General features: G+C 60.7%; 50 protein-coding genes, 5 tRNA genes, 2 rRNA genes and 5 pseudogenes (2 of these 62 only partly in view). 43 read left to right on the plus strand and 19 right to left on the minus strand.

The features are described from left to right. Positions 1–1,952: ribosomal RNA gene (locus tag H9K75_RS15360) — 23S ribosomal RNA — on the plus strand (it extends 926 nt beyond the left edge of the window). Positions 1,953–2,080: 128 nt separating this feature from the next. Beyond that, positions 2,081–2,193: ribosomal RNA gene (gene rrf / locus H9K75_RS15365) — 5S ribosomal RNA — on the plus strand. A gap of 100 nt (positions 2,194–2,293) precedes the next feature. Here the strand turns inward: rrf and H9K75_RS15370 are convergent. Together H9K75_RS15370 and H9K75_RS25575 are read right to left on the minus strand one after the other, a co-directional pair. Beyond that, positions 2,294–2,704 (minus strand): GspH/FimT family protein, encoded by a 411-nt coding sequence (locus H9K75_RS15370; RefSeq protein WP_187723279.1) that lies wholly within the window; start codon positions 2,702–2,704, stop codon positions 2,294–2,296. A gap of 78 nt (positions 2,705–2,782) precedes the next feature. Next, positions 2,783–2,830 (minus strand): annotated as a pseudogene (locus tag H9K75_RS25575) (prepilin-type N-terminal cleavage/methylation domain-containing protein); the annotation flags it as partial. 330 nt (positions 2,831–3,160) lie between these two features. Here H9K75_RS25575 and H9K75_RS15380 point away from each other — a divergent pair. The 19 genes and pseudogenes from H9K75_RS15380 to H9K75_RS15470 all read left to right on the plus strand — a co-directional run bounded on the left by H9K75_RS15380 (position 3,161) and on the right by H9K75_RS15470 (position 23,245). Next, a tRNA-Tyr gene (locus tag H9K75_RS15380) sits at positions 3,161–3,246 on the plus strand. Between the two features lie 52 nt (positions 3,247–3,298). Further along, positions 3,299–3,372, plus strand: a tRNA-Gly gene (locus H9K75_RS15385). Between the two features lie 45 nt (positions 3,373–3,417). Further along, a tRNA-Thr gene (locus H9K75_RS15390) sits at positions 3,418–3,492 on the plus strand. Between the two features lie 65 nt (positions 3,493–3,557). Further along, positions 3,558–4,748 carry an elongation factor Tu gene (gene tuf, locus H9K75_RS15395; protein ID WP_187722815.1) on the plus strand — a complete coding sequence of 397 codons (1,191 nt, stop codon included), beginning with the start codon at positions 3,558–3,560 and terminating at the stop codon, positions 4,746–4,748. A gap of 13 nt (positions 4,749–4,761) precedes the next feature. After that, positions 4,762–4,837 (plus strand) — tRNA-Trp (locus tag H9K75_RS15400). Positions 4,838–4,925: 88 nt separating this feature from the next. Then, positions 4,926–5,309, plus strand: a complete 384-nt coding sequence (gene secE / locus H9K75_RS15405) for a preprotein translocase subunit SecE (protein WP_187723280.1) — start codon at positions 4,926–4,928, stop codon at positions 5,307–5,309. Between the two features lie 3 nt (positions 5,310–5,312). Further along, the gene (nusG, locus tag H9K75_RS15410; protein ID WP_187723281.1) at positions 5,313–5,915 is read left to right on the plus strand and encodes a transcription termination/antitermination protein NusG; all 603 of its coding nucleotides are present in this window, start codon (positions 5,313–5,315) and stop codon (positions 5,913–5,915) included. 130 nt (positions 5,916–6,045) lie between these two features. Next, positions 6,046–6,477: a 50S ribosomal protein L11 gene (gene rplK / locus H9K75_RS15415; RefSeq protein ID WP_187723282.1), complete on the plus strand. Its 432-nt coding sequence runs from the start codon at positions 6,046–6,048 to the stop codon at positions 6,475–6,477. Positions 6,478–6,479: 2 nt separating this feature from the next. Then, positions 6,480–7,175 carry a 50S ribosomal protein L1 gene (rplA, locus tag H9K75_RS15420; protein ID WP_187723283.1) on the plus strand — a complete coding sequence of 232 codons (696 nt, stop codon included), beginning with the start codon at positions 6,480–6,482 and terminating at the stop codon, positions 7,173–7,175. A 241-nt stretch (positions 7,176–7,416) separates the two neighbouring features. Beyond that, positions 7,417–7,923, plus strand: a complete 507-nt coding sequence (rplJ, locus tag H9K75_RS15425; RefSeq protein WP_187723284.1) for a 50S ribosomal protein L10 — start codon at positions 7,417–7,419, stop codon at positions 7,921–7,923. A gap of 52 nt (positions 7,924–7,975) precedes the next feature. Beyond that, positions 7,976–8,352: pseudogene (gene rplL, locus H9K75_RS15430) on the plus strand (50S ribosomal protein L7/L12). A gap of 384 nt (positions 8,353–8,736) precedes the next feature. Then, positions 8,737–12,861, plus strand: a complete 4,125-nt coding sequence (gene rpoB / locus H9K75_RS15435) for a DNA-directed RNA polymerase subunit beta (RefSeq protein ID WP_187723285.1) — start codon at positions 8,737–8,739, stop codon at positions 12,859–12,861. Between the two features lie 22 nt (positions 12,862–12,883). After that, entirely contained in the window at positions 12,884–17,119 is a 4,236-nt protein-coding gene (gene rpoC, locus H9K75_RS15440) for a DNA-directed RNA polymerase subunit beta' (protein ID WP_187723286.1), read from the plus strand. Between the two features lie 219 nt (positions 17,120–17,338). After that, complete coding sequence (locus H9K75_RS15445; protein WP_187723287.1) at positions 17,339–17,899, plus strand: LemA family protein; 561 nt, start codon at positions 17,339–17,341, stop codon at positions 17,897–17,899. A 41-nt stretch (positions 17,900–17,940) separates the two neighbouring features. After that, a pseudogene (rsmB, locus tag H9K75_RS15450) lies at positions 17,941–19,342 on the plus strand (16S rRNA (cytosine(967)-C(5))-methyltransferase RsmB). Beyond that, positions 19,299–19,985: a DUF4390 domain-containing protein gene (locus H9K75_RS15455; protein ID WP_226858254.1), complete on the plus strand. Its 687-nt coding sequence runs from the start codon at positions 19,299–19,301 to the stop codon at positions 19,983–19,985. Before rsmB ends, H9K75_RS15455 begins: the two are co-directional and overlap by 44 nt. A gap of 11 nt (positions 19,986–19,996) precedes the next feature. Continuing rightward, positions 19,997–22,282, plus strand: a complete 2,286-nt coding sequence (locus H9K75_RS15460) for a sensor histidine kinase (RefSeq protein WP_226858744.1) — start codon at positions 19,997–19,999, stop codon at positions 22,280–22,282. A 40-nt stretch (positions 22,283–22,322) separates the two neighbouring features. Then, a complete protein-coding gene (locus tag H9K75_RS15465; protein ID WP_187723288.1) occupies positions 22,323–23,078 on the plus strand; it encodes a response regulator in 756 nt (251 codons plus the stop codon). A 91-nt stretch (positions 23,079–23,169) separates the two neighbouring features. After that, a tRNA-Phe gene (locus H9K75_RS15470) sits at positions 23,170–23,245 on the plus strand. Positions 23,246–23,358: 113 nt separating this feature from the next. On the opposite strand, the gene H9K75_RS15475 is transcribed toward H9K75_RS15470, so the two are convergent. After that, positions 23,359–23,709 carry a hypothetical protein gene (locus H9K75_RS15475; protein WP_187723289.1) on the minus strand — a complete coding sequence of 117 codons (351 nt, stop codon included), beginning with the start codon at positions 23,707–23,709 and terminating at the stop codon, positions 23,359–23,361. A gap of 37 nt (positions 23,710–23,746) precedes the next feature. On the opposite strand from H9K75_RS15475, the pseudogene H9K75_RS15480 reads away from it, so the two are divergent. Continuing rightward, positions 23,747–24,684: pseudogene (locus H9K75_RS15480) on the plus strand (IS3 family transposase). On the opposite strand, the gene H9K75_RS15485 reads toward H9K75_RS15480, so the two are convergent. Next, a complete protein-coding gene (locus H9K75_RS15485) occupies positions 24,681–25,310 on the minus strand; it encodes a TetR/AcrR family transcriptional regulator (RefSeq protein WP_187723290.1) in 630 nt (209 codons plus the stop codon). The pseudogene H9K75_RS15480 and the gene H9K75_RS15485 sit on opposite strands and share 4 nt — an antisense overlap. Before the next feature lie 105 nt (positions 25,311–25,415). Between H9K75_RS15485 and H9K75_RS15490 the strand changes: the two genes are divergently transcribed. Next, a complete protein-coding gene (locus H9K75_RS15490; protein WP_187723291.1) occupies positions 25,416–26,411 on the plus strand; it encodes a saccharopine dehydrogenase family protein in 996 nt (331 codons plus the stop codon). A gap of 104 nt (positions 26,412–26,515) precedes the next feature. Then, a complete protein-coding gene (locus H9K75_RS15495) occupies positions 26,516–27,226 on the plus strand; it encodes an isocitrate lyase/PEP mutase family protein (RefSeq protein ID WP_264293813.1) in 711 nt (236 codons plus the stop codon). Positions 27,227–27,298: 72 nt separating this feature from the next. Here the strand turns inward: H9K75_RS15495 and H9K75_RS15500 are convergent. From H9K75_RS15500 to H9K75_RS15510, 3 genes and pseudogenes are all read right to left on the minus strand, one after another. Then, a pseudogene (locus tag H9K75_RS15500) lies at positions 27,299–27,582 on the minus strand (integrase core domain-containing protein); the annotation flags it as partial. Positions 27,583–27,793: 211 nt separating this feature from the next. Continuing rightward, positions 27,794–28,783, minus strand: coding sequence for a Bug family tripartite tricarboxylate transporter substrate binding protein (locus tag H9K75_RS15505; RefSeq protein ID WP_187723293.1), 990 nt, complete (start codon positions 28,781–28,783; stop codon positions 27,794–27,796). 227 nt (positions 28,784–29,010) lie between these two features. Beyond that, entirely contained in the window at positions 29,011–30,339 is a 1,329-nt protein-coding gene (locus H9K75_RS15510; protein WP_187723294.1) for a porin, read from the minus strand. Positions 30,340–30,915: 576 nt separating this feature from the next. Between H9K75_RS15510 and H9K75_RS15515 the strand changes: the two genes are divergently transcribed. The 3 genes from H9K75_RS15515 (at position 30,916) to H9K75_RS15525 (ending at position 33,683) form a co-directional block, all read left to right on the plus strand. Then, positions 30,916–32,013: a class I adenylate-forming enzyme family protein gene (locus H9K75_RS15515; protein ID WP_187723295.1), complete on the plus strand. Its 1,098-nt coding sequence runs from the start codon at positions 30,916–30,918 to the stop codon at positions 32,011–32,013. Continuing rightward, positions 32,010–32,450 (plus strand): class I adenylate-forming enzyme family protein, encoded by a 441-nt coding sequence (locus tag H9K75_RS25580; protein WP_187723296.1) that lies wholly within the window; start codon positions 32,010–32,012, stop codon positions 32,448–32,450. The genes H9K75_RS15515 and H9K75_RS25580 overlap by 4 nt, the downstream gene beginning before the upstream one ends. A gap of 69 nt (positions 32,451–32,519) precedes the next feature. Next, the gene (locus tag H9K75_RS15525) at positions 32,520–33,683 is read left to right on the plus strand and encodes an acyl-CoA dehydrogenase family protein (protein ID WP_187723297.1); all 1,164 of its coding nucleotides are present in this window, start codon (positions 32,520–32,522) and stop codon (positions 33,681–33,683) included. A gap of 26 nt (positions 33,684–33,709) precedes the next feature. Here H9K75_RS15525 and H9K75_RS15530 read toward each other — a convergent pair whose 3' ends face one another. The 7 genes from H9K75_RS15530 to H9K75_RS15560 all read right to left on the minus strand — a co-directional run bounded on the left by H9K75_RS15530 (position 33,710) and on the right by H9K75_RS15560 (position 37,768). Next, a complete protein-coding gene (locus tag H9K75_RS15530) occupies positions 33,710–34,330 on the minus strand; it encodes a TetR/AcrR family transcriptional regulator (protein WP_187723298.1) in 621 nt (206 codons plus the stop codon). A gap of 180 nt (positions 34,331–34,510) precedes the next feature. Then, positions 34,511–35,071 carry a MaoC family dehydratase gene (locus tag H9K75_RS15535; RefSeq protein ID WP_187723299.1) on the minus strand — a complete coding sequence of 187 codons (561 nt, stop codon included), beginning with the start codon at positions 35,069–35,071 and terminating at the stop codon, positions 34,511–34,513. Positions 35,072–35,106: 35 nt separating this feature from the next. Next, positions 35,107–35,361, minus strand: a complete 255-nt coding sequence (locus tag H9K75_RS15540; protein ID WP_187723300.1) for a MaoC family protein — start codon at positions 35,359–35,361, stop codon at positions 35,107–35,109. 30 nt (positions 35,362–35,391) lie between these two features. Continuing rightward, the gene (locus H9K75_RS25230; RefSeq protein ID WP_187723301.1) at positions 35,392–35,898 is read right to left on the minus strand and encodes a thiolase C-terminal domain-containing protein; all 507 of its coding nucleotides are present in this window, start codon (positions 35,896–35,898) and stop codon (positions 35,392–35,394) included. Beyond that, a complete protein-coding gene (locus tag H9K75_RS24845; protein ID WP_187723302.1) occupies positions 35,799–36,413 on the minus strand; it encodes a beta-ketoacyl synthase N-terminal-like domain-containing protein in 615 nt (204 codons plus the stop codon). Before H9K75_RS24845 ends, H9K75_RS25230 begins: the two co-directional genes overlap by 100 nt. 90 nt (positions 36,414–36,503) lie before the next feature. Beyond that, the gene (locus H9K75_RS15555) at positions 36,504–36,797 is read right to left on the minus strand and encodes a PhlB family protein (RefSeq protein ID WP_187723303.1); all 294 of its coding nucleotides are present in this window, start codon (positions 36,795–36,797) and stop codon (positions 36,504–36,506) included. Between the two features lie 14 nt (positions 36,798–36,811). Next, positions 36,812–37,768 (minus strand): SDR family NAD(P)-dependent oxidoreductase, encoded by a 957-nt coding sequence (locus H9K75_RS15560; RefSeq protein WP_187723304.1) that lies wholly within the window; start codon positions 37,766–37,768, stop codon positions 36,812–36,814. Between the two features lie 279 nt (positions 37,769–38,047). Between H9K75_RS15560 and H9K75_RS15565 the strand changes: the two genes are divergently transcribed. Together H9K75_RS15565 and H9K75_RS15570 are read left to right on the plus strand one after the other, a co-directional pair. Continuing rightward, positions 38,048–38,449, plus strand: a complete 402-nt coding sequence (locus tag H9K75_RS15565; RefSeq protein WP_187723305.1) for a LuxR C-terminal-related transcriptional regulator — start codon at positions 38,048–38,050, stop codon at positions 38,447–38,449. 100 nt (positions 38,450–38,549) lie between these two features. Continuing rightward, the gene (locus H9K75_RS15570; protein ID WP_187723306.1) at positions 38,550–39,107 is read left to right on the plus strand and encodes a VOC family protein; all 558 of its coding nucleotides are present in this window, start codon (positions 38,550–38,552) and stop codon (positions 39,105–39,107) included. A gap of 50 nt (positions 39,108–39,157) precedes the next feature. Here the strand turns inward: H9K75_RS15570 and H9K75_RS15575 are convergent, their stop codons facing one another. Continuing rightward, positions 39,158–40,192 carry a Bug family tripartite tricarboxylate transporter substrate binding protein gene (locus H9K75_RS15575; protein WP_187723307.1) on the minus strand — a complete coding sequence of 345 codons (1,035 nt, stop codon included), beginning with the start codon at positions 40,190–40,192 and terminating at the stop codon, positions 39,158–39,160. Positions 40,193–40,394: 202 nt separating this feature from the next. Here H9K75_RS15575 and H9K75_RS15580 point away from each other — a divergent pair, with 202 nt between their 5' ends. After that, entirely contained in the window at positions 40,395–41,396 is a 1,002-nt protein-coding gene (locus H9K75_RS15580) for an AraC family transcriptional regulator (RefSeq protein ID WP_187723308.1), read from the plus strand. A gap of 164 nt (positions 41,397–41,560) precedes the next feature. Here the strand turns inward: H9K75_RS15580 and H9K75_RS15585 are convergent, their stop codons facing one another. Continuing rightward, a complete protein-coding gene (locus tag H9K75_RS15585) occupies positions 41,561–41,842 on the minus strand; it encodes a hypothetical protein (RefSeq protein ID WP_187723309.1) in 282 nt (93 codons plus the stop codon). Here H9K75_RS15585 and H9K75_RS15590 point away from each other — a divergent pair. The 7 genes from H9K75_RS15590 (at position 41,841) to H9K75_RS15620 (ending at position 49,660) form a co-directional block, all read left to right on the plus strand. After that, positions 41,841–42,821, plus strand: a complete 981-nt coding sequence (locus H9K75_RS15590; RefSeq protein ID WP_187723310.1) for a quinone oxidoreductase family protein — start codon at positions 41,841–41,843, stop codon at positions 42,819–42,821. The genes H9K75_RS15585 and H9K75_RS15590 overlap by 2 nt on opposite strands. A 27-nt stretch (positions 42,822–42,848) precedes the next feature. Then, the gene (locus H9K75_RS15595) at positions 42,849–43,697 is read left to right on the plus strand and encodes a TauD/TfdA dioxygenase family protein (protein ID WP_187723311.1); all 849 of its coding nucleotides are present in this window, start codon (positions 42,849–42,851) and stop codon (positions 43,695–43,697) included. A gap of 17 nt (positions 43,698–43,714) precedes the next feature. Beyond that, positions 43,715–44,317, plus strand: coding sequence for an RBBP9/YdeN family alpha/beta hydrolase (locus tag H9K75_RS15600; protein ID WP_226858258.1), 603 nt, complete (start codon positions 43,715–43,717; stop codon positions 44,315–44,317). 2 nt (positions 44,318–44,319) lie between these two features. Next, complete coding sequence (locus H9K75_RS15605) at positions 44,320–44,991, plus strand: DsbA family oxidoreductase (RefSeq protein ID WP_187723312.1); 672 nt, start codon at positions 44,320–44,322, stop codon at positions 44,989–44,991. A gap of 16 nt (positions 44,992–45,007) precedes the next feature. Further along, complete coding sequence (locus H9K75_RS15610; RefSeq protein WP_187723313.1) at positions 45,008–46,666, plus strand: fatty acid--CoA ligase; 1,659 nt, start codon at positions 45,008–45,010, stop codon at positions 46,664–46,666. Positions 46,667–46,938: 272 nt separating this feature from the next. After that, a complete protein-coding gene (locus H9K75_RS15615) occupies positions 46,939–48,180 on the plus strand; it encodes a porin (RefSeq protein ID WP_187723314.1) in 1,242 nt (413 codons plus the stop codon). A 115-nt stretch (positions 48,181–48,295) separates the two neighbouring features. Further along, positions 48,296–49,660: an MFS transporter gene (locus H9K75_RS15620; protein WP_187723315.1), complete on the plus strand. Its 1,365-nt coding sequence runs from the start codon at positions 48,296–48,298 to the stop codon at positions 49,658–49,660. 153 nt (positions 49,661–49,813) lie between these two features. Here the strand turns inward: H9K75_RS15620 and H9K75_RS15625 are convergent, their stop codons facing one another. After that, a complete protein-coding gene (locus H9K75_RS15625; protein WP_187723316.1) occupies positions 49,814–50,872 on the minus strand; it encodes a BKACE family enzyme in 1,059 nt (352 codons plus the stop codon). A gap of 133 nt (positions 50,873–51,005) precedes the next feature. Here H9K75_RS15625 and H9K75_RS15630 point away from each other — a divergent pair, with 133 nt between their 5' ends. The 3 genes from H9K75_RS15630 (at position 51,006) to H9K75_RS15640 (ending at position 53,388) form a co-directional block, all read left to right on the plus strand. Further along, positions 51,006–52,007, plus strand: coding sequence for an AraC family transcriptional regulator (locus H9K75_RS15630; protein WP_187723317.1), 1,002 nt, complete (start codon positions 51,006–51,008; stop codon positions 52,005–52,007). A gap of 191 nt (positions 52,008–52,198) precedes the next feature. Continuing rightward, a complete protein-coding gene (locus H9K75_RS15635; RefSeq protein WP_187723318.1) occupies positions 52,199–52,474 on the plus strand; it encodes an H-NS histone family protein in 276 nt (91 codons plus the stop codon). A gap of 149 nt (positions 52,475–52,623) precedes the next feature. Further along, entirely contained in the window at positions 52,624–53,388 is a 765-nt protein-coding gene (locus H9K75_RS15640; RefSeq protein ID WP_187723319.1) for a tyrosine-protein phosphatase, read from the plus strand. A gap of 98 nt (positions 53,389–53,486) precedes the next feature. Here H9K75_RS15640 and H9K75_RS15645 read toward each other — a convergent pair whose 3' ends face one another. Then, a complete protein-coding gene (locus H9K75_RS15645; protein WP_187723320.1) occupies positions 53,487–53,963 on the minus strand; it encodes an HU family DNA-binding protein in 477 nt (158 codons plus the stop codon). 261 nt (positions 53,964–54,224) lie between these two features. On the opposite strand from H9K75_RS15645, the gene H9K75_RS15650 reads away from it, so the two are divergent. The 3 genes from H9K75_RS15650 to H9K75_RS15655 all read left to right on the plus strand — a co-directional run bounded on the left by H9K75_RS15650 (position 54,225) and on the right by H9K75_RS15655 (position 56,447). Beyond that, positions 54,225–54,929 carry a PhaM family polyhydroxyalkanoate granule multifunctional regulatory protein gene (locus H9K75_RS15650; RefSeq protein ID WP_319016831.1) on the plus strand — a complete coding sequence of 235 codons (705 nt, stop codon included), beginning with the start codon at positions 54,225–54,227 and terminating at the stop codon, positions 54,927–54,929. Next, the gene (locus H9K75_RS25235; protein ID WP_319016832.1) at positions 54,899–55,084 is read left to right on the plus strand and encodes a hypothetical protein; all 186 of its coding nucleotides are present in this window, start codon (positions 54,899–54,901) and stop codon (positions 55,082–55,084) included. The genes H9K75_RS15650 and H9K75_RS25235 overlap by 31 nt, the downstream gene beginning before the upstream one ends. A gap of 61 nt (positions 55,085–55,145) precedes the next feature. Further along, positions 55,146–56,447 (plus strand): FIST signal transduction protein, encoded by a 1,302-nt coding sequence (locus H9K75_RS15655; RefSeq protein ID WP_187723321.1) that lies wholly within the window; start codon positions 55,146–55,148, stop codon positions 56,445–56,447. A 12-nt stretch (positions 56,448–56,459) separates the two neighbouring features. Here H9K75_RS15655 and H9K75_RS15660 read toward each other — a convergent pair whose 3' ends face one another. Next, positions 56,460–56,681: the 3' portion of a YXWGXW repeat-containing protein gene (locus H9K75_RS15660; protein ID WP_187723322.1), read on the minus strand. Its footprint extends 180 nt past the window's final position; the window shows 222 of its 402 coding nt (coding positions 181–402); its start codon lies off the right edge, out of view; its stop codon occupies positions 56,460–56,462.

The raw sequence follows: 56,681 nt of genomic DNA on the forward strand, positions 1-56,681 counted from the left end.
TTGGGAGACAGAGCACCGGGTGCTAACGTCCGGACTCAAGAGGGAAACAACCCAGACCGCCAGCTAAGGTCCCTAAAATTGGCTAAGTGGGAAACGAAGTGGGAAGGCTAAAACAGTCAGGATGTTGGCTTAGAAGCAGCCATCATTTAAAGAAAGCGTAATAGCTCACTGATCGAGTCGTCCTGCGCGGAAGATGTAACGGGGCTCAAGCCAGTTACCGAAGCTGCGGATGTGCAATTTATTGCACGTGGTAGGAGAGCGTTCTGTAAGCCTGTGAAGGTGTCTGGAGACGGATGCTGGAGGTATCAGAAGTGCGAATGCTGACATGAGTAGCGTTAAAGCGGGTGAAAAGCCCGCTCGCCGTAAGCGCAAGGTTTCCTACGCAACGTTCATCGGCGTAGGGTGAGTCGGCCCTAAGGCGAGGCAGAGATGCGTAGCTGATGGGAAACAGGTCAATATTCCTGTACCGATCAATAGTGCGATGTGGGGACGGAGAAGGTTAGCTCAGCCAACTGTTGGACATGTTGGTTCAAGCCTGTAGTCGTGCCTGGTAGGCAAATCCGCCGGGCTAAGATGAGGGGTGATAACGAGTGTGCTTGCACACGAAGTGAGTGATACCCTGCTTCCAGGAAAAGCCACTAAGCTTCAGCTATTGACGACCGTACCGCAAACCGACACTGGTGCGCGAGATGAGTATTCTAAGGCGCTTGAGAGAACTCAGGAGAAGGAACTCGGCAAATTGATACCGTAACTTCGGGAGAAGGTATGCCCCCGGTATGTGAAGTTGAACAAACGGAGCAGAAAGGGGTTGCAAAAAATCGGTGGCTGCGACTGTTTATTAAAAACACAGCACTCTGCAAACACGAAAGTGGACGTATAGGGTGTGACGCCTGCCCGGTGCTGGAAGATTAAATGATGGGGTGCAAGCTCTTGATTGAAGTCCCAGTAAACGGCGGCCGTAACTATAACGGTCCTAAGGTAGCGAAATTCCTTGTCGGGTAAGTTCCGACCTGCACGAATGGCGTAACGATGGCCACACTGTCTCCTCCTGAGACTCAGCGAAGTTGAAATGTTTGTGATGATGCAATCTCCCCGCGGAAAGACGGAAAGACCCCATGAACCTTTACTGTAGCTTTGTATTGGACTTTGAACAGATCTGTGTAGGATAGGTGGGAGGCTTTGAAGTGTGGTCGCTAGATCACATGGAGCCAACGTTGAAATACCACCCTGGTGTGTTTGAGGTTCTAACCTGGATCCATTATCTGGATCGGGGACAGTGCATGGTAGGCAGTTTGACTGGGGCGGTCTCCTCCCAAAGTGTAACGGAGGAGTTCGAAGGTACGCTAGTTACGGTCGGACATCGTGACGATAGTGCAATGGCATAAGCGTGCTTAACTGCGAGACTGACAAGTCGAGCAGATGCGAAAGCAGGACATAGTGATCCGGTGGTTCTGTATGGAAGGGCCATCGCTCAACGGATAAAAGGTACTCTGGGGATAACAGGCTGATACCGCCCAAGAGTTCATATCGACGGCGGTGTTTGGCACCTCGATGTCGGCTCATCTCATCCTGGGGCTGTAGTCGGTCCCAAGGGTATGGCTGTTCGCCATTTAAAGAGGTACGTGAGCTGGGTTTAAAACGTCGTGAGACAGTTTGGTCCCTATCTTCCGTGGGCGCTGCAGATTTGAGGAAGCCTGCTCCTAGTACGAGAGGACCGGAGTGGACACACCTCTGGTGTACCTGTTGTCACGCCAGTGGCATCGCAGGGTAGCTATGTGTGGAAGAGATAACCGCTGAAAGCATCTAAGCGGGAAACTCGTTTCAAGATGAGATCTGCCGGGGCCTCGAGCCCCCTGAAGGGTCGTTGTAGACCACGACGTTGATAGGCTGGGTGTGGAAGAGCAGCAATGCTTTAAGCTAACCAGTACTAATTGCCCGTGCGGCTTGACCCTATAACTTTGATAATGACTTTGAATAGCTCAAGACTTGTAAGTTATGCCAAGACGCAATCAAAACTGATCCCAGACTCTATGAATTCGCAACGCAGTTCTCCCACAGAACTGCCAAGCACCCCGTTATGCCTGATGACCATAGCAAGTTGGCACCACTCCTTCCCATCCCGAACAGGACAGTGAAACGACTTCGCGCCGATGATAGTGCGGGTTCCCGTGTGAAAGTAGGTCATCGTCAGGCTCTTACAGCCCAAGACGCCCTCCACTCCTCATGAGTCGGAGGGCGTCTTGCTTTGTGCGACGCACCAAATGAAAGCAGTGTGGGTTAGACGCAAGCCGCCTCAAGAGCAACTGGAGCCGGTGATCCAGCGAATGCGCCCGCCCGAGGAAACGCAAACTGCCATTTCCAGGCCTGATGTGCTGCCCAATGGTGATTGCGGTGAAATCACAAAACTAGCGCCGACTCCGTTGATTGCGCCCCAGCGGTTGACGGTCAGGTAGGTGGCATTGCTTGTAAAGCGCACCGAGGTATTCGATGGCGCGGGAAACGTTTGCAGCAACTCGTCTTCGCTGTTCACCGTGTATGCACCATCACCATTCTCGTCGCGAAACACGATCCAGCCGCAACTCCAGTCAGCGGGCGAGGCCGCACAGCTTCTGCCATCTGCGGCGTCGATTTTCTTCAGCTTGATGTCTTCCGAGCGTCGAACGGCGTCGGAGCGGGCGACTTGAAGCGCGCCCCTGAGCTCCATGACGGCCTGGTTGATCCGATACTTCTGGATCAATCTGGAGAAATCGGGCGTTGCCAACGTGACGAGAATCCCCAGCAGCGCGACGACGCAGAGAAGTTCGACAAGCGTGAATCCGACGAGGTTAATGCCCCACGCGGCGGCGTAGCTTTGGAGGAAGCATGCAGGCGATTCGTCGTGACTGACATGGAGTGGAGCTCAAAACCGGAAAACTTCCTTGTACCGGCAAGGAGTTCGCGATGGATTGATCTCGTTGGAACAGGCCCCAAGGGCACGGCGATGAAGAACAAAGTGAGGAGCGGTTCGCCACTTTCTCTACGCGTTTTCCCGGAAGTGGTGATCAACCCGGGCTAGAATGCTGAATGCAGTTGGACTGATTGGAAATTTCCACGGAACGCCAGAAATTTTTGGCAGTTTGTTGGAAGAGGCTAAAAAAGTCGCTATAATTGCAAGTTCTCCGGAGGGGTGCCCGAGTGGCTAAAGGGGGCAGACTGTAAATCTGTTGGCTTACGCCTACACTGGTTCGAATCCAGTCCCCTCCACCAAATTTTGAGAGTCGAGGTCCTCGTTGGGGTGCGACGCTGGTTGAATGACCGGGCGGGAGTAGTTCAATGGTAGAACCTTAGCCTTCCAAGCTAATGACGCGGGTTCGATTCCCGTCTCCCGCTCCATAGGTTGGTTTGGAGAAATGTTGGAGCGCAATGCGCTGTGAAGTTGCCCATGTGGCTCAGTGGTAGAGCACTCCCTTGGTAAGGGAGAGGTCGCGGGTCCGATTCCCGCCATGGGCACCACAAGTTTCAGGTGCATCCGTTCGGGTAGCGCCTTTTATTTTGGGTGTAGTTTTCGGAGTCAAGAAATGGCAAAGGAAAAGTTCGAGCGGACCAAGCCGCACGTCAACGTCGGTACCATCGGTCACGTGGACCACGGCAAGACCACGCTGACGGCTGCAATCGCTACCGTTCTGTCGAAGAAGTTTGGCGGCGAAGCCAAGGCTTACGACCAGATCGATGCTGCGCCTGAAGAAAAGGCCCGCGGCATTACCATCAACACCGCTCACGTCGAGTACGAAACGGCTAACCGCCACTACGCACACGTTGACTGCCCCGGCCACGCTGACTATGTGAAGAACATGATCACCGGCGCCGCACAGATGGACGGCGCGATTCTGGTGTGCTCCGCTGCTGACGGCCCGATGCCCCAGACCCGCGAGCACATCCTGCTGGCCCGTCAGGTGGGCGTGCCCTACATCATCGTGTTCCTGAACAAGTGCGACATGGTGGACGACGAAGAGTTGCTCGAGCTGGTCGAAATGGAAGTTCGCGAGCTCCTCGACAAGTACGAATTCCCTGGCGATGACACCCCGATCGTTCGCGGTTCCGCCAAGCTGGCTCTGGAAGGCGACCAGTCCGACAAGGGCGAGCCCGCCATCATGAAGCTGGCCGAAGCGCTGGACACCTACATCCCCACGCCCGAGCGCGCTGTGGACGGTGCCTTCCTGATGCCTGTGGAAGACGTGTTCTCGATCTCCGGTCGCGGTACCGTGGTGACGGGCCGTATCGAGCGCGGTATCGTCAAGGTCGGCGAAGAAATCGAAATCGTCGGTATCCGTGACACCCAGAAGACCACGGTCACTGGCGTGGAAATGTTCCGCAAGCTGCTGGACCAGGGCCAGGCTGGCGACAACGTGGGTCTGCTGCTGCGCGGCACGAAGCGCGAAGACGTCGAGCGTGGCCAGGTGCTGTGCAAGCCCGGCTCCATCAAGCCGCACACGCACTTCACCGCTGAGGTGTATGTTCTGTCGAAGGACGAAGGCGGTCGCCACACTCCTTTCTTCAACAACTACCGCCCACAGTTCTATTTCCGCACGACTGACGTGACCGGCTCGATCGAGCTGCCCGCAGACAAGGAAATGGTCATGCCTGGTGACAACGTGTCCATCACCGTGAAGCTGATCGCCCCGATCGCCATGGAAGAAGGTCTGCGTTTCGCCATCCGCGAAGGTGGCCGTACCGTCGGCGCCGGCGTGGTTGCCAAGATCATTGCGTAATTCGTAGGATCGAAGGGGTATAGCTCAATTGGCAGAGCGTCGGTCTCCAAAACCGAAGGTTGTAGGTTCGATTCCTACTGCCCCTGCCACCCAAGGGTGGTGAACAAAAGCCCGCCAAGCCCTGGCGGGCTTCGGCGTCTTGTGAGATGCCGGAACAGGAAATGATTGCAGTCACTTATGGCCACTTCTCAGGTTGAAACAGTTAGTACCGGCGCGGACAAGGCGAAGATCGCCCTTGCCGTTGTGCTGGTGCTGGCCTCCATTGCCGGGTTCTACTTGCTTTCGAGGCAAGGCCCGATCGTGCAGTGGGCGGTGCTATTGGCGGGCCTGGTCGCGGCCGTCGTGGTGTTTCTGGTTTCCGAGCCGGGACGCCAGTTCGTGGCTTTCGCGCGTGATGCGTGGAAGGAAGTGCACAAGGTTGTCTGGCCCACGCGCAAGGAAACCCTGCAGATGACGGCCTATGTGTTCGCCTTCGTGGTGATCATGGCGCTGTTTCTGTGGTTCACGGACAAGACGCTGGAATGGCTTCTGTACGATTTGATTCTGGGCTGGAGGAAGTAACTGATGACTGATGACGCCATTGAGAATGCTGGCGCCGCGTCTGCGGTTCCGGCTCCTGTCGCATCTGGCAATCCGGATCTGCGTTGGTATATCGTTCATGCCTATTCGGGCATGGAGAAGGCGGTAGAGCGCAACATCACGGAGCGCATCGCCCGTGCGGGCATGCAGGACAAGTTTGGCCGCATTCTGGTGCCGACCGAAGAAGTGGTCGAAATGAAGAATGGCCAGCGCAAGACGACCGAGCGTCGTCTGTACCCTGGCTATGTGTTCGTCGAAATGGTGATGGAAGACGATACCTGGCATCTGGTCAAGCACACCAGCAAGGTCACGGGTTTCGTGGGAGGTTCGAAGAACCGTCCGGCCCCCATCTCCGACGATGAGGTGCAGAAGATCGTCAGCCAGATGGAAGAGGGTACGGAGAAGCCACGTCACAAGATCGAGTTCACCGTGGGTGAGCTGATCCGAGTGAAGGAAGGCCCGTTCACCGACTTCAACGGTTCCGTGGAAGAAGTGAACTACGAAAAGAATCGTCTGCGCGTGTCGGTGATGATTTTTGGTCGCTCCACACCGGTCGAATTGGAATTCGCTCAGGTCGAAAAGACCTGATCTGCAAAAAGATCAGTGAGTCGGTGCTTTACAGCTCTGTACCGGCAACCACTTTGTATTCGAGCTGCAACCCCGGGGAGCAGGCCTTGAACTTCAAGGTTTGCGTTATGACCCGCAAGGAAAACTAGCCATGGCGAAAAAAATCGTCGGCTTTATCAAGCTGCAAGTTCCAGCTGGTAAGGCAAATCCATCTCCTCCAATCGGTCCGGCGCTGGGTCAGCGCGGTCTGAACATCATGGAATTCTGCAAGGCATTCAATGCGCAGACCCAGGGTGTTGAGCCCGGCCTGCCACTGCCTGTGGTGATCACTGCGTTTGCTGACAAGAGCTTCACGTTCATCATCAAGACGCCTCCAGCCACCGTGCTGATCAAGAAGGCCATCAAGCTGGACAAGGGTTCTTCGAATCCTCTGGCCACCAAGGTCGGCAAGATCACCCGCGCTCAGCTGGAAGAAATCGCCAAGACCAAGCTCAAGGACATGAACGCAGCCGACGTGGACGCTGCCGTGCGTACCCTGGCAGGTTCGGCCCGCTCCATGGGCGTTACTGTGGAAGGACTGTAATCATGGCAAAGTTGACCAAGAAGCAAAAAGCATTGGCCGGCAAGGTCGACAGCAACAAGCTGTACCCATTCGCCGACGCTGTGGCTATCGTGAAGGAAGCCGCTACCGCCAAGTTCGACGAGTCCATCGACGTTGCTGTGCAACTCGGCGTGGATGCCAAGAAGTCGGACCAGGTCGTGCGTGGCGCCGTCGTGCTGCCCCATGGAACTGGCAAGACCACGCGCGTGGCTGTGTTCGCCCAAGGCGCCAAGGCTGATGAAGCCAAGGCTGCCGGTGCCGACATCGTCGGCATGGATGATCTGGCTGCCATGGTCAAGGCTGGCGACATGCCTTTCGACGTGGTGATCGCTGCTCCCGACGCAATGCGTGTCGTGGGTACGCTCGGTCAGATCCTCGGCCCACGTGGCCTGATGCCCAACCCCAAGGTGGGCACCGTGACTCCTGACGTGGCTACTGCCGTCAAGAACGCCAAGGCTGGCCAGATCCAGTTCCGCGTTGACAAGGCCGGCATCATCCACGGCACCATTGGCCGTCGCTCGTTCGAGAACGACAAGCTCCAGGGCAACCTGGCCGCTCTGATCGACGCTCTGAACAAGTCCAAGCCTGCTACGAGCAAGGGCGTTTACCTGCGCAAGGTCGCAGTGTCTTCGACGATGGGCGTTGGCGTCCGCGTTGATACACAGACCATCGCAGCGTAATTGCCTTGAAAAGATCTTGAGGCGCTTGCAAGAGTGCCTCAGTGGTGGGTCGGCGCAGAGATGCGTCGGGTCATCCAAGACCGTTGGTGTGCAGATTCGCTGCACTTAAATCATGTGGATGCCAACGCAGATGGCGATCCCGCTGCAGATGGAACGAGAAATTTTTCCTCAACAGTTGGTCGCTGCAACTTAAGCGCGCACAGAGAGCCTGGCTCGAAGTGCGCAAATGAAGGAGTAGACCTTGAGTCTTAATCGCAGTGAGAAAGAAGCGGTCATCAATGAAGTGACCAGCCTCGCCGCAAAAGCTCAAACGCTGGTGATCGCGGAATACCGTGGCATCACGGTCGCTGACATGACCAAACTGCGCGTTGATGCTCGCAGCAAGGGCGTTTCCCTGAGCGTTCTGAAGAACACTCTGGCACGTCGTGCTGTGGCTGGCAGCCAGTTCGACATCGTCGCCGACCAGATGACCGGTCCTCTGATCTATGGCTTCTCCGAAGACGCTGTGGCCGCCGCCAAGGTGGTGGCCGACTTCGCGAAGACCAACGACAAGTTGGTGATTCGCGGTGGCGCCTTCGCAGGCAAGGCCCTGGACGTGAACGGCGTTAAGGAACTGGCGAACATTCCTACCAAGGAAGTTCTGCTGGCTCAGCTGTGTGGCTTGCTCATGTCGCCTATCTCGCGTACAGCCGTTGTGCTGGGCGCTCTGGCGGCAAAGAAGGGCGAAGGCGAAACTGCAGCTGCTTAAATTTGAAAAGCACGCAGTCGTCCCCATATAAACCAATTGTTAGGAAATCAAAATGGCATTCGATAAAGACGCATTCTTGACCGCGCTGGACAGCATGACGGTCATGGAACTCAATGAGCTGGTTAAGGCCATTGAAGAGAAGTTCGGCGTGTCCGCCGCTGCTATGGCTGCTCCCGCTGCTGGCGGTGCCGGCGGTGGCGCTGCTGCTGTGGAAGAAAAGACTGAATTCAACCTGGTTCTGCTCGAAACAGGTGCCAACAAGGTTGGCGTGATCAAGGCCGTGCGTGAAATCACCGGTCTGGGCCTGAAGGAAGCCAAGGACATGGTCGACGGCGCTCCCAAGACCCTGAAGGAAGCCATGCCAAGGCTGACGCCGAAGCAGCTGCCAAGAAGCTGACCGAAGCTGGTGCCAAGGCTGAACTGAAGTAATTCTTTCAGTTTTGAGGGCTGGAGGTTCCGATGGGGCCTCCAGCCTTTGGCGCTTCTGGCAAACGGCTTTGTCCGCTCGTCGGAACGCAACTTGTCTGGCGACCGCCCGGTCGTTTTGTTGTCAGATCAAGGGCTAATTTGGGGGCAGTGGCGTCCGGTAGATGTGGGCGCGCAGAGAGTAAGTAGAGTGCACCAGAAAGCGGTTTCACTGTAACCGTTTTCTAGTGCCTTCTGATTCATCCGACAGCAGAAGGTGCCTTGGTTCGGGCGATGTGCAATGCATCGCCGTCCGCCATGGTTGGTAGTGGCCAACCGCCAAGCCTACAAGCACGCCTTGTAGGGCAGTCGTCGAAGACCAGTTTCATGTCTTTGCCTGGAGATCTCATGGCCCAAACTTCCACGTACAGCTACACCGAGCGCAAGCGGATTCGCAAGAGCTTCGGCAGCCGTGACAGTGTGCTCAAAGTGCCTTACCTGTTGCAGATGCAGCGCGATGCGTACACCGCATTCCTGCAATCCGGGACAGCCCCGCAAAAGCGCAGCGATGACGGCTTGCAAGCCGCATTCAATGCTGCATTCCCCATCGTTTCGCACAACGGTTTCGTCGAAATGAAGTTTGTCGAGTACAACCTCGCCAAACCCGCATTCGACGTGCGTGAGTGCCAGACCCGTGGTCTGACCTTTGCATCGGCCGTGCGCGCCAAGGTGCAATTGATCATCTACGACCGCGAATCTTCCACGTCCCAGTCCAAGGTGGTCAAGGAAGTGAAGGAGCAGGAAGTCTACATGGGCGAAGTGCCCCTGATGACTGACAAGGGCTCGTTCATCATCAACGGTACCGAGCGCGTGATCGTGTCTCAGCTGCACCGCTCGCCCGGCGTGTTCTTCGAGCACGACAAGGGAAAGACCCACAGCTCGGGCAAGCTGCTGTTCTCGGCACGCATCATTCCCTACCGTGGTTCGTGGCTCGACTTCGAATTCGATCCGAAGGACATCCTGTACTTCCGCGTCGACCGTCGCCGCAAGATGCCCGTGACGATTCTGCTCAAGGCCATCGGCCTGAACCCGGAATCGATCCTCGCGAACTTCTTCGTCAACGACAACTTCCGCCTGATGGACAGCGGCGCGCAGATGGAATTCGTGCCCGATCGCTTCAAGGGCGAGGTCGCACGTTTTGACATCACGGACAAGTCCGGCAAGGTGGTCGTCGCCAAGGACAAGCGCATCACCGCGCGCCACACCCGCGAACTCGAGCAATCGAACACCACCCACGTGAGCGTGCCCGAGGATTTCCTCATCGGCCGCGTGGTGGCCCGCAACATCGTGGACACCGACACCGGTGAAATCATCGCCAAGGCCAACGAAGAGCTGACCGAAGCGCTGCTCAAAAAGCTGCGCTCCGCCGGCGTGCGCGAAATCCAGTGCATCTACACCAACGAGCTGGATCAGGGCGCGTACATGTCGCAGACCCTGCGCATCGACGAAACCGTGGACGAGTTCGCGGCGCGTGTGGCCATCTACCGCATGATGCGTCCCGGCGAGCCACCAACGGAAGACGCCGTGCAGGCACTGTTCCAGCGCCTGTTCTACAACCCGGACACCTACGACCTGTCGCGCGTGGGCCGCATGAAGTTCAACGCCAAGGTCGGACGCGATGGCGCGACCGGCCCGATGGTGCTGGACAACGACGACATCCTGTCGGTGGTGAAGATCCTCGTGGACCTGCGCAACGGCAAGGGCGAAGTCGATGACATCGATCACCTGGGCAATCGCCGCGTGCGCTGCGTGGGCGAGCTGGCCGAAAACCAGTACCGCACCGGTCTGGCACGTATCGAGAAGGCCGTGAAGGAGCGTCTGGGTCAGGCCGAGCAAGAGCCGCTGATGCCGCACGACCTGATCAACTCCAAGCCGATCTCTGCCGCACTGAAGGAATTCTTCGGCGCATCGCAGCTCTCGCAGTTCATGGACCAGACCAACCCTCTGGCCGAGATCACCCACAAGCGCCGCGTATCGGCACTTGGCCCGGGCGGTTTGACGCGCGAGCGTGCCGGCTTCGAAGTGCGTGACGTGCACGTGACCCACTACGGTCGCGTCTGCCCGATCGAAACGCCTGAAGGTCCGAACATCGGTCTGATCAACTCGCTGGCCTTGTACGCCCGCCTGAACGAATACGGTTTCATCGAGACACCGTATCGCCGCGTGGTGGATGGAAAGGTCACGATGGAGATCGACTACCTGTCGGCCATCGAAGAAGGCAAGTACATCATCGCCCAGGCCAATGCGGCGCTCGACGACACTGGCCGCCTGACCGGTGATCTGGTGTCGGCGCGTGAGCAGGGTGAATCCACCCTCGTGTCCGCCGAGCGCGTGCAGTACATGGACGTGTCGCCTGCGCAGATCGTCTCCGTGGCGGCCTCGCTGGTTCCGTTCCTCGAACACGACGATGCGAACCGCGCGCTGATGGGCGCCAACATGTCGCGTCAGGCCGTGCCTGTGCTGCGTCCCGAAAAGCCGATGGTCGGCACGGGCATCGAGCGCGTGGCGGCGGTGGACTCCGGCACCGTGGTGACGGCAACGCGTGGTGGCGTGGTGGACTATGTCGATGCCACCCGCATCGTGGTGCGTGTGAACGACGACGAAGCCGTTGCAGGCGAAGTCGGCGTGGACATCTACAACCTCATCAAGTACCAGCGTTCCAACCAGAACACCAACATCCACCAGCGTCCCATCGTCCAGAAGGGCGACAAGCTGGCCAAGGGTGACGTGGTGGCCGACGGTGCCTCGACCGATCTGGGTGAAATCGCCATCGGCCAGAACATGCTGATCGCGTTCATGCCATGGAACGGCTACAACTACGAAGACTCGGTGATGATCAACGAGCGCATCGTGGCAGAAGACCGCTACACCTCGATCCACATCGAGGAACTGGTGGTGATGGCGCGCGACACCAAGCTCGGTGCCGAGGAAATCACGCGCGACATTCCGAATCTCTCGGAGCAGCAACTGAACCGCCTCGACGAGTCCGGCATCATCTACGTGGGTGCGGAAGTGCAGCCCGGCGACACGCTGGTCGGCAAGGTCACGCCCAAGGGCGAGACCACGCTCACGCCGGAAGAAAAGCTGCTGCGCGCGATCTTCGGCGAGAAGGCTTCGGACGTGAAGGACACCTCGCTGCGTGTGGATCAGGGCTCGCAAGGCACCGTGATCGACGTGCAGGTGTTCACGCGTGAAGGCATCCAGCGCGACAAGCGCGCCCAGCAGATCATCGACGATGAACTCAAGCGCTATCGCCTCGACCTGAACGACCAGCTTCGCATCGTGGAAGCCGACGCGTTCGACCGTATCGAGAAGCTGCTGATCGGCCATGTCGCCAACGGCGGCCCGCAGAAGCTCGCCAAGGGCACGAAGATCGACAAGGCGTATCTCGACGGCGTGGACAAGTTCCACTGGTTCGACATCCGTCCTGCCGAAGACAACGTCGCTTCGCAGCTCGAGTCGATCAAGAACGCGCTGGAGCAGACACGTCACGCCTTCGATCTGGCCTTTGAAGAAAAGCGCAAGAAGCTCACGCAAGGTGATGAGCTGCCCGCTGGCGTGCTGAAGATGGTCAAGGTCTACCTTGCCGTCAAGCGTCGCCTGCAGCCCGGTGACAAGATGGCCGGCCGTCACGGCAACAAGGGCGTGGTCTCCAAGATCACGCCGGTGGAAGACATGCCGTATCTGGCCGACGGAACCACCGCCGACATCGTGCTGAACCCGCTGGGCGTGCCATCGCGCATGAACATCGGTCAGGTGCTCGAAGTCCACCTGGGCTGGGCCGGCAAGGGTCTGGGTCATCGCATCGACGCGATGCTGCGCGATCATGCACGTGCCGAAGAAATTCGCGCGCTGATGGAGCAGATCTACAACTCGAGCGGTCGCAAGGAAGAGCTGTCGCAGTTGACCGACGACGAAGTGATGTCGATGGCGGACAACCTGCGCACCGGCGTGCCTTATGCATCGCCCGTGTTCGATGGCGCCTCGGAAGCCGAGATCAAGGACATGCTCAAGCTGGCCTATCCGGAAGACATCGCCAAGTCCAAGGGCCTGACCGACACACGTACCCAGGCCTACCTGTATGACGGCCGTACCGGCGAGCGCTTCGAGCGCCCGACGACCATCGGCTACATGCATTACCTGAAGCTGCACCATCTGGTCGACGACAAGATGCATGCGCGCTCCACCGGTCCGTACTCGCTCGTGACGCAGCAGCCGCTCGGCGGCAAGGCCCAGTTCGGCGGCCAGCGTTTCGGTGAGATGGAAGTGTGGGCGCTCGAGGCCTACGGCGCCGCCTACGTGCTGCAGGAAATGCTGACGGTGAAGTCCGACGACGTGGTGGGTCGTACCAAGGTGTACGAGAACATCGTCAAGGGCGAACACTCGATCGAAGCCGGCATGCCGGAATCGTTCAATGTGCTGGTCAAGGAAATCCGTTCCTTGGGCCTGGACATCGAACTGGAACGTTCTTAATCATTGAAAAGGGAAAGAGTCCATGAAATCGTTACTCGACCTGTTCAAACAATTCACGCCCGATGAGCATTTCGATGCCATCAAGATCGGCATGGCTTCGCCCGAGAAGATCCGTTCGTGGTCTTTCGGTGAGGTGAAGAAGCCTGAGACGATCAACTACCGCACGTTCAAGCCCGAGCGCGACGGCCTGTTCTGCGCCAAGATCTTCGGCCCGATCAAGGACTACGAATGCCTGTGCGGCAAGTACAAGCGCCTCAAGCACCGCGGTGTGATCTGCGAGAAGTGCGGCGTTGAAGTCACGCAGACCAAGGTTCGCCGCGAGCGCATGGGTCACATCGACCTGGCCGCTCCGTGCGCGCACATCTGGTTCCTGAAGTCGCTGCCGTCGCGTCTGGGCCTGGTGCTCGACATGACGCTGCGCGACATCGAACGCGTGCTGTACTTCGAAGCCTACGTGGTGACCGATCCCGGCATGACTCCGCTGAAGAAATTCGGCATCATGTCCGAGGACGACTACGACGCCAAGCGCAAGGAATACGGCGATGAATTCATCGCCAAGATGGGCGCCGAAGGCATCAAGGACCTGCTCGAAGGCATCGACATCGATCTCGAGATCGAGCGTCTGCGCGGTGACCTGACCGGCTCCGAAGTCAAGGTCAAGAAGAACGCCAAGCGCCTGAAGGTGCTCGAGGCGTTCAAGAAGTCCGGCATCAAGCCCGAATGGATGGTGCTCGAAGTGCTGCCCGTGCTGCCACCGGACCTGCGTCCGCTGGTGCCGCTCGATGGTGGCCGCTTCGCCACGTCCGACCTGAACGACCTGTATCGCCGCGTCATCAACCGCAACTCGCGTCTGCGCCGCCTGCTGGAGCTGAAGGCTCCGGAAATCATTGCGCGCAACGAAAAGCGCATGTTGCAGGAAGCCGTGGATTCGCTGCTGGACAACGGCCGTCGCGGCAAGGCGATGACCGGTGCAAACAAGCGCGCCCTCAAGTCGCTGGCCGACATGATCAAGGGCAAGAGCGGTCGTTTCCGTCAGAACCTGCTGGGCAAGCGCGTGGACTACTCCGGTCGTTCCGTGATTACCGTGGGTCCTTACCTCAAGCTGCACCAGTGCGGTCTGCCCAAGCAGATGGCGCTCGAGCTGTTCAAGCCATTCATCTTCTCGCGCCTCGAAGCGATGGGCATCGCCACGACCATCAAGGCCGCGAAGAAGGAAGTGGAAGCCGGCACGCCCGTCGTGTGGGACATTCTTGAGGAAGTGATCAAGGAACACCCGATCATGCTCAACCGTGCGCCTACGCTGCACCGTCTGGGCATTCAGGCGTTCGAGCCGATCCTCATCGAAGGCAAGGCGATCCAGCTGCACCCACTCGTCTGCGCGGCCTTCAACGCCGACTTTGACGGTGACCAGATGGCCGTTCACGTGCCGCTGTCGGTGGAAGCGCAGCTCGAAGCCCGCACACTGATGCTGGCGTCGAACAACGTGCTGTTCCCGGCGTCGGGCGAGCCTTCGATCGTTCCTTCGCAGGACGTGGTGCTGGGTCTGTACTCGGCCACCCGCGACAAGATCAACGGCAAGGGCGAAGGCATGGTGTTCGCCGACGTGGGCGAAGTGCAGCGCGCACTCGACGCCGACCAGGTCGAACTGGCCTCGCGCATCAGCGTGCGTCTGGTGGAGTGGAACAAGAACAAGGCCACGGGCGAATTCGAGCCCGAGACCAAGCTCGTGGAAACCACCGTGGGCCGTGCGTTGCTGTCCGAAATCCTGCCCAAGGGCCTGGCGTTCGCGAACATCAACAAGGCGCTCAAGAAGAAGGAAATCTCCAAGCTGATCAACACCAGCTTCCGCAAGTGCGGCCTGAAGGAAACCGTCGTGTTCGCAGACAAGCTGCTGCAAAACGGCTTCCGCCTCGCCACGCGTGCCGGTATTTCCATCTGTGTGGACGACATGCTGGTGCCGCCGCAGAAGGCGGAAATCATCGGTCGCGCCGAAAAGGAAGTCAAAGAGATCGAGCAGCAATACGTCTCCGGTCTCGTGACCACGGGCGAGCGCTACAACAAGGTCGTGGACATCTGGGGCAAGGCCGGTGACGAAGTCTCCAAGGTCATGATGGCCCAGTTGGCCAAGCAAAAGACCATCGACCGCCATGGCAACGAAGTCGATCAGGAATCGTTCAACTCGATCTACATGATGGCCGACTCCGGCGCTCGCGGTTCCGCGGCGCAGATTCGCCAGCTTGCAGGCATGCGTGGTCTGATGGCAAAGCCTGACGGCTCGATCATCGAGACACCGATCACCGCGAACTTCCGCGAAGGTCTGAACGTGTTGCAGTACTTCATCTCCACCCACGGTGCCCGCAAGGGTCTGGCGGATACGGCGTTGAAGACGGCCAACTCGGGTTACCTCACGCGTCGTCTGGTCGACGTGACGCAGGATCTCGTGGTGACCGAACTCGATTGCGGCACGCACAACGGCTCCATCATGCGCGCCATCGTCGAAGGCGGTGAAACCATCGAATCGCTGCGTGACCGTATCCTCGGCCGCGTCGCTGCCGAAGACATCACCCATCCCGAGACCCGCGCCGTGCTGGTTCCCGCAGGCACTCTGCTGGAAGAAGACACGATCGAGGAAATCGAAGCCCAGGGTGTGGACGAGGTGAAGGTGCGCACCGCGCTGACCTGCGAAACCCGCTACGGCCTGTGCGCCAAGTGCTACGGTCGCGATCTGGGTCGTGGCGGCCTGATCAACCTCGGCGAAGCCGTGGGTGTGATTGCTGCCCAGTCCATCGGTGAGCCTGGTACCCAGCTGACCATGCGTACGTTCCACATCGGTGGTGCGGCTTCGCGTGCGGCCATCGCTTCGAGCGTGGAAGCCAAGTCGAACGGTTCGATCAGCTTCAACAGCACGATGCGCTATGTGACCAACACCAAGGGTGAGCTGGTCGTGATTTCGCGTTCCGGCGAGATCATCATCAGCGACAACGGTCGCGAGCGTGAGCGTCACAAGGTGCCGTACGGTGCCACGCTGACGATCAAGGCCGATCAGCAGATCAAGGCTGGCGCGATTCTCGCCAACTGGGACCCGCTGACGCGCCCGATCATCACCGAGTACGCTGGTCGCGTGAAGTTCGAGAACGTCGAGGAAGGCCTCACCGTTGCGAAGCAGGTCGACGAAGTGACCGGTCTGTCCACGCTGGTGGTGATCGATCCCAAGCGCCGTGGCTCTGCCAAGGTGGTGCGTCCACAGGTCAAGCTGATCGATGCGAACGGCCAGGAAGTCAAGATTCCCGGCACCGATCACTCGGTGACGATCGGCTTCCAGGTCGGCGCGCTGATTCAGGTGCGCGACGATCAGGACGTGGGCCCCGGCGAGGTGCTGGCCCGTATCCCGGTCGAAGGTCAGAAGACCCGCGACATTACCGGTGGTCTGCCACGTGTGGCCGAACTGTTCGAAGCGCGCTCGCCCAAGGACAAGGGCATGCTGGCCGAAATGACCGGCACGATCTCGTTCGGCAAGGAAACCAAGGGCAAGGTGCGTCTGCAGATCACCGATCCCGAAGGCAAGGTCTGGGACGAGCTGGTTCCGAAGGAAAAGAACGTTCTGGTCCACGAAGGCCAGGTGGTGAACAAGGGCGAGCTGGTGGTCGACGGCCCGGCAGATCCGCAGGACATCCTGCGCCTGCTCGGCATCGAAGAACTGGCGCGCTACATCGTCGACGAAGTGCAGGACGTGTACCGCTTGCAGGGTGTGAAGATCAATGACAAGCACATCGAGGTGATCGTTCGCCAGATGCTGCGTCGCGTCGTGGTCGAGAACACCGGCGAGTCCACCTACATCGCTGGCGAGCAGGTCGAGCGTTCGGAAATTCTCAACACGAACGAAGCCCTGCAAAAGGAAGGCAAGATTCCTGCGACCTACTCCAACATCCTGTTGGGTATCACGAAGGCATCGCTGTCGACCGACTCGTTCATCTCGGCCGCTTCCTTCCAGGAAACGACCCGCGTGCTCACCGAGGCTGCCATCATGGGCAAGCGCGACGAGCTGCGCGGCCTGAAGGAAAACGTCATCGTGGGTCGTCTGATCCCGGCGGGTACGGGTCTGGCATACCACCAGGCGCGCAAGGCCAAGGACGCCATGGACGAGGCCGAGCGCCGCGCCATCGCCGACGCCGAAGCCGAGGAACTGGCGACTGCTGGCGACGCGGATGATTCCGCCGAGCCAACCGCCCAGGACCAGGGCGCCGCTGCTGCGGATTGATGACGCGGCTGCGGCCAGACATGCCGCAGAAATCAACTTCGGTTGATGATGGCTGAACAGACTCCCGCCCCGCTGTGCATTGCATGTACAGACGGTGCGGGAGTTTTCTTTTTGTGAGGTGTCCGGGCGAGTTTGCACGGCCCTGATGCTCTACATTGCAGGCATGCCGCGCGCATTCGAAAAAACATCCCATCAACAACGACCGGAGGATCCCGACGTATGTACCTGACTGGCTGGCTCATCGCCCTGGCCGTGCTGGTGTTCTGGGCGGTCGGCGCGTACAACCGGCTGGTGCGTCTGCGCTCGTCCGCGATCCAGGCCTTTGGCGCGCTCGATGCCGAACTGCTCAGGCGCACCGCGTTGCTCGGCGAATATGACGCAGCCGTCTCGGGCCCGCGCATGCTGCAGGATGCGCAGATGTACGACGCGCTGCGCGCATCGGGCACGCAGTTCGCGGCATCGCTCGCGGTGATGCGCTCAAGGCCGCTGGATGCCAGCGCCGGTGCCGCGTTGGTGGCCGGTCGCAAGGTGCTCGATGCCGCATGGCAGGCGTTGGCGGACGCATCGACTCAGGCCGCGAAAGAAGGCGACGAGGGCGAGAGCGGCGGCAACGCGGTGCTCAATTCGCTCGTCGAACGCAGCGTGTACCAGGGCACGCAGATCGATTTCGCCATCGCGCAATACAACACGGCGGTGGCTCATTACAACAAAGCCGTGACCCAGTTTCCCGCGAACCTGCTGGCCTGGGTGTTCGGCTTCAAGCAGGCACTGATGCTTTGACCGGCATCGTGCCGCCTTGATTGGTTTTTTCGGCTTAGCTTATGGCGACTCAGTCCAGGAAGACTTCATCCTCCACGTCCAACGCGCAGGGCGCGTCCTCGTTCGACCCGCAGGGCGTTGCCTTGTGGAGGCAGCTCGACGCTGCCGCGCAGTGCCTACAGGCCGTGCGCGGCGGGCAGTCGGCCACGGCCGTGCTCGAACAGGTGGACCGCAGCCTGCGCCCCGGCGTGCAGGCGCTGCTGTTCCAGGCGCTGCGCCAATTGGGCCGTGCGCAGGCGTTGCGCAAGGCGCTGGCACCGCGCAATCCGCCCGCGCGCGTGGACAACCTGCTGTGTACCGCGCTCGCGCTGGCCTGGAGCGAGGACGCCGCACCCTATCCGCCTTTCACGCTGGTGAGCCAGGCGGTCGAAGCCGCCAAGCGCAATGCGTCGATGCGCGGTCAGGCGGGCTTCGTCAATGCCTGCCTGCGGCGTTTTCTGCGCGAACGCGATGCCCTGGTGGCCGCGACCGACGACGATCCGGTGGCCCGATGGAATCATCCGTTGTGGTGGATTCGCGCGGTGCAGAAGGACTACCCGGATCACTGGCAACAGATTCTCGAAGCCAACAACGCCCATGCGCCGATGACCTTGCGCGTCAACGCGCTGCGCCGCCCTGCCGACGCCTATCTCGCTCTGCTGGATGAAGCGGGAATGGCGGGCGCGCGGGTTGGCGCGAGCGGCATTGAACTCCGTCAGGCCGTGCCCGTGCAAATGCTGCCTGGTTTTGAATCGGGCGACGTATCCGTGCAGGATGCCGCCGCGCAACTGGCCGCGCCGCTGCTGGTCGACGGGTTGGCGCAGGGCGCGCCGCTACAGATTCTCGACGCCTGCGCCGCCCCTGGTGGCAAGACGGCCCACATTCTTGAGCTTGCGGGCGCGGCGCAGAACTGGCGAGTGACGGCGCTTGAAATGGACGGCGACCGCGCCAGACGCATCGGCGAGACGCTGGAGCGACTGCAACTGAGCGCGCAGGTGCTGGTCACCGATGCCGCACTCGTTGACGCATGGTGGCCGCAGGCCAATGACAGAACCCCGTTCGACGCGATCCTGCTCGATGCGCCATGCAGCGCTGCCGGTATCGTGCGCCGTCATCCCGACGTGCGCTGGTTGCGCCGCGAGAGCGATCTGCCGCAACTCGCGCAATTGCAGGAACGCCTGCTCAGCGCGTTGTGGCCCCTGGTCAAGCCCGGGGAAGGCTGCTTTACTGCACTTGCTCGATCTTCCACGTGGAAGGGCAGAACCAGATCAAAGCGTTTCTCTCGCGCAACACTGATGCGCATTTACTCACCTCCCCGGCCATTTAATGCCCGGGCATTCCGACGGAGATGACAAGCTCCCCCAGAATGCGAAAGGTGATCATGACGGCTTTTACTACGCACTTTTGCAAAAGCTGGCTGCGTGAGTGGAAGGCACGCGGCAGGGTGATGGCGTGGCGGCTTCCAATGGTGCTGTGCATGGGCGTGCTGCTGTGCCTGCTCGCACCGGTGCCCGGTTTCGCGCAGTCGAACCAGTCGCATGCCGAGATCACCGATTTCCGGCTGGTCCAGTCCGCCGACGGTCTGCTGCTCTCGACTACCATGCGGTTCGAGTTGCCCGATCAGGTGCAGGACGCGCTCTACAAGGGCATCGCCATGTATTTCGTGGCGGAAACCCAGATCGTGCGCGAGCGCTGGTACTGGTCCGACAAGGCCGTCGCGCAGGCCACGCGCCACATGCGGCTGAGCTATCAGCCATTGACGCGCCGCTGGCGTCTGAGCCAGTCTTCCGCTCCGTTTGCGGACAGCGGGCTGGGCGTCTCGCTCGGTCAGAATTTCGAGGAGCTGGGAGACGCGCTGGCCGTCATGCAGCGCATCTCGCGCTGGAACGTCGCCAGCACTGACGACATCCAGGACGGCGGGCAGCAGACGCTGCACTTCCAGTTTCGCCTCGACATGTCGCAACTTCCAAGGCCGCTGCAACTGAGCACGGTGGGTCGCTCTGGCTGGAGCCTGCTGCTCTCGCGCAGCGTGCGCCTGACCAGCAGCACGGTGGAGACCGACAAGTGAACACGCCGAGGCTGTCTCCACAAGCGCCAGCGCCTGCGCGCGGGCAGCAGCCCGGTCGCAAACGTACCGTGCGCTGGGCGCTTGGCGTCGGCGCGGCCGTGATGTGCGCGATTGCGCTCGTGTTGCTGTTTCTGCTGACGCAGGCCACCAACAACCGCGATCTGTACGAGCGCAACTTTGCCTGGCTGGTGAGCGTGAACGTGCTGGTCGCGCTTGCGCTGCTGGCCGTGTTGATCTGGGGCGCGCTGCGGCTCGTCATGCGGCTCAAGCGAGGGCGTTTCGGTAGCCGGCTGTTGCTCAAGCTCGCGGGCATCTTCGCCGTCGTCGGGGTGATTCCGGGCCTGCTGATCTACGTGGTGTCCTATCAGTTCGTGTCGCGCTCAATCGAGAGCTGGTTCGACGTGCGCGTCGAGGGCGCATTGGCGTCGGGAGTGAGCCTTGCGCGCGTCACGCTGGACACGATGGGCTCGGACATCGCATCGAAAACGCGCGAATCCAGCACCCAGCTTGCGCACGTGCCCGACGCGGCGGCGGGACTGGTGCTCGACCGCATCAAGGACCAGCTCGGCGCTTCCGACATGGTGCTCTGGAACGCTTCGGGCCAGCCGGTCGCAAGCGCCGGGCAGTCGCGTTTTTCGCTCAACCCTGATCGCCCGACGCAACAGCAACTGCGAACCGTGCGGCAGGATCGCACGACCTACCAGATCGAGGGCCTTGACGACATCGCCAGTGCCAACGTGGAGGACAACGTGCGGGTGAAGGCGCTCGTGCTCGTTAACTCTCCCACGCTTGGGCTGCTGGTCGAGCCGCGTTTTCTGCAGGCCACGGTCTCGCTGCCACCTGCGCTCGTGGCCAACGCCATCGCCGTGCAGGAAGCGAATCGCGAATACCAGGAACGCGCGCTGGCCCGGGGAGGCCTCAGGCGCATGTACATCGGCACGCTCACCTTGAGCCTGTTTCTCGCCGTGTTCGGCGCCGTGCTGCTGGCGGTGCTGCTCGGCAACCAGTTGGTGCGGCCGTTGCTGCTGCTGGCCGACGGTGTTCGCGAAGTGGCCTCGGGCAATCTGAGCCCCAAGGCGGTGATCCAGAGCAGTGACGAGCTTGGCGGCCTCACGCGCTCGTTCGCGACCATGACGCAGCAACTGGCAGACGCGCGCGCTGCCGTGGAGCGCAGCATGGGTGACGTCGATGCCGCGCGCGCCAACCTGCAAACCATTCTGGACAACCTGACCTCGGGCGTCATCGTGCTCGACGCTGCGGGCATCATCATCTCGTCCAACCCCGGCGCCACCCGCATCCTGCGGGCTCCGATGGCGGCGTTCGAAGACAAGCCGCTGGCCGACGTGCCGGGGCTCGCCGAATTCGCTGCCGCAGTGCAAGGCCATTTCGACGAGTTCCAGCGCGAACGCAGCCATCACGGACTCGACCACTGGCAACAACCGTTCGAGCTCGACGCGCCGCCCGCTGGCGTGGTCGGCACGCAGGGCACCAGCCTCGTCGCGCGTGGTGCCGAACTGCCCGAAGGCACGCGCCTGCTCGTGTTCGACGACATCTCCGAAATCGTCTCCGCCCAGCGTGCCCAGGCCTGGGGCGAGGTGGCGCGGCGTCTTGCGCACGAGATCAAGAACCCGCTGACACCGATTCAGCTTTCAGCCGAGCGACTGGCCATGAAGCTCGAAGGCAAGCTGCCAGCGCAGGAAGAGGCGGTGCTCAACAAGTCCGTCAGAACCATCGTCGATCAGGTCGATGCCATGAAGCGGCTCGTCAACGAATTTCGCGATTACGCGCGCCTGCCGACCGCCGACTTGCAGTCGCTGGACCTCAACGCACTCATCGCCGACGTGCTGCATCTCTACGGTTCGGAAAACGCCACGGTGACCGTGGAAGCCGAGCTGGATGGGCGAAATCCCCACATCCGGGGCGATGCGCAACAACTTCGGCAAGTTATTCATAATCTTTTACAAAATGCCCAGGACGCGACTCAACAGGCCGCAGAAACCAGTGCTGTACCAGTGAAACCAGTGCGTATCAGCACGGTCCTGAACAGCGCATCCAATCGTGTGCGTTTGACTGTGTCAGACTCTGGGGCGGGCTTCCCCACGCATATACTGCAACGGGCATTTGAGCCCTACGTTACGACCAAGCCGCGCGGCACGGGATTGGGGCTCGCGGTGGTGAAAAAAATAGCAGATGAACACGGCGCACGTGTCGATTTGGTCAATCGTGTGGAAAACGATGTGGTGAAAGGGGCACAAGTGTCGCTATCATTCCATTTGGACATCGCTTCAGCACTTTAACAACACGCGCATAACGTGCAATAAGGGTGTATCTAAACACATGGCAAACATTCTGGTGGTTGACGACGAACTGGGAATCCGGGACCTGTTGTCTGAAATCCTGAACGACGAGGGTCACAGCGTAGACCTCGCAGAAAACGCCACCCAGGCTCGCAACGCACGTGTGGACAATGTCTACGATCTGGTGCTGCTCGACATCTGGATGCCCGACACCGATGGCGTCTCGCTGCTCAAGGAATGGGCGACCTCCGGCATGCTCAACATGCCCGTCATCATGATGAGCGGCCACGCCACCATCGACACGGCGGTAGAAGCCACCCGCATCGGCGCGTTTTCCTTTCTCGAAAAGCCCATCACCATGCAAAAGCTGCTCAAGGCAGTGGAGCAGGGGCTTGCACGCAACAGCGGCAACAGCGCTGGCAGCAACGGCAACAACAATGCGCAGACACAGGCTGCGGGCGCACCCGGCCAAGGCGCCACCACGCCCGCTGGCAAGCCCATGGCCGCAGGCAACAACGGTGGCTCGACCCACAATGGCACGGCCGGTGCCAGCATGTCGCCAGCCGTCATGGTCGCGGAAGTCGACCAAGGACCGATGTCACATCAGGGCTTCGACCTCGACCGCCCCCTGCGCGAGGCGCGTGACGGCTTTGAAAAAGCCTATTTTGAATTCCACCTCGCCCGCGAAGGCGGCTCCATGACCCGAGTCGCCGAAAAGACCGGCCTCGAACGCACCCATCTTTACCGAAAGCTGCGCCAACTCGGTGTAGACTTGGGCCGCAACAAACGAGGTTGACGAGAATTCAAGAAAGCAGAGACACAGAATTTTTTCGCCAATTTGTCAAAAGAGGCGAAAACTCTGTATATAATTCGAGTCTTCCTAGTGAGGCCCGGTAGCTCAGTTGGTAGAGCAGCGGATTGAAAATCCGCGTGTCCGTGGTTCGATTCCGCGCCAGGCCACCATCGAACAGTTCAGAAGCCCGTTCAAGAAATTGAGCGGGCTTTTGTCGTTTTGAAATGCATCGCCATTGAGGTGACGCGCACTTCGCCCTTGGTGTTTTCTGCCTTCGATCGCTTCAATAATTTTGGAGGGCAGTGTGTTGAGCGCTTTGCAGCATCAAGGAAACTGTCTTTGTTTGCCAAGACGTGTGATATCCATCTTTCTGTTGCTTAGTCACAAAGTCGAGCATTTCTCGTGTTTGGGATAGCGAAATCGAAAGCTCGGTCATATCCGCTTGAATGTGGCCACTTTCTGTTGTGATCGAGAGCAGGCCGCAAACCTGTGGCACTAAGCTGAAGAAGTCGCTGTCGAAACTTTCATGTGTTCTCTCCGCTCCGTGGATTGACGAAACTCCTGATATTTCTTCGATGAAATCAGATGTAGTAGATCGAACTTGATAGTGAATCGACTCGGCTGTACTAGACATCTTCTGGCCTCAAACCTGAGGTCCAGTAGGAGGTGCCATGACAAACAAGCAGCCATACCCTGAAGAATTCAAGATAGAAGCGGTCAAGCAGATCACGCAGCGAGGCCATAGGGCGGCCGATGTATCCGCCCGGATCGGTGTGAGCCAGCACAGCCTCTACAAGTGGATCAAGGTTTACGCCATGCCTGCACATGAACGTCAGGCGCAGACATCCCACACTGAAGAGGTGCGGCGTTTGAAGGCTGAACTCAAGCGTGTGACAGAGGAGAGCGACATCTTAAAAAAAGGCCGCCGCGTACTTTGCCAGGCAGTCCGGGTAAGGTACGCGTTCGTTATGCAGCACGAGCAGGAATATAGCGTGCGACGCATGTGCAAAGTGATGCAGGTCCACCCCAGCGGCTATTAGGCGTGGAAGACGCAGCCGCACAGCCCACGGGAAAAGGACGACCAGCGCCTGCTGGGCCTGCTCAAGCAAGCGTGGCTGGAGAGTGGCGGCGTCTACGGTTATCGCAAGCTGACGCTGGATATGCGCGATCTGGGAGAGCGTTGCGGTAAGCATCGGGTTGCGCGCTTGGCTCAAGGGTGAAGGCCTGCGCTCACAAACGGGCTATGGGCGCAGGCCGGGGATGCCGGGTGGAAAGCCTGCAATGGTCGCGCCTGATCACCTGCAGCGGCAGTTCAATGTGGCCGAACCCAACCAGTCGTGGGTCACCGACATCACCTATATCCGAACCCACGAAGGTTGGCTCTACTTGGCAGTCGTCGTTGACCTGTTCTCCAGGCAAATAGTGGGATGGTCCATGGGCAGTCGCATCGACACCAGCCTGGTCCTTGATGCACCGGAGCGATGCACGAGCCGATGTATTCAATTACATCGAGATGTTCTACAACTCCCAGCACCGACATTCGTCGGCAGCAGGGCGATCTCCTGGGGACCTTGAACAGCGACATTCCCAACGGCTCAAAGGCGTCTAGAAAAGCCGGGGCGATTCAAGTCCAGCTTGCGTGCAAAGTGCGTGGGCCGAAGCCAGCAGTACGTTAGTAGCTTCATCAGGCGCGAGCATGTCGGAACTGACGAACGCTCCATTCACCAATAACGCCAATTGCGCACCCAATTCACGCGGACTCCGCACGTTTAAGCGGCGCGCGATGGCGTCGAGACGCTCGCGCAGCAACTGCATATGTGCGCGCGAAACGTGGCGCGCAGGATGATCTGGATCGGCGAATTCTGCCGCCACGTTAATTTGCGGGCAGCCACGATAGTTGGAACGTGACAGTCGTTCGCCGATCCAGCGCATGTGCGCTTCCAGCTCTGCCATGGGATCGTCCGCATGAGTCTGCGCCACGAAATCCCAGAACGACCAGAAATCCATGTCTTCACGCTGCAGGAAGGCAACGATCAGGTCGTCCTTGGTGGGGAAGTGGCGGTACAGGCTGGTCTTGGCCACCCCTGCTTCCTGTGTGACCAGGTCGACACCGACAGCGCGGACGCCGCGCCGGTAGAACAGATCGGACGCAGTCGCGAGGATGTGCTCACGCAAGTCCGGCGACTTGCCCGGAGGGACGTTGCGATGGGCTACTGTAGAGATTTGGGCAGGCATGGGAAAAATTTTGTGAGAAGCACTTGACACGGTACAGACCTTTCCGTATCTTGTATATGAAACAGACAGGTCTGTATTCATTTTTTGGAGCTTGTGCTTGTGTATATGCTGCCTGCTTCCGTCGCGGTCTATGGGGCCAACGGCCATACCGGGAAATTTGTTCTCGCCGAACTTCACCGACGCACGATCCCTGCTATCGCAGTGACACGTGATGCCTCTCGCCTTCCCTCCGGCGTGCCGGGCCGCGTCGCTTCGGTCGAAGATGCGGCCGCATTGGATCGCGCATTCGCGGGCTGCGGCGTTGTCATAAATTGTGCCGGTCCTTTCTTAGACACATCCATATCGGTAGTGGAAGCCGCGCTCCGTGCGAGGTGCTCCTATTTGGACGTCACCGCTGAGCAAGCCAGTGCGCAGGCGACGTTTGCCAACTACGACCAGCCCGCCCGAGACACTGGTGTTACTGTCATGCCGGCTGCCGGTTTCTACGGTGGACTGGCGGATCTGCTGGCCAGCGTGCTAGTACGCGATGGTGTCGCGGACACGATCACCACAGCCGTCGCGCTCGACCACTGGTGGCCCACAGAAGGTACGCGTCGCACGGGAGACCGCAATCAAGTGCCGCGCATGGTCATAGAGGATGGGCGCACAGCCTCGATGCCATTACCGGCACAAACCCTCAACTGGACGTTTGCTGCCCCTCATGGCGCGCAACCCGTTGTTGAGTTGCCCTTCAGCGAAGTTATCACCATCTCGCGGCATCTATCCGTGCGCAGTCTGCACAGCTATCTCACCGCGAACGCGCGCGAAGACGTTCGTTCTGCTGACACGCCGCCGCCATTCGCCAGCGATGAGCAAGGTCGCTCTGCCCAACAGTTCCTACTAGAAGTCGTGGTCACCGATGCAAGAGGAACGAGGCGAGCAAGTGCCAGCGGCCAAGATATTTACGCTGTATCCGCGCCTATTGTGGTCGAAGCCGCGATGCGGCTGTTGGCGCCAGATTTTAAGAACTACGGCGCACTGGCGTTGGGGCAGGCTTTCGATGCACGACATTTTCTAAATGCCCTCGCCCCAGAACCGCTCACACTGTCAATCGACCATTAATGACCTTTTACTCCGCTACCGCCCATAGAAGGCCCTCCATGCACTTCCAATCGCACGAACGCGCACGGCGCTTATCCAATCTCCATGTTAAGGGTAGACCATTAGTGCTCTACAACGCGTGGGACGCAGGCAGCGCCAAGGCAATCGCCGAAGCCGGTGCACCAGTCATCGCCACCAGTAGTTGGGCCGTCGCCGCGGCCCAAGGTTTCGAAGATGGCGAATCACTACCGTTTGATTTGCTGGAACAAACTGTCGCGCGCATCGTCGCTGTGGTCGACCTCCCGGTGACCGTTGACGTAGAAGGTGGCTACGACGCCGATCCCTCAGCGGGCGCTCAGAATATTTCGCGCCTAGTCGACCTGGGCGTAGCTGGCATTAATTTCGAGGACCGAATCGTTCCCGGCTCGGATCTGCATGACATCAAGGTGCAAAGCACGCGTATCGCAGCGATCCGCCGTATGGCAGAAGCGCGTGGCGTCCAGCTATTCATCAATGCGCGAACCGACGTATTTTTTTACGGAAGTTCGACGCTCAGCGAGAGCCTGAAGCAAGCCCGCGAGCGTGCCCATGCATATATCGATGCCGGGGCTTCCGGCTTATTCGTGCCGGGCCTAGCTGATCTGGAAACCATTGCAGACTTGTGCGCCACCATTGAATTGCCATTAAATGTGATGGTTGCGCCCGGATTGCCTGATCATTCGACGCTGGCAGATGCAGGTGTTTCGCGCATCAGTTATGGCCCGGGGTCGTATTTGAGTGCAATGGCATCGCTGCGCACTTCCGCAGAGCAAACCAAACTCAATTTCTTATCCTAGCTCAATCCTTCGTCGTTCCAACACGCAACATAAAGCTGCACTTGTCTTTGTTGCATAGCGGGCAGCCGAGCTATCAAGTCTCGATTGGTTATAAACCCGCTTCTTGAATAGCTCAGGCTTCTTGGAATACCAATTTTTCATTGCCTGAACAGGAGCCACATGATCGAGCGCGCGTTGAGGTATCTGGTGGTTGTAGGTCTTCACGTAGCTCATCAGCGTTGCCTCCAACTGTGCGGCTGATGCAAAGCGCGTTTGCTTGAGCACCTCGCTGATTCGGCCATTAAACGCTCGACCATGCCGTTGGTCTGCGGGTGGCGTGGTGGACACAGGCGATGCTCGATGTCCAGCGCCAAGCAGCGCACGGCGATCATGTCCTTGTTTACGGCTTCGCGCGCATGCGGATACCGGCGTTGAGGCACTCCTCCACGACGTTGGCGAAACCGCAGTCGCCAACGGGATGCCGATGATGTCGTCAGCGTAGGCAATGCGCATGGGCCTTGTTGCCACAGTGCCCGATGCGCTAACGGGCGGCGCGTGGCAAGCCACGATGCGCAGCCCGCTTTCTGATTACTGCGGCGTTACCCCCACTTTGCGCAGCAGGGCGTTGGTCATTTCCCACTCGACGGCAAGTTCCTTGGCAAAGTCGGCAGGGCCGACGAAGGTGGGCAGTTGTCCGCCAGCGCCGGTCGCGAGAAATTGGGCGAATTCTGGTTTTGAAATGGCCTGTTTCACCACGTCGTTCCAACGATCGACGATCGCTTGCGGCAATTTCTTGGGGCCGATCACGCCGGCCCACCAAGTGGACTCGCTCAGGAACTGATTTTTGTAGCCTTGTTCAACGAAGGTGGGAACCTGCGGCAGAAATTCCGTGCGGCGCGGGCCTAAAGTGGCGAGCGGGTACAGCTGCTTTTTCTGCATGTATTGCGCAATCATCACTGGCGGGCCGACGGAGACTTGGATCACGTCGCCGAGCAGGTCCTGGATGGCGGGGGCAAGGCCCTTGTAGGGCACGTGCACAAATTGCGCGCCAGTCGCCTCCTCCAGAGACGCCATGATCAGGTGGGGCTGGGTGCCCTGTCCGAACGAGGCGTAGGAGATGGATTCAGGTTTGGCCTTGGCCTTGGCGATCAGGTCGCTGAGCGATCTGATTCCCGACTGCGCATTGGCAAAAAGCACTGCGGTTGCGGAGCTGAATTTGCAGATCAGCGACAAGTCCTTGCGTGAATCGTAGCCCGGGTTCTTGAGCAGGGACGCCACGCTGATGAGCGAGTCGCCAATCGCAATACCCATGGTGTAGCCATCTGGCACGGCACGCGCGACTTCCTGTGTGCCGATGGACCCACCGGCTCCCGTCTTGTTGTCGATGAAGACGGGCTGCCCCAACAGTGGCGCAATCGACTCTGCGAGCTTGCGCGCGACGGCGTCCGTCGGGCTACCGGCCGGGAAAGGGTTGATCAGGCGAATGGCGCGTTTGGGATAGTCGTCTGCCCATGCCGATCCGAAGGGCAGCGCGGCCATGCCGGTCAGGCTCGCTCCGATGAAATTTCTGCGGTCCATGCAATACCTCTTGGAAATAAATTCTGCGTTGGTGTTTGATACGCGCGCGGCTCATTCAAAAAAAGCGACGATTCTGTCTGGCAGTGTTGTGCAAGCCTGAGATTTCATTTCTGAGCATTCGCACGCCCCACCAGGAAGGAAATGAAAAAAACAGGCATCCAAGGCAGCACTTCCAGCCACTATCGTTCGCAATTGATGAATCCACCGGCGCGTTGACTAAGCAATGATCAGAAGCCGAGCGTTACGCCAGCCATCAAGCCCGTGACAGCACGGCCCGGTGTCAGCACATTGCCAACCAGGCTGCCACCGTCGGGAAGGCTGAAAGAGGCGTTGGCGCTGTTGTTCATGCGACCGGCGGCAATGTAGTACTTGGTGGTCTCTTCGGCCTGGTAGGTGTAGCCGATACCGTAGAGTTTGGCATCCATGTTGTAGGCGGATTTGTCGTTGAAATCCGTGAAGCTGGCGTGGAAGCGATGCTTGCCGTAAGGAATCATCGCGCTCAGGCTGTAGGCACCCGTCTTGGAGAAGGCCTTGGTGACGTTTTCATAGCCGCCACCCTTGATGCGGCCATCCATGTAGTTGGCAAACAGCTTGACGGGACCGAAGTCATAGGCTCCGCCGAGCTGGAAGCCAGTGCGCTTGGCGAGACCGGTTTCTGCTCCGGCGAACGTGGTGCTGTAGAAATTCCAGGTGGATGCGCCAATCAGCACGGGGCCTTTGAGATAATGCGCTTCAAGGTCAATGCCGCGTCCGGCCTTGTCATTGCTCTTGACCGTGGACCCCGGAGCGATGGGGACGTTGCCGTTGGTGTTGTTGTCCGAGCCCGTGGAGTACAGCAACTGGCCGCTGAAGCCTGCGAGCGAGGGACTGTTGTACACCACCGAGTTATTCACACGCGTAGGCATGCCGTTCGCGCCCATGATCGAGCCGGAATAGCCGTAACCGTTGAAGGCCAACGCGTTGGACATGCCGTTCAGTGCAAACGTACCTGCGTACTGACGGCCCGCGGTCAGGGCACCGAAGGTTTTCGAATTGAGTCCGGCATAGATTTGGCGACCGAACAACTGGCCGCCTGCACTGGTCGCTGCACTCGATGATGCGTAGCCGTTGTTGATGCCTGGAATTACGGACGCAGCGCCGGCGGAACCTGTGCCGTACTGCACGCCGGCTTCGGCAACGGCCACTGCCTTGAGGTCGGGATTGATCGGCTTGTTGACGCTCACGCCGAAACGCGAAGCCAGCCAGCCGCCGGTGCCGATGGACCACTTGTTGCCTTGTCCGCTATCGGTGTTTTGCACGCCGACGTCGGCAATGCCATAGAACGTCACTACTTTTTCGGCAGCGGGAATCGGCGGTTCAACGGAAACCGCTGGCGGCGTGTAGGCCGGCGCACTTTTTTGCGCGGTGATCAGTTGTTGAATCAACTCTTTCTGTTGCGCCAATTCCCTGCGCAATTCTTCAATCTCGGTTTCGGCTGAAGCGGGAAAGGAGGCGGCCAGCGCCAATGTCGTCAAGGCGAGATGGCTGGCGATTTTGTTCTTATTGAAGTGTCTCATGGTAGTTCTCGTTTCTCGAAAAATGGCGTAGGCAGTCCCCGCTGCGCCAATAAGGGCAGTTTGAAAGTTCGAGCGTTTGAAGATTTTCGGCTCGTCTGACGGTACCGCGCTGGTTGGCGCGCCCGATAAGCGTCTTGGTTTTTATTCGCGTGATCTGATAATCATGGTTGTCTCCAATATGTGGTCTGAGTGGACGGCCCATCGTTGTCGTGCAGGTGCGCACCGACTTGGAACCCTCTTCACGAATCGCTTGACGAGCGCGGCCTTGAGCGGTTTGAGGCTTGCATCCGGCCCTGATCCGCACCAGCAGCTTGTCGATCCCTTCGTGCAGAGGACCCCTTGAGCTTCTTTCGGGTTTGGATTTGATAGTGGTTTCAAAAAACCGTCAGTCCCCATCAAGGGGACAACGTCAACAAGCTGACACATTGCCGGTGCAACGCGACCCAATTCGTGCAGTGGGATCGGCGAAACCCCCGTATTTCCCCTGATAACAAACGAATTGACTCGTGCAAAGATCACCTTCAAAATCACAAAACTGAATTTGAATTCATCTTCACATTAAAGGAGACAGCCGAGATGTCGGTACATCAATTACTCGTCGGGGCTGTCCAGAAGCGACCCAACGCAACCGCAGTTCAATTCCAGGGAAAAGCGGCGACCTGGGCGCAGCTTTTGCAGCGCGTCGCCGCGCGCGCCACCCAACTCAAGGTTCTGGGGCTGAAGCCCGGTGACCGGGTTGCCGTCCTGAGCGCCAATGTGCCCGAATGTCTGGAGGCGCACTATGCGGTGCTGTGGGCGGGCATGGTGCTGGTGCCGCTGAACACGCGCCTCAGCGTGGCGGAGCAGGTCTACATCCTCGGTCATTGCGATTGCGTGCATCTGTTCTTCGATGAACGCAATGCCCATCTGGCCGACAAGCTCGCGCAGCAGCTTCGCGCCCTGAGCACGTCGCAGCTCACGCCCCTGAGCCAGTGGGAAGCAGAGGCCGACCCGTTGAAGCACGAAGCGGCGATGCCGTTTCAGCCCAGCGATCATGATGCGACCGCCGCGATCTTCTACACCGGCGGCACGACCGGTCGTCCAAAGGGCGTGGAGCTGACGCATCTGGCGATCCTGATTCAGGCAATGTCGGCCAAGGACCATTACGAACTCGATGAAAACACGGTGTTCCTGCACAACGCGCCGATGTTTCACCTGGCCGATTTCACGGTCTCCATGGGGACGACCGCTGGATTGGGCGCTCACAGTTTCATGCCGGAGTTTTCGCCCGACGCCGTGCTCGATCGCATCGAGGACGAAGGCGCGAGTGTGGTGGTGATGGTGCCGACGATGATTTCGGGCGTGCTTCAGGCAGCGACGTCGCGCCGACACGTGTTTGCTCGCCTCAAGAAGATTCTGTATGGAACCGCCCCGATCCAGGAGCCGCTGTTGCTGCAATTGCTCAGCGATGCGCCGTCCGTGGGGCTGGTGCAGATTTATGGGCAATCCGAGGCGGGTGGCGCATGTACCGCGCTCCTTCCCGACCGGCATGTGCTTCAGGGGCCGCTCGCCGGAAAGATCAAGTCCGCGGGGCGCTGCACGCCCGCCTTCATGCTGCGCATCGTCGATGCCGAGGGCAAGGTGGCACCTACCGGCGAAGTGGGTGAAATCCAGTTGGCGGGCCAGGCATCATGAAGTCTTATTGGCGCGAGCCGATACTGACGGCGCAGGCCATGGATGGTGGCTGGCTGCGCACCGGGGATCTCGGGGCGCTCGACGAGGATGGGTTCGTGACGATCTCGGGCCGGCTCAAGGACATGATCATTACCGGCGGCGAGAACGTGTTTGCCGGTGAAGTGGAGAGCGCGCTGATGTTCCACGAGGCCGTGGAGTCGGCCGCAGTCATCGGCGTTCCCGACGTCAAGTGGGGCGAGTCCGTGCACGCCGTCGTCTGCCTCAAGCCAGGCCGCACCTGTAGCGCCGAGGAACTGATCGCCTTCTGTCGCGAGCGCATTGCGCACTACAAGGCACCCCGCACCGTCACGCTGCGAGAAGTGCCCATGCCGCTGTCCGGGGTGGGCAAGGTCCGCAAGGTCGATCTGCTCATGGAGTGGAAAGAAATCAACGGCTGAAGAAACACAGCAATCGAGCCCGCTTCACTACGGCGGGTCGATACGTATCAATGTACCGGAGTCAATGCGATGGATTCACTTAGCAACCGCAATTTGCCGTTTCAGGAAGAGCACCAGATTTACCAGGACCAGATCGAGCGTTTCGCGCAGCAGGAGTTGCTGCCCAATGACGCGCGCTGGGACGATCAGGGTTATGTGGACCGGGAAGCCTGGCTCAAGGCCGGCGCCAATGGCTTGCTGTGTCCCAGCATGCCGGAGGAATATGGAGGCCCGGGCGGCGACTTCCTGCATTCGGTCCTGATGATGGAAGGTCTTGCGCGCCATGGACTCACCGGTCCGGGCTTCTTCATCCACTCCGAGATGGTCACGCCCTACATCATCAACTTCGGAAGCGATGAGCAAAAGGCGCGGTGGCTTCCCGGCATGGCTACGGGTGAGGTGATCGGTGCCATCGCCATGACCGAGCCCGGCGCGGGCAGTGACCTGCGCAGCATGCGCACCAACGCCACGCGCACGGATGGCGGCTGGCTGCTCAATGGGCAGAAGGTCTTCATCTCCAACGGCCAGACTTCCGATCTGGTGGTGGTCGCTGCCAAGACCGACCTGGCCGACAAGAACAGCATCACGCTGTTTTTGGTCGACACCAAGAGCAAGGGTTTCCAGCGCGGTCGCAATCTGGAGAAGATCGGCATCCACGGTCAGGACACCTCGGAGCTGTTTTTCGAGGACGTGTTCGTGCCCGACGATTCGGTTCTCGGCAAGCCCGGCGAGGGTTTCAAGCAACTGATGCATGGACTCGCGCGCGAGCGGCTGTCGATTGCCATCGGCTGCCAATCCAAGGCGGAGTCAGCGCTTCAGTGGACGATTGACTACGTGGAGCAGCGCGAGATGTTCGGTGCGCGCCTGGCGGACATGCAGAACACGCGCTTTACCCTGGCCGAGATGAAGACCGACGTGGAAGTAGGCCGTGCCTTTGTGGACGACATGCTGCGTCAATACCTCGACGGCAAGCTCGACGCGACGCGCGCATCCATGGGGAAGCTGTGGCTGACCGAGATGCTTGGCCGGGTGGCTGACAAGGGCCTGCAGATGCACGGCGGCTGGGGCTATATGCGCGAGTTTCCGATCTCGCGCGTCTGGGTGGCGGCGCGTATCGAACGCATTCTGGGCGGCAGCAACGAGGTGATGAAGGAAATCATTGGCCGCTCGCTGGTCGGCCGAGGAAAAGCGTAAACAAAGAGACGGGCGCCTCGCGGCGCTCAGATCTCGAGCACTCTTGAAATGATCTGATACAGCTCCTCGGTGGCCTTCTCATCGCTGATGGGTGCGCCGGGGAAGTCCAGCTTCTGGGAGTGCCAGTTGAAGCAGGTGAACTCCATCAAGCCCTGCAGCGCGGTGGCCGAGAGTTCCGGGTCCATTCCGAGACACTTGCCATGGGCCTGCTGCTTCTTGATGCGATGGGCAAAGCGGCGAATTCCGCGCTGACGGATATTGCGCCACACGACCAGCAGGTCGGGATCGGACAGGGCGCTCTCGAGCAGCCCCACCATTTCGGGATGGAAATGCCGGTAGGCGTGCCAGAACGCGTCGATGCCGCTTTTCACGGCTTCGGCAGGGCTGTCGTCGTACTCTTTGGGCGTCGGCGTGACGCGCTTGATGTCCTGGTAGAACGCCTCCACCAAGGCGGAAAAAAGCCCGGTCTTGTCTTCAAAATAACTGTAGAAGACCCCCGCCGACTTGCCCGCCTCGCGCGCGATGTCCACGATGCGGGCATTGGTGTAGCCATCCCGGGCAATCACCACGCGTGCGGCCTCCAGCAAGGCTTGCCGCGTTGCCTCCGACTTTCGGCGCTGTACAGGAATCGTTTGAGAGGCGTCCACGCTGTTTCTGCCGCAGATACTGCCAACAGTTGATTGCATTGAGATCTTTGAATTTATCACAAGGCCAAGGTCGCCGGGGCGCATGCCCCAAGGCACTCGCGCCGCCCCTGCGGGCACGGCGCGAGCCTTGAACGGCGGCGGCCCAGCGCGTGCCGGGCCACTGAGGTTCGACGAACCGGGTCAGGAACCTCGGAGTTCACTGCGGCCGTGATCAAGGACGACCTGATTGCGCGCGGGCACGCTGCATCGAAAGGAAACGAGGTGCTGGTCACGCCAGATGTCCACCTGCAATTCCTCGCCGGGAAACACCGGGCTCGCGAAACGCGCGTCGAACGTGGCCATGCGCGCCGAATCACCTTCGCAGACGGTCTTGACCAGCGCCGCGCAGACCGAGCCGTAGGTGCACAGGCCGTGCAGGATCGGCGCCGGGAATCCGGCCTTCTTCGCGACCTCGGGATCGGCGTGCAGCGGATTGGCATCGTCGTTGAGCCGGTAGAGCAGCGAAGCCTCGGGCCGCGTGGGAACGCGCACGCTCAGATCGGGAGCACGCTGTGGAATCGGGTGAGGCGTGGGCAGTGAGCCCGCCGGCCCACCGATGCCGCCATCCCGACGCGCCAGCAGCACGGTCACCGTGGTGAACACCGGTTCGCCTTCGAGCGTGCGACCGCGCGACTCGAACAGGACGATCGAGCCTTTTTCAGGCCCCTTGTCGATCACCTGGCTCACTCCCGCATCGACCATCAAGGTTCCCTGCGCGGGTATCTCACGGTGCAGCGTCAGGCGCTGTTCCCGTGCAGCAGGCCACGAAAATCGATTCCCGATTCCGGCACAGGCGCACGCATCAGCACCGTGGCCATGGAGGGAATGGTCCGCATCGGGCGGTTTTCGTAGACGAAGGGCAGAACGGACTCGTCGATGCCCTCGGACGCAGTCCCTACGCTCAGCGCGTAGAGAATGCTGTCCTTCTCGGTATAGCGCACCTCTTGATCGGGGCGCTGCAAGTCCATGAGTTGCTGGTAGGTCACTGGCACGTTAATGTCTCCTGAATCGATGCCATGTGCTCAGTCGCGCACCAGCATCTGCACGATGCACACGGAGCCCGAGCCGAGCAAATGGCACATGCCGACCTTGTCACCACCACGCAGACGGCGCACGGTTTCCCAGATCTGAGCCAGCCCGGTCGGGCCGCCCGGATGCCCACCGGCGAGCAGGCCGCCGTGGGTGGAAAACTCCGGCAGGCCAAAGCGTTCGCGCGAGCCGGGACCGAAGGCACCCTGATCGACCAGGGCCTCGGTCTCACCGGGTTTCGAGAAGCCGAGCAGCTCGTAGTAGATGAATTCCTCGACCGCGAAGGCATCATGCACCTGAACCACATCCACGTCCTTGGACGTGAGACCGGCGAGCGCCAGCGCTTTTGCGGCGGTGGTCCGGGACAGCTCCGGCGGGCCGACGATTGCGCCTTCAAGGATCAGTTCGCGCGACCAGCTGTCGCTGCCGTAAGCGCTGGATGCGAGCCGAATGCGTGGATGCGTGTTCCCCTCCGGCCATGCATCGTCGCTGCACAGCACGGCGGCCGCAGCACCTTCGCCCAGGGGGTGCACATCATCGAGGTGAACGGATCGGCGACCATGCGGCTTCCGAGCACGCGGTCAATGGTGACCTCTTCCGGTGCCTGCCGCGCAGCGTAGGGATTGCTGCGCGCATAGTTCCAGTTCTTGGCGGCGATCTTCGCGAGTTGCTCCCGTGTGGTGCCGCGCTCATGCATGCGGCGCTTGGCCCAGAGCGCGAATGACACGACGGGCGGGAAATTGCCTTCGCTGACGATGATTTCTTCCACCGGTACCGCGCGGGCGGGAGAGTCCATGCCGATCACCAGCACGCGTTTGGCATCGCCGCTGAGCACCGCCTGGCGTGCGCTGTGTATCGCCGCAAGCGCCGTGGCGGACGCGTTGGTGACGTGTTCCACCGGCACGCCGGTCAGTCCCAGTTCCTTGGCCACATAGATGCCGCGAGGCGACAGCGGATGCGCTGTGCCGACGACCACGTAGTCAATGTCCGCGTAAGTCAGGCCCGCGTCGTTCAACGCGTTGGTGGCGGCAATGCGTGCCAGTTCCAGCCCTTGCCCGGGCCATGGTTGGCGAAGGGCGCCATGCCGACGCCGGCGATCATGACGTTATTCATGTGCGAACCTCGCTTGTCCTTTTTCATCGACCGTATACGAAACTACCCGCTCACCGATGCGCTCCGTGCCCGGCTCAAGCAGGGTCTGGATGCGTGTGCCACAGTCCAGATCGACCAGTCCATAGGTCTCGTTTTGAAATGTGGTGTAGGAAAACAGCACGCCTTGCGCGGGCACCGTCACCAGTTCGGCTTCGCGCAGCGAGCCATCCGCCACCAGCGGGCGCGGCGGCACGTAGGTCTGTTGCGTCACCGGGTCGCGGGACGCCTTCAATTCGGCAACTTGCATGGAGTCTCTTCCCGTCAGAATTGTTTGATGACTTCGGACATCGGCGAGAACGCACGGTCCTGACCCTTGAACAACTCGGGGCCCGCAGCCTGCAGGTCGTCAAACGTCCAGCGCTTGCTGTTGTTGTTCACGGTCGATCCGATTTGCCATGAGTTGTAGCGGCGTACCACGTCGCCCTCGACGCCGAACACAGCGCCCGACGGGGCAGGGCAGCCACGCATGCCGAGCCACAGCACAAACGGTGCAACGTTGTCGGGATCGAAGTAGTCAAAGCCGTTGGGCATCTTCTTGTTGACCACTTCCACCGCGCCGGGCGAATTCAGCGTCAGGCGTGTGCGCGCGCTCGGGGCAATCGCATAGCTGCGAACGCCGTAACGCTCAAACAGCTCCATGTGGGTGATGTGCGCCAGCATGGCAATGCCGCACTTGGCGGTGGCGTAGTTCGCCTGTCCAGGTTGACCATGCAGACCCGCGATGCTGGTGGTCTGGATCAGGGCGGCATCGACGGGGCTGCCTTGCTCCTTGGCCTTGTCCTTCCAGTACGCCGCAGCATGACGCGAGGTGCAGAAGTGACCACGCAGATGGACTCGTATCACGTCGTCCCACTCCTCGATGCTCATGTTTGCAAACATGCGGTCGCGGAGAATGCCGGCGTTGTTGATGAGCACGTCCATGCTGCCAAAACGCTTTACGGCAGCTTCGACAAGCGCCTGCGCGCCGTCGTAATCGGTGATGTCGTGGGTGTCGGCAATCGCTTCACCGCCAGCGGCAATGATTTCTCGCACCACTTCCTCGGCCGGTGTTTCCCCGGTGGATTCGCCTTGCAGCGTCTTGCCAATGTCGTTGACCACGATCTTGGCGCCCATCAGTGCGGCTTCTTTTGCGTAGGAGGCACCGAGCCCCCGGCCCGCGCCGGTGATCACGAAAACGCGGCCGTCCAGGGGCTTGTTGGATGAATCTGAGGTCGTCATGGATGTCTCCTTTAAAATTGAATTCAAATTCAATTATGTGAAATTGATTTTTACAAGTCAATCCCTTTTGCCCTAAAAAAATTTCGCTGCCACGGGCCGTCCACGGGGCCTCAGAGGCACCGTAAGTGCTGGTGTCCATTGAAATTTTGCGCGTCTTAGGGCAATTGCTCATACCAAGGCCATTGACAACCGCTGGCGACAGACTTATCGTAAATATGAATTTGAATTCAGTTTTCAATATGAATTGTGCGCTGACGCAGTCAGTTGAACGGAGGCCCCATGGAGACAGTCGCCATCAATCGCCCCGCTGGTTTTGCCTCGGTGACCCCACACGCGTCGGCGCATTTCCCCAATCCCGCCGAAGCCCTGCGCTCGCTCGACGTGGTGGAGACGTGCCTTACCGCCATGACGGACCTGCCGCGCAGGGAAATGGAGGTGTGCGCGCGGGTATTGCTGTGTCAGACCGCGCTGGGCATTTCGCTGTCGCTCGAAATCAGCGAGGAGAGCGTCAAGACCTATCGTGCCCGCGCGTACCGGCGGCTGGAGATCGGCGGAATTCGCGAGCTCTGGATGTGGTACCTGAACCTTTGGTACCAGTGGCAGATGGATCTGCGCACCCTGGGCAAGGCCGACCTGAAATTCAGCTCCTGCACGCCCACGCAGTTTTCAACACGCAATTGAGGCCGGCTCCCGCGATGACCGCCGCCTCAATCATCCGCGCGCGGCACGCTTGTGGACGCGCTCTTTTCCTGATCCCACATTTTTGTTCAAGGTAGCTTCCATGCCGACATCTACACTTTCCCGCAACACCACCATCGAGCCCATCGGCGTTCCCGTTCTGGGCCTGCATCACAGCGCATGGCGTTGCCGTGACGCCGAGGAAACCCGCCGCTTCTATGAAGACCTGCTGGAAATGCCGCTGGTGCACATCATTCGCGCCGACGTGGTTCCGAGCACCGGCGAGCATTGCCCCTACGTGCATATCTTCTTTCAGATGAAGGACGGCTCCTGCATTGCCTTCTTTGACCTCGGCGACGACGAGGCCGCAGAGCCATCTCCCAACACACCGGAATGGGTCACGCATCTCGCCTTGAACGTGCCCGAGCGCGCAGACCTCGACCGGGCCAAGGCGCGCCTGGAAGCGGCCGGTGTCGAAGTGCTTGGCGTCACCGACCATCACTTTGTGGAGTCGATCTATTTCTTCGACCCGAATGGCATTCGCCTCGAACTGACCATTCAAACCGCAGGCGAGGAATACATGAGCGAGGCCTACAGCACCGCACGCGAGAAATGCGATGAGTGGACGCTCGAAAAGCAACGCCGCAGGGCTGCGCAGTAAATCAACGCGTCGGCGGCTGCACGCCGAAGGTGTTGCCGGGAGGATCTCTTTCAGGGCCTCAGGTTCGTGCCTTGCAGCACCTTGCCCACGCGGTCGTAGTCGCTGAGCAGTTCCGCGCGCAACATTGCGGAGTCGCGGTGCGTGCCTGGCTCGAAGCCTGCGCCCGCGAGTGTGGACTTGAACTCGGGCGTGTCCATGGCCTGAAGCACCGTCTGGCGGATGGCTTGCTGTTTGTCCGCAGGCAGTGCGCTGTTGGCCCACAGCCCGAGCCAGCCGGTATAGGTGAGTTGCGGAAGGCCTTGTTCCTGGAAAGTCGGAACCTCGGGCAGCAAAGGCGAGCGTTGTGGTGACGTGATCGCAATGGCCTTGATCTTGCCCGAGCGGATGAACGGAAGCGATGTGGCGAGACCGTCGAACATCAGCGGAATATGTCCGCCCATCAGGTCGTTCAGGCCCGCCGTCGAGCCTTTGTAGGCCACGTGCGTGAGCCTGGCTCCGGTGGTCTGGCCCATGATCAGGCCAGCGACGTGCGACATGGTGCCGGGGCTGTAGGACGCATAGCTCAATCCGTCCTTGCTGGCCCGGCTCAACTCGATCACGTCCTTGAGATTCTTGACGGGCAGCTCAGGCGCGGCCACCAGCACGATGCCGCCGCGCGCCAGTTCGGCGAGCGGCACGATGGCCTTGCGCGTGTCGTGGCGCATCTTGACGATGTGTGGAATCTCACTCACAAGCGAACTCACGCCCACGAGCAGGGTGTAGGAATCGACGGGCGCCTGTAGCAGTTCGTTGAGGGCGATGACGCCCGCGCCGCCCGGCTTGGGATCGACGATGAATGCTTGTTTGGTGGATCGTCCGAGCTGGTCGCTCAGCGCACGCGCCACCATGTCGGGCGAGCCGCCTGCGGGCCCGGCGATCACGAGCCGCACCGGCTTGTCGGGCCATGCGCCACCCGTTGCCTTGGTGTCTGCAAGAGACCAGCCCGCGCAGCCGCTGCCAAGCGCCAGCGCTGACGCGGCGCGCAGTACCTCGCGTCGCGTGGACGTGCCGGGAAGAATGCCGCCGTGGTTGTGGAAGGTTTTCATGGCCGTTTGTCTCCTGTGGTGCGCGCTGGTCTGATGAATTCCCGTGGTGGCCGTGCGCTGGATGAACTGTAGAAAATATCGGTAATCTATTTTTCTCTATAAGCGCCACTAATTTCTCTTTGCGCGACATGGGGTATAAACCCTGATTCGAATCAGGGCGAAGTCGCGAAAACTTCTACCGATCTTTTTGTGTTGGTGCGCAATGGATACGTTGGTCAGAACCGTCACGCTGAATGGCTTTTTGAACGTCTGCAACATGCACGGCGTGAATTCGCACGCACTGCTCAAGCAGGTGGGTCTCGACGCCAGCACCTTGGTCGATTCGGAGCGCCACATCTCGGCCGAGACGCTGTGCAAGCTGCTCGATCTGGCGGCAGCGCAATCGCACTGCGCCGCGTTCGGCATCCAGATGGCGCAGCATCGCCAGACGCTGGATTTCGGCATCATGGGCGTGCTCATGCGCCACAAGCCGACGCTGCGCGACATGTGGCTGGCGGCGATCCAGTATCGCAAGCTGCTCAACGACGCGACCGCCATTTCGCTCGAACAGTCCGGCGAACTGAGCATCCTGCGCTTCGAGCTGTTGATCGATTCGCAGATTCCGCAACAGCAGTCCTGCGAACTGGTGGCAGGCGTGATGATGCGCACCTGCCAGGCCGTGTTGGGTGGCGCGTGGTCACCCAGGGAAGTGCGGTTCATGCATGCGGCACCGCAGGAGCAATATCAGCACAAGCAGTTCTTCGGCTGCCCGGTGACCTTCAACAGCGAGTTCAACGGCATCGTGCTGCGGACTCTCGACATGGCCATGCCCAATCCCGCAGCGGACCCCGAACTCGTGCGCTATGCCGAGAGCATCGTCATGCCGATGCGCGCGCTGGGCGACAACGCGCTGCTGCAGGAGGTGCGCAAGAACATCTATCTGCTCATGCCGCTTGAGCAGGCGTGCATCGAGCGCGTGGCGGAGCAGATGCATCTGAGCACGCGCACGCTGCAGCGCCAACTCGACCAGAGCGGCACGAGTTTCTCGGAGGTGCTCGACACCGTGCGCAAGAATCTGGTGCTGCGCTACATGAACAACAGCCGCTATTCGATTGGCCAGGTGGCCTCTCTCACCGGATATTCGCGCCAGGCATCGTTCACCCGCTGGTTTCAGGCGAATTTCGGCACCAGCCCACGTCAATGGCGACAAACGCGGCTGGCGTGAATTCTTGAGTGCCTTCAAGCGCACATCTTCAAATACGTTGCGCATACCGCGACATTCCTCCTGATCTTTGAATATCTCCAGCCCGCCGTGCGCGAAGCTCGGGCTGACTGGTCATCGCGCGCCAGGTTTGTTTCATGTTTGAAAAGATCAAATAAAACAACGGCTTATGTGGGATTCTGCGTTGCTAAGTGTTTACCATAGGTGACGCTAAATGAAAAAATTTTGGCGCGAATAGAGAAATAACGCTTCTGGTGATGAATATAGTTCAATCCAGAGTCTGCCGAATCCAATGCCCGCATATTGAATCTCGATTTCACTCCAATATCGCGTGAAAAATGAGTTGGAAATCCACCTGAAAAGATTTCAGTAAATCGTTTCCAGGCATTTTGGCCATTGGCAGGATTATCCCGTTGAAATCTGAATATTGAATTGATTGGAGTATCCATGGCAAAGATGACCCGTTTCCATGAAATCGGCGGCCCCGAGGTTCTGCGCTACGAGGACGTGACGGTGGGCGATCCGGGTGCGGGTCAGGTCCGGCTGCAGCAAGGCGCCGTGGCGTTGAACTTTGCGGACACGTATTTCCGCACCGGCCTCTATCCGGCACCGCTGCCCTCTGGCATCGGCAGCGACGCCTGCGGCACGGTGACGGCGGTGGGTGCGGGCGTCACGCAGTTCAAGGTGGGCGACCGCGTGACCTATACCGGCGCGCACAACACGCTCGGCGCATACAGCACCGAGCGCCTGATCGATGCTTCGGCGCTGATCCGCCTGCCCGACGAAATCTCGTTTGAAACCGCAGCCGCGATCACCATGCGCGGCCTGACGGCGGCCTATCTGATGCGCCGCATCTACGACTTCAAGGGCGGCGAAACCATTCTGTTGCATGCCGCGGCCGGTGGCGTGGGCCTGCTCGTATCGCAATGGGCGAGGCTCCAGGGGCTGACCGTGATCGGCACGGTGTCGTCCGACGCCAAGGCGGAAGTGGCGAGGGCGCACGGTTGCAACCACACCATCAATTACAGCCATGAAGACGTGGCAGCGCGCGTGCGCGAGATCACGGACGGCGAGGGTGTGAGCGTGGTCTACGACAGCGTGGGCAAGGACACCTTCGAGGGCTCGCTCAACAGCCTCAAGCGCCGTGGGCTGATGATCTGCGTGGGCACGGCCTCGGGAATGATTCCGCCGTTCAATCCGCAAATCCTGGCAATGAAGGGTTCGCTGTTTCTCACGCGCCCCGCGTCGGCGGACTATTTGGCCGACCCGGCGGATCGCGCGCGTCTTGCCGACGAACTGTTCGGGCACGTGGTGGCGGGCCGCATCCGCGTCGACATCTCCCAGCGCTACGAACTGGCCGATGCGGCGCAGGCGCACCGCGATCTGGAGTCGCGAAAGATCATCGGCTCGGCCATCCTGACGGTCTGAAATACAAGCAACCGGAGACAAACCACCATGCAAGTTGAACAATTGACCTGCGCGATCGGCGCCGAACTCACGGGCGTGAGCCTGAGCGATGCGGTGCATGACGATGCGCTGTTCGCCGAAATCCGCAAGGCGCTGCTCAAGCATCGCGTGCTGTTTCTGCGCGATCAAAACATTCCACGCGCCGATCATGTCGCGTTTGCGCGCAGGTTCGGCGAACTGGAGGATCATCCCGTCGTCGGCTCTGATCCCGAGAATCCCGGGCTGCTGCAAATCTACAAGACGCCCGAGAGCCCGCCGGAGCGTTATGAAAACTCGTGGCATTCCGACACCACATGGCGCGAGGTGCCGCAGTTCGGCGCGGTGCTGCGCTGCCTCGAATGCCCGCCCGTCGGTGGCGACACGATGTGGGCCAACATGGTGCTGGCCTACGAGCGCCTGCCGCAGCCGGTGAAGGACGAGATCCAGGACCTGCGCGCACGCCACAGCATCGAGTGCACGTTCGGCGCGGCCATGCCGGCCGAAAAGCGCATGGCGCTCAAGGAGCGCTTTCCCGATCCCGAGCATCCCGTGGTGCGCACCCATGTGGACACGGGCGAGAAGATTCTCTACGTGAACGGTTTCACCACGCATTTCACCAACTACCACACGGCCTCGCGCGTGCGCTTCGGGCAGGACCACAGCCCCGGTTCTGGCGATCTGCTGCGTTACCTGATCAGCCAGGCGCAAATCCCCGAGTACCAGGTGCGCTGGCGCTGGAAGCCCCATAGCATCGCCATCTGGGACAACAGCGCCACGCAGCACTATGCGGTGATGGACTACGGCCCATGCCACCGCAAGATGGAACGCGCGGGCATCATCGGCTCGCGTCCTCACTGAGCGCAACGACGGCAGCCATGATGACAACGACGACCACAGCAACAACGTATTCCGACGACGTGACCTTCGTGCTCGTGCCGGGTCTGCGCGATCATGTGGAGGATCACTGGCAGACCCATCTGCAAAAGCAGCTCAAGCGCGCCGTGACCGTGCCACCGCTGGAACACGACAAGCTCAGCCGCGCGGCACGCGTGGGCGCGCTGGCGAAAACGCTCGCGGATGTGCAGGGTCCGGTGGTGCTGGTGGCGCACAGCGCGGGCGCGATCACCACCGTGCACTGGGCGCAGCAGGCGAGCCGCCCGATACTAGGCGCCTTGCTGGCCACGCCGTCCAATCTGGACGAGCCACTGCCCGAAGGCTATCCCGCACTTTCTCAATTGCAGGCCCATGGCTGGACACCGGTTCCGCGTGCACGCCTGCCGTTTCCCGCCGTGCTGGCAGCGAGCCGCAATGACCCGCTGTCGCGCTTTGAGGCGTCGCAATCCTTCGCGAAGGATTGGGGCGCGCGCCTCGTCGATCTCGGCGAGGTGGGGCATCTCAATCCGGCCTCCGGCTATGGTCGCTGGGATGGCGTGCATGGATTGCTGCAGCCACTGACAGCCGGGCGGGTGAGCGCATGACGATGACGATACCGCCATACGATCCGGGCGCTGCGGCAGCGAACGAGTTGCGCGTTGACTACTTTCTCGACGTGATCTGTCCATGGTGCTGGATCGGCCTTCGCAACCTGCGCAGCGCCTTGCACACCTTGCAGACGCAACAGCCGCAGCTTGACGTGAAACTGCTGTGGCACGCGAGTTCACTGCTGCCGCACATTCCGATGGACGGCGTGCCCTATCAGGCGTTCTACGATGCCCGCCTCGGCAGCCGCGAGGCGGTGCTTGCGCGCCGCGCGCAGGTGCAGGGCCACGCGGACACGGTGGGCATCCGGATCGCGTTCGATGCGATCGAGCGCTTTCCCAATTCGATGCTCGCCTGCGCGCTGGTCAACGCGGCGCAGGAGCAGTTGCATGCCGACGCGATGTTCGCGTTCCTGGAAAGCATCTACGACGCCTACTTCGTGCGCGGGCAGGATCTCGGCGACACCACGGTGCTCACGCAGCTTGCCGATGCACATGGCGTGACCGCGTCGCCCGAGGCCTTGCTGACCACCGGCATGCGCCAGGGCGCGCTGGCACCGGGCGGCGTGCCGCACTATGTGTTCAATCGCCGCATCCAGCGAACCGGAGCAGTGCCCGCGCCCGATTTGCTGGACGCGATGCAGGAAGCGCTGACCCACCGGGCAACAGCATGAAGAAAGCCTTTTCAAAATGACGAACTCCAACGCCTTGATCCTCGAGCCGACCGCGTCGGCCTACGCCTATCCGCTGCTGATCAAGCAGTTGCTGCTCAACGCCATGAGCCTGCACGGCGATCAGGAAATCACCTACCGTGGCGAGATGCGCTACAGGTTCCGCGATTTCCACCAGCGCATCGCGCAACTGGCGAACGCGTTGGGCGCGCTCGACGTGAAGCCCGGCACGACCGTGGCCGTCATGGACTGGGACAGCCATCGCTATCTCGAGTCGTACTTCGGCATCCCGATGATGGGCGCCACGCTGTTCACGGTGAATGTGCGGCTGTCTCCCGCGCAAATCCTCTACACGATGATCGATTCCGACGCCGAGGTGCTGCTCGTGCATACGGACTTCCTGCCCATCGTCGAACAGATCCGCGACCAGTTGCCGGGACTGCGCCACGTGGTGGTGCTGTCGGACGATGGCTCGGTGGCCGCCACCTCGCTTGCCCTTGCGGGCGAGTACGAGGCGCTGGTCACCAAGGCCGCGAGGCAGTACGACTTTGCCGATCTTGATGAGAACACCAAGGCCGTGACCTTCTACACCACCGGCACGACGGGTGACCCGAAGGGCGTGTGCTACAGCCACCGCCATATCGTGCTGCACGCCATGGCAACGGCGCTCAGCGTGTGTTCGCCCGGCGGCACCCAGCGCCTGTCCACCGCCGACGTCTACATGCCGATCACGCCCATGTTCCATGTGCTGGGCTGGGGCTTTCCCTACATCACCATCATGCTGGGCCTGCGCACCGTGCTGCCGGGGCGCTATGTGCCCGAGGTATTGCTCAGGTTGCGCGAGACGGAAAAGGTGACGTTCTCGCACTGCGTGCCGACGATCTTGCAGATGCTGGTGACCGGCGCCGAGAAGACCGGGCAGGACCTCAGCGGCTGGAAGGTCATCATCGGCGGATCGGCGCTGCCGCCGGGGCTTTGCAAGGCAGCGCTCGACAAGGGAATGGATGTGTTCGCGGGCTACGGAATGTCCGAAACCGGCCCCGTGGTGTCGCTTGCGCTCACCCCGACGCGCAGCGCTCCGGCAAGCGCCGAGGAGGATCTCAAGCTGCGCTGCTCCACGGGTCGTCCGTCGCTGATGGTGGACTTCCGCGTGGTGGACGAGGACATGCGGGACGTGCCGCGCGACGGCGTGACGCGCGGCGAGATCGTGTTGCGATCCCCGTCGCTGACACCGCTGTATTTCAAGAAGCCCGAGGCATCGGAGGAGCTCTGGCGCGGCGGCTATCTGCACACGCAGGACATTGCGGTGATGTTTCCGGATGGCGTGGTGCAGATCGTGGATCGACTCAAGGATGTCATCAAGACCGGCGGTGAATGGGTGTCGTCGATCGAGGTCGAAGGGCTCATCACGCAGGTGCCCGGCGTGCATGAAGCCGCCGTGATCGGCGTGCCCGACGAGAAGTGGGGCGAGCGTCCGATGGCCTTCGTGGTGACCTGGGCCGACGTGGAGGCGGCCACGGTGCGCGAGCATCTGCTTGATCACGTGCGGGCCAGGCGGCTGAGCGCCTATGCCGTGCCCGAGATCGAGCGCATTCGCTTCGTGAAGGAAATTCCCAAGACCAGCGTCGGCAAGGTCAACAAGAAACAGCTTCGCGCCGCGCCGCCCGAAGCCGCGTAACTCAAGGGATTCCTGCGAGCGACTCGCGTAGGGCCTGCCGGTGAGCGATCCGGCAGGCTCTTTTTTTGGCCAATTTGGGGCCATGTCATGGGAATCCCCTAGTGGCGCAAATAGAGAAATCAATGGCGTCAAAAGCGGAAATAAAAAAACGCCTCGACATGACACTGCCATTCACGTTGCAACGTCGATAGCCAAAAAATTGGAACAAACGTTGAACGCATTGCGGACGAAAGCAGATCCGCAAGACCCCACGAATGAATTCAGGAGACAACTTGAAAACACAACAACATCACTGGATGGGCCGGTTGGGCGCCTTCGCCTTCGCCTTCGCCCTTGCCGTGGCCGCGTTGCCGGCGGGTGCGCAAAGCCGCGTGACCATCACGGGCTCCATGGACGTTGGCATTCTCAGCATGTCCAACTACAGCAAGGGCATCGGCTACCTGCCGACCACCACCGCATACGAAGGCTCCGACGTGCGTGTGAAGGACGGCGGCCTTGGCTCCAGCAACCTGGGTTTCAAGGGAGTCGAAGACCTTGGTGGCGGCCTCAAGGCCACATTCCACGTGCAGGGCAATCTGAATCTCGCCAATGGAAATGCGGGCGGCCCGAATTCAAGCGCGACGACGTCGCAGTTCAACCAGATGTCGACCGTCGGCCTTGCAGGCGGTTTTGGCGAGATCAAACTGGGTCGCCAGTTCTCTCCCGCGGCTTGGGCGATGATGCATACCGACGTGCGCGGCATGCGCTATTTCGGCTCCGCGCTCACGGCGCTGGTGTCCATGAATGCGGCGAGCAAGTCGTGGATCGGTAATAACTCCAACGTCGCGTTTGGAACCATCTACGACGACAACACCATTGTCTACACCACACCGGTGTGGAACAACCTGAAGCTCGACTTTGCGTACTCGTTCGGCGAAGGCGGTGGCAAGGCCCATTCGCAGCAGGCCGTGACCGCGCTCTACACCAAGGACGGACTCAAGCTCTCTGCCCTGTATTACAACGGATACGGCAACAACTACGGCACGGCGCTGGCGCTCTATACCGCCGCAGCCAAGGGCGACGCGGCGGCGGGCGCGCGGGCAGCGGCAGCGTCAGGTTTCTCGCCCACCGCGAACACCAACCGGCTGTATTCGCTCGGTGCGCTCTACAACTGGGGTGCCTACACGGTGGGCGGGCAGTACTACGCGGCGCGCAACCCATCGCATGCCGTGATGCCCGGCGGGTCCGACAGCCTGGACATGATGAATGTCGGGGTCGGCTGGAAGCCCACGGCGCAGATCAACCTGCTGGCAGGCTACTACTACGTCAAGGACAACAAGAACGCGGGCCACAAGTCAACGCAACTGGTGGTGGGCGCGGAATACATGCTTTCCAAGCGTACCTGGTTGTATCTGCAAGGCGCGCACGTGACCAACAAGGGCGACAACATGGCAATGAGCCCGATGTATGCAACGCCGGTCGCGGCCGACAAGAACGTGCATGCGGTTATGACGGGCGTGCGTCACACGTTCTGACAGCACTTCATCGTGCTGCTTCGCACAATCCGGAAATGAACCATCATGCCGTCAGTGCTGCCTTGATGAGGCAGCCGGGCGAATGGTCTGAATCCCCAACGGGATGGAGCTTTCAATGATTACCACGAGCGCAAACGACGACACGAACGCACGCACGGACTACAGCGTCAGTCGTGCCCGGGCATGGTTTGGTTTTGCAATGATCTTTCTGCTGATGATGTCGGACTACATCGACCGGCAGATCATTGTTTCGCTTTTCCCGCATTTGAAGGAGGAGTGGGGCCTGTCCGATAAGCAGCTCGGGGGACTGGTTTCGGTGATCTCGGTCGTCGTCGCGCTCGGCAGCATTCCCGTGGCCATGCTGGCCGACCGCTTTGGCCGGGTGAAAAGCATTTTCGTGATGGCGTCGATCTGGAGCTGCGCCACCATCGCCTGCATGTTCGCGCGCAGCTATGGACAGTTGTTTGCGGCGCGTGCCGTCGTGGGTCTGGGCGAGACGGGCTATGGCTCGGTCGGCTCGGCGCTCATCAGCGCGCTCTTTCCCAAGCGCCTGCATGCCACGCTGCTGGGCGCGTTCTTCGGCGCAAGTTCGGTGGGGGCGGTGCTTGGCGTAGTGCTCGGCGGCGTGATTGCCGATCATTGGGGATGGCGTGCCGCATTTGGCGCGGTGGGATTCCCGGGAATGATCATGGCGCTGCTGTTTCTGCTGGTGCCGGACTACAAGAATGTGATTGTGAAGATCGCACCCACCGTGGACAGCGGCGGACCCGGGGCGCATCTTTCGCGCATGTTCAAGACGCTGAGCCGTGGCCCGACGATGTGGGTTCTCTGCATTGCAGGCTCGTTCCAGATGATCGTGGTGTCGGCCATGTGGTCGTGGATGCCCAGCTTCTTCAACCGTTACCACGGCATGCCGACGGCCACTGCCGCCAAGTACGCAGCCGTGCTGGTGCTGATGGGTGCGTTCGGCGCGCTGTTCTGGGGCTGGGTCGCAGATCGCGTTGGCCGACAGCGCGGCGCCAACAAGCTGTTGTTGCTCAGCATGACAACGGTGCTCACGGCGTTGCTGTTCATCACCGCCTTCACGGCCCCGATGGGCCAGACCGCCCAATTCATCCTGATCCTGGCCGGTGGGTCGATGATGACCTGCACCGTCGGTGTCTCGGTCAGCGCGATTCTGGACGTGACGCATCCGGGCCTGCGTTCCACCGGCGCCGCCGTGCATGCCTTTGCGATCAACCTGTTCGGCCTGGCCGTGGGGCCATTCCTTGGCGGTGTCATCTCCGACCATTGGGGCTTGCAGACCGCCCTCTCGGTGATTCCGGCGGCGGGCTTTCTGGCATCGATCTTTTACTGGAGGGCGTCGCGCTCCTATGAGGCGGACGCGCGTATGGCGGCGGAACTGGTACGCGGCGCCGAGGTGCAAGCCGCCGCGCAAAGGGATGTCGACCTTGGCAATCTTCCGAAGGCGCAAGCTTGAAGCTTGACTGACTCGTTCAACCGGTTGTGAATGAAAGAAGCGCCGCAGTTTGATCTGCGGCGCTTTTTTTCTGAGGAAGGATGGACTTTGAACCGCGCTACCCTAGCAGCATCGGCGCGCCAATGCCGCTAATGTTTGGACCGTGCGGGCTCCTCAAGCCACCTTGCGCAGAAAGCCTTGCTGGGCGCCGTTGCGATTGGGCGCGAAGCCGTTCTTTTCAAGCGATTCTTCGACCGTGTCGTAGAACACGCCGATCTGACACATTTCGCGGGCCTGCTGCGGTGTGGCGATAGGGCGGCTGCACTCTTTGGAAATCCGCACGAGTTGTTCGATCTGCTCGACCGTGCCCATCTTTTTGGTGCGTGTCTGGTTCCAGAGGTTGTCTTCGGTGCCGCAACGCACATGCAGACCCATGGCGATGCCGATCATGTTGATCGGCAGCACATTGAGCACGGAGGCCTCGACGGTCAGGATCGCGCCATCCGGAACGGCACGCACGAAGTTGGCCAGGCTGTAGATGCTCGGCGCGTCCATGCCGCCGCCGATGGCCACCCAGTTCATCACCAGCGGACCCTTGTAGATGCCGCGTCGCATCAGGCGTTCCACGGATTCGAAGCTGTTGATGTTGTAGCACTGGAACGCGCTCTGGATGCCCGCCGCGGTCAGGCGGCGAATGTGTTCCTCGGCCCAGCCCGGCTGCGCGGGCACGGTCATTTCCTTGTAGGCGTTGAACACGGCAGGATCTTCCATCGACGTGCCCTTGATGTCACGCGCGTCGAACTGCTCGAGGATGTTCATCTGCGAGGTGTTGATCGTCACCGTCACCTGATCGGGCTTGGGATCGAGTTCGGCCAGCATGTGGCGCGTGTCGTCGGACAGCCACTTGGCGGCGGCGCCGTCGGTTTCGGGTGCGAAGCTGATCGAGCCGCCGACCTGAATGATCATCTCGGGAACGCGTGCGCGCACACCGGCGATCAACTCATTGAATTTGGACAGTCGCTTGCTGCCGCGACCGTCGAGTTCGCGCACGTGCAGGTGCAGTACCTGAGCGCCCGCGTTGTAGCAATCCACCGCCTTTTGAATCTGCTCTTCCATCGTTACGGCGATCTCGCCGGGGAAGTCGTCAGGCATCCACGATGGCGCGTAAGGCGCGGCGGTGATGATCAATGGTTGCTGGTTTTCGGGGAACAGGTGGCCGTCGAGGAAGTTCATGGTGTGCCTTTGTTTCAAAGTGGGAGCGCAATGGAAGAGGGCCCCTGGAGCGAAATGTAGGTACGCAGAAGGGAAAACGCTTGACCATTTGGGACACTGATTTATCCTGTCGGGACACCAAGGGAAAACCTCTATGACCGCCCTGATGCGCAGCGCAAGCCTCACTCACTACGCCGATCTCGCGGAGAGCGTGGGCCTTGTGCCGCATGAAATGCTGGCGGCGGTGGGCCTTCCGCGTTCGTGCTTTGACAGCACCGAGCTGCGCATACCGGCGGCGGCGGTGATGCGGCTCATGGAGCTTTCGGCCGAGATGTCGGGCGAAGAATCGTTCGGGCTGCGGCTCTCGGTCACGCGGCGGCTTTCATCCTTCGGGCTGGTCGGCATGCTTGCGCGCGACGAGCCGACCTTGCGGCAGGCGCTTGACACGCTCACGCGTTATCTCTATCTGCACAACGAGAGCCTGACAACGAAAATTCACGAATATGACGGCGTGGCCGTGATAGAGCAGTTGCTGCTGCCTTCCGTAGGTGCTGGCAGGCAATCGGTCGAGCTCGCGTTGGGCGCGCTCTATCACACGCTGTGCCTTGCGCTCGGCAAGGACTGGCAGCCGCGCAGCGTGAGCTTCATGCATCCGGCACCGGCGAGTCTTACCTGGCACCGCAGCATCCTCGGCGGCAATCTGCTGTTTTCGCAGGACTACAACGGCATCGCACTGGCCTCGTCCGACATGGACGCGGCGCTGCACTTTGCCGATCCCGCGATGCGCCAGCAAACGCGTCAACTCGCGCGCGAGGATCTGGCCGCGCACACCCTCAGGTTCCGCGACGAGGTCGAGCAACTCATCATCGCCTTGCTGCCCACCGGCCGTTGCAGCGCAGACCAGGTCGCGGCGCATCTCGGTGTCGACCGTCGCACGGTGCACCGCAGGTTGACGGCGCAGGGCACGACCTTCATCCAACTGCTCAACGAAATCAGGGCCGAGCAGGCACAGCGCCTGATGGGCTACGGTGACCGCACACTGACCGACGTTGCCGCGCAACTCGGGTTCAGCAGTCTGAGCGCGTTTTCGAGATGGCGGCAGGGGCGATGGACCGCCGCCCAGGCCACCCGGAATTCCGCTTCAATTCGCGGATGATGCGGCGTTCGGGCTGGACAAGGCCAATCTGCGCTGAGATTGACAAAGAACGCGTCGAGCGGCAACGCCTTTTGTTCGGCGTTTTCATCCCGGGGAAACGGGCATATAAAATTCCCGCCAGCGCCGCAGGCCCGTTCTCGCGCTCCGCGTGTGCTGACATTGCGTTTTTTTGCCCCTATCTTCAATCCCTGATGACTACATACAAAGAACTTCTGGCCCAGAAAGAGGCACTCGACAAGCAGATTGCCGACGCCATGAAAACCGAATCCAAGTCCGCGCTTGCCACCGTGCATGCGCTGATTGCCGAGTTCGGATTCACGGCCCAACAAGTGTTTCCCTGGAAGCCCGCCGGTGTGAAGGCCCCCGCCAAGTACCGCGATCCCGACAGCGGAGCCACGTGGAGTGGCCGTGGCAAGCCGCCAAAGTGGATTGCGGACAAGGACCGTGGGCAGTTCGAAATCCAGTGATGTGAGTGACGAACGAATCGCAGCCAGGCAGCCGAACGCTGTCTGGCTGCTTTTTTGTATCTGGCCCGCCGTCTGACGCTTGAATGAAGACGTCGTGGGAATGACGTTCATGTCACACGAAACACAGCTATTTCCAATACAGTATTCCAATGGATCAGCAATTCACACGTACGCTCAATCTCGCAGGCGCTTCGAACTTCCGCGACATCGGTGGCTACCAGGGCCAGGACGGGAAACTGGTTCGCTGGCGCCGGCTTTTTCGCTCCGATCATCTGGCGGCGCTGACCGAGCAGGACACGCTCGCGCTTGCGGACATCGGCGTGTCGCGCGCACTCGATTTTCGTGGTGATGCGGAGCGCGCCGCGCTGGCCTACGCGATTCCCAATGTGCGTTATCACGCGCTGTCGATCGAGCCGACGGTGGTGCAGCGCGCCAAGGAGATGGTGCTTGCGGGCGAACAGATGACCGCGCCGATTGCCGTGAGCCTGATGCAGGACACGTACCGCGCCTTCGTATCGCACAACGCACGCCAATATGCCGAGCTGTTCGAGCATCTGCTCGAAGACGACCGACCGCTGGTGTTTCATTGCACGGCGGGCAAGGACCGCACGGGTTTTGCGGCCGCGCTGATCCTGCTGTCGCTCGGTGTGCCGCGCCCGGTGGTCATGGAGGACTACCTGCTCACCAATGCGCTGTACCGCCGACCCGCCAGCTTCAACAACGGCGCGCCGGACGAGGTGCTCAATGTTCTCTGGCGCGTACAGGAAGATTTTCTCGAGGCGGCATTGCAGGCCGTGGATGCGGACCACGGCGGACTCGGGCAGTATCTCGAAAGGCAGTTGGGTGTCGGCGAAAAGGAACGTGCGCGGCTGGCCGAGCTGTACCTGACGGAGCCGGTGCACAAAAAATCATGAGGGCTCTGACCAGAGCCGAATATCCTGTGTGCATCTGAGGCATCCAAGAAAAAACCGGCACGAGGCCGGTTTTCTTTTGGATGCTTGAGCCGAGGTGATCAGGCCGCCGCGTCCTTGAGCTTCTTCAGCGCGCGGGTCTTGATCTTCACGGATGCCGGCTTGGCATCGAACCAGCGCTCTTCACCCGTGAACGGATCCTTGCCGAAACGCTTCTTCTTGGCAGGCACTTGCAGCACGCCGATCTTGAGCAGACCCGGCAGCGTGAATTCGCCAGCGCCCTTCTTGTGCACCGATGCCAGGATCGCGCTTTCGAGCGCAGTGAGCACAGCCTTCACGGCCTTGGGCTCGACCGAGCTGCTGGTGGCGAGGTGAGCGATCAGAGTGGACTTGTTGAACACGTCCTTGATCGGCTTCACGGCAGCCGGTGCAGCAGGAGCTGCCGCAGCCTTCTTTGCCGCAGGTGCAGCCTTCTTCGCTGCCGCTGTCGTCGTCTTCTTTGCTGCAGGTGCAGCCGAAGCCTTTTTCGCCGGAGCCGCCTTCTTCGCGGGCGCGCTCACTTTCTTTGCAGTTGCCATGATGATGTTGATTTGTATGTGTGTTGATTTCGAAATGCCGCCAGCGGTGCTGGTGCCGCATTCTAGGGCGAGATTTCGGGAGCATGCGCGGTGTGCGGGTTCAAATTCGTCCGAAAGCTGCATTCTGTAGCGGTTTTGCGGCGAAACAGCCACTTGAAACCGGCTCGATTCAGGTGAACTGCTGTTGACGTTAAGCTGTGAGGTGCGCGAGTATCTTTGTTCAAACATGTTCACGTTCACGCCAACGCATGGAGACACATCATGAGCGACAGCGACAACACACCCTTTGGTTTTGGGCGCTTTGTGCCAGGGTTCGATTTTCTGCAGAACCTTGCCAAGGGCGCTGCGACGGGCGTTTCATCGATGCCCGGACTGGCGAGCTGGGTAGCGCCCACGGTCAGCGTGGAAGAGCTTGAAAAGCGCATCAACGAATTGAAGTCCGTGCAGTTCTGGCTGGAGCAGAATTCGCGCGCGCTGGCGGCAACCGTGCAAGCGCTCGAAGTGCAGAAGATGACGCTGGCCACGCTGGAAAACATGAACGTGGCGATGGGTGATTTCGCGGGCGCCTTCGGCGCGCAGATGGCGGGCGCAGCGGGCCCGGGCAATGCCTCCAGGAGCACTCAGCCCAAGGCGGCAAAGTCTGCCGAGCCACCGGCGAGACCCGCTGCCGTGCATGAGCAGGAGCCACGGGAAGAGGCTGCGGATACGGGCGCTGATGCAGAGGCCACGTCGGCGATACCCGCAGCCGCGGCCTTCATGCCGGGTGCTGCGGGCATGGTCGATCCGGTGCAATGGTGGAGTTCGCTCACCAACCAGTTTCAACAGATCGCGGCCAATGCGATGCGTGATGTGTCCCAGCATGCGGCAAGCGCTCCCGCGATCAACCCGGCAGCGGGGCAGGCGTTGCGCAGGATGCATTCAAGGCAGCGTCCGACATGGCATCGCAATTTGCCGAGCGCAGCATGAAGGGCGCGCAGGAGATGACGCGTTCCGCAATGGCCGCGACCGCCAAGACGGCTGCCGCCAGGAAACCAGCCGCGAAAAAGGCGGCGCCTGCGAAGCGTGCCTCCGCACCGCCTGCGGCCGCCAAGCGCACCACCAAGCCAAAGACGGGCAGGTGAGAGCAGTCACTGCGTTGGCTTCCGGTCGGCAGTGATGCGCGACGGCAATCGCTGACGGACGATGACGAAGCTGTTTCCCTCCGGTCACGCCACCCATCCGCAATGGCGGATGGCGGCGGCTCTGGTGCTTGCGCAACTGCGCGCCCAGATGGCTTTGCCCGGATACGCACGCGAGCCTTCGCTCGGCCTGCTGTACATCACCGATCACTACGCCAACGACGCTGCACCGTTGCTGGAATTCATGACGCAGCAACTGCCGGACGTGAAGGCCTGGTGCGGAACCGTCGGCATTGGCGTCGCGGCCAGCAACGTCGAGTATTTCGACGAGCCCGCGCTCTCCGTATTGCTGTGCGACGTGCCACCAGCGCAGTGGCGTCTCTTCTCAGGCATCGCACCGCTGCCGCGCGTGGGCCATGGTTTTTTTTCGGCGCAGACGGCGCTCGTGCATGCGAACGAATTCACGCCCGATCTCGGCGACGTTCTTGAGGAGATGGCGCAGCGCACGAACACCGGCCATGTGTTTGGAGGCGTCACGGCAAGCCGTGGGCCCCAGGTGCAGTTTTCGCTCGATCTGCTGCGCCAGCACGCGCGGCCCGGCGATGACGATTCGGGAGTGTTCCAGGGCGGGCTTTCGGGCGTTGCGTTCGGACCGGAGGTGCAATGGATGTCGCGCGTCACGCAGGGCTGCCGGCCGATTGCGCCATGGGGCATGGTGACCGCTGCGCATGACAATCTGGTGCTGGAACTCGATGGCGTGCCGGCGCTCGACGCACTGCTCGAGACCCTGGGCGTCACGCTCGAAGGCGACACCCAGCCTGCGATACGTGCGGTGGGCGAGACCATGGTCGGCCTGCTCGAAGCCGGTTCGCACGAGCCGCACAGCACGGGACACTTTGGTGCCGAAACCCGCGTGCGGCATATCCTGGGACTCGACACCACGCGCCGCGGCGTGGCGCTCGCCGAACCGGTGGAGGTCGGCACGCTGCTCGCGTTCTGCCAGCGCCACGCAGGCAGCGCGCGTGCCGACCTGATGCGCATCTGCGCCGAAATTCGCGAGGAACTGGAGCCCGAGGAAAACGTCCTTCCGGTATCGGGCAGTACCGATCCCGAAAACATCGCCGCATACGAACAGACCACGCTCTCACGGCGCATTCTGGGCGCCATCTATGTGAGCGGATCGGAGCGCAGCGGCGAGTTCTTTGGCGGCAGCAACGCCGAGCTGCAGATCGTTCGACGCGCGCTCGGCGATGTGCCGCTGACGGGTTTCTTTGCGCGCGGAGAAATCGCCGCGCACCGCCTATATGGCTATGCCGGGGTGCTGACGGTTTTTGTCGGCAGCACGCAGTCCGGCGCTGAACCCTGACGATGCTGGCCGTCAGTTGCGATAGGGGTTGTCGGGGCGGCGATCATGGCGATTGGCCACGCCGTCGCCGTCACGATCCCAATTGCCGCGGTTGTAGTGCCAACGGTCCCCGCGTTGCTCCCAGCCCGGCTGGTGGTAGCTGTAGCCGGGACGCACGCGCACCCAGGTTCCGGGCACCCACACGTGACGCTGTCCGCGCCATTCCCAATGGCCCTGCGACCAGACCATGCCGCG

It is taken from the genome of Diaphorobacter aerolatus, assembly GCF_014489535.1.
Taxonomy (GTDB): domain Bacteria; phylum Pseudomonadota; class Gammaproteobacteria; order Burkholderiales; family Burkholderiaceae_C; genus Diaphorobacter_A; species Diaphorobacter_A aerolatus.

Excerpts from the sequence above, each read along its gene's own strand:
- H9K75_RS15370 (WP_187723279.1), bottom strand. The coding sequence starts at position 2,704 with ATGGAGCTCAGGGGCGCGCTTCAAGTCGCCCGCTCCGACGCCGTTCGA.
- tuf (WP_187722815.1), top strand. The coding sequence starts at position 3,558 with ATGGCAAAGGAAAAGTTCGAGCGGACCAAGCCGCACGTCAACGTCGGT.
- secE (WP_187723280.1), top strand. The coding sequence starts at position 4,926 with ATGGCCACTTCTCAGGTTGAAACAGTTAGTACCGGCGCGGACAAGGCG.
- nusG (WP_187723281.1), top strand. The coding sequence starts at position 5,313 with ATGACTGATGACGCCATTGAGAATGCTGGCGCCGCGTCTGCGGTTCCG.
- rplK (WP_187723282.1), top strand. The coding sequence starts at position 6,046 with ATGGCGAAAAAAATCGTCGGCTTTATCAAGCTGCAAGTTCCAGCTGGT.
- rplA (WP_187723283.1), top strand. The coding sequence starts at position 6,480 with ATGGCAAAGTTGACCAAGAAGCAAAAAGCATTGGCCGGCAAGGTCGAC.
- rpoB (WP_187723285.1), top strand. The coding sequence starts at position 8,737 with ATGGCCCAAACTTCCACGTACAGCTACACCGAGCGCAAGCGGATTCGC.
- rpoC (WP_187723286.1), top strand. The coding sequence starts at position 12,884 with ATGAAATCGTTACTCGACCTGTTCAAACAATTCACGCCCGATGAGCAT.
- H9K75_RS15445 (WP_187723287.1), top strand. The coding sequence starts at position 17,339 with ATGTACCTGACTGGCTGGCTCATCGCCCTGGCCGTGCTGGTGTTCTGG.
- H9K75_RS15455 (WP_226858254.1), top strand. The coding sequence starts at position 19,299 with ATGACGGCTTTTACTACGCACTTTTGCAAAAGCTGGCTGCGTGAGTGG.
- H9K75_RS15465 (WP_187723288.1), top strand. The coding sequence starts at position 22,323 with ATGGCAAACATTCTGGTGGTTGACGACGAACTGGGAATCCGGGACCTG.
- H9K75_RS15475 (WP_187723289.1), bottom strand. The coding sequence starts at position 23,709 with ATGTCTAGTACAGCCGAGTCGATTCACTATCAAGTTCGATCTACTACA.
- H9K75_RS15485 (WP_187723290.1), bottom strand. The coding sequence starts at position 25,310 with ATGCCTGCCCAAATCTCTACAGTAGCCCATCGCAACGTCCCTCCGGGC.
- H9K75_RS15490 (WP_187723291.1), top strand. The coding sequence starts at position 25,416 with ATGCTGCCTGCTTCCGTCGCGGTCTATGGGGCCAACGGCCATACCGGG.
- H9K75_RS15505 (WP_187723293.1), bottom strand. The coding sequence starts at position 28,783 with ATGGACCGCAGAAATTTCATCGGAGCGAGCCTGACCGGCATGGCCGCG.
- H9K75_RS15510 (WP_187723294.1), bottom strand. The coding sequence starts at position 30,339 with ATGAGACACTTCAATAAGAACAAAATCGCCAGCCATCTCGCCTTGACG.
- H9K75_RS15515 (WP_187723295.1), top strand. The coding sequence starts at position 30,916 with ATGTCGGTACATCAATTACTCGTCGGGGCTGTCCAGAAGCGACCCAAC.
- H9K75_RS25580 (WP_187723296.1), top strand. The coding sequence starts at position 32,010 with ATGAAGTCTTATTGGCGCGAGCCGATACTGACGGCGCAGGCCATGGAT.
- H9K75_RS15525 (WP_187723297.1), top strand. The coding sequence starts at position 32,520 with ATGGATTCACTTAGCAACCGCAATTTGCCGTTTCAGGAAGAGCACCAG.
- H9K75_RS15535 (WP_187723299.1), bottom strand. The coding sequence starts at position 35,071 with ATGGTCGATGCGGGAGTGAGCCAGGTGATCGACAAGGGGCCTGAAAAA.
- H9K75_RS15555 (WP_187723303.1), bottom strand. The coding sequence starts at position 36,797 with ATGCAAGTTGCCGAATTGAAGGCGTCCCGCGACCCGGTGACGCAACAG.
- H9K75_RS15560 (WP_187723304.1), bottom strand. The coding sequence starts at position 37,768 with ATGACGACCTCAGATTCATCCAACAAGCCCCTGGACGGCCGCGTTTTC.
- H9K75_RS15565 (WP_187723305.1), top strand. The coding sequence starts at position 38,048 with ATGGAGACAGTCGCCATCAATCGCCCCGCTGGTTTTGCCTCGGTGACC.
- H9K75_RS15570 (WP_187723306.1), top strand. The coding sequence starts at position 38,550 with ATGCCGACATCTACACTTTCCCGCAACACCACCATCGAGCCCATCGGC.
- H9K75_RS15575 (WP_187723307.1), bottom strand. The coding sequence starts at position 40,192 with ATGAAAACCTTCCACAACCACGGCGGCATTCTTCCCGGCACGTCCACG.
- H9K75_RS15580 (WP_187723308.1), top strand. The coding sequence starts at position 40,395 with ATGGATACGTTGGTCAGAACCGTCACGCTGAATGGCTTTTTGAACGTC.
- H9K75_RS15590 (WP_187723310.1), top strand. The coding sequence starts at position 41,841 with ATGGCAAAGATGACCCGTTTCCATGAAATCGGCGGCCCCGAGGTTCTG.
- H9K75_RS15585 (WP_187723309.1), bottom strand. The coding sequence starts at position 41,842 with ATGGATACTCCAATCAATTCAATATTCAGATTTCAACGGGATAATCCT.
- H9K75_RS15595 (WP_187723311.1), top strand. The coding sequence starts at position 42,849 with ATGCAAGTTGAACAATTGACCTGCGCGATCGGCGCCGAACTCACGGGC.
- H9K75_RS15600 (WP_226858258.1), top strand. The coding sequence starts at position 43,715 with ATGATGACAACGACGACCACAGCAACAACGTATTCCGACGACGTGACC.
- H9K75_RS15605 (WP_187723312.1), top strand. The coding sequence starts at position 44,320 with ATGACGATACCGCCATACGATCCGGGCGCTGCGGCAGCGAACGAGTTG.
- H9K75_RS15610 (WP_187723313.1), top strand. The coding sequence starts at position 45,008 with ATGACGAACTCCAACGCCTTGATCCTCGAGCCGACCGCGTCGGCCTAC.
- H9K75_RS15620 (WP_187723315.1), top strand. The coding sequence starts at position 48,296 with ATGATTACCACGAGCGCAAACGACGACACGAACGCACGCACGGACTAC.
- H9K75_RS15625 (WP_187723316.1), bottom strand. The coding sequence starts at position 50,872 with ATGAACTTCCTCGACGGCCACCTGTTCCCCGAAAACCAGCAACCATTG.
- H9K75_RS15630 (WP_187723317.1), top strand. The coding sequence starts at position 51,006 with ATGACCGCCCTGATGCGCAGCGCAAGCCTCACTCACTACGCCGATCTC.
- H9K75_RS15635 (WP_187723318.1), top strand. The coding sequence starts at position 52,199 with ATGACTACATACAAAGAACTTCTGGCCCAGAAAGAGGCACTCGACAAG.
- H9K75_RS15640 (WP_187723319.1), top strand. The coding sequence starts at position 52,624 with ATGGATCAGCAATTCACACGTACGCTCAATCTCGCAGGCGCTTCGAAC.
- H9K75_RS15645 (WP_187723320.1), bottom strand. The coding sequence starts at position 53,963 with ATGGCAACTGCAAAGAAAGTGAGCGCGCCCGCGAAGAAGGCGGCTCCG.
- H9K75_RS15650 (WP_319016831.1), top strand. The coding sequence starts at position 54,225 with ATGAGCGACAGCGACAACACACCCTTTGGTTTTGGGCGCTTTGTGCCA.
- H9K75_RS25235 (WP_319016832.1), top strand. The coding sequence starts at position 54,899 with ATGGCATCGCAATTTGCCGAGCGCAGCATGAAGGGCGCGCAGGAGATG.
- H9K75_RS15655 (WP_187723321.1), top strand. The coding sequence starts at position 55,146 with ATGACGAAGCTGTTTCCCTCCGGTCACGCCACCCATCCGCAATGGCGG.